The 56,427-nt window shown below is 71.7% G+C and carries 50 protein-coding genes, 1 tRNA gene and 2 pseudogenes (2 of these 53 cut by a window edge); 24 read left to right on the forward strand and 29 right to left on the reverse strand.

Annotated elements, in window-relative coordinates:
- Positions 1–583 carry the 3' end of a histidine kinase gene (locus AB0D74_RS15590; RefSeq protein ID WP_362585673.1) on the forward strand. The gene continues 599 nt to the left of window position 1, outside the view, so the window shows 583 of its 1,182 coding nt (coding positions 600–1,182); its start codon lies off the left edge, out of view; the stop codon is at positions 581–583.
- A 93-nt stretch (positions 584–676) separates the two neighbouring features.
- On the opposite strand, the gene AB0D74_RS15595 is transcribed toward AB0D74_RS15590, so the two are convergent.
- The 5 genes from AB0D74_RS15595 to AB0D74_RS15615 form a co-directional block, all read right to left on the reverse strand.
- On the reverse strand, positions 677–856 hold the full coding sequence (locus AB0D74_RS15595) for a hypothetical protein (RefSeq protein ID WP_293996352.1): 180 nt from the start codon (positions 854–856) through the stop codon (positions 677–679).
- Between the two features lie 44 nt (positions 857–900).
- On the reverse strand, positions 901–1,851 hold the full coding sequence (locus tag AB0D74_RS15600; protein WP_362585677.1) for a cytochrome c oxidase assembly protein: 951 nt from the start codon (positions 1,849–1,851) through the stop codon (positions 901–903).
- A gap of 165 nt (positions 1,852–2,016) precedes the next feature.
- The gene (locus AB0D74_RS15605; protein WP_362585680.1) at positions 2,017–3,042 is read right to left on the reverse strand and encodes a 6-phosphofructokinase; all 1,026 of its coding nucleotides are present in this window, start codon (positions 3,040–3,042) and stop codon (positions 2,017–2,019) included.
- 180 nt (positions 3,043–3,222) lie between these two features.
- Positions 3,223–3,951 (reverse strand): glutamine amidotransferase, encoded by a 729-nt coding sequence (locus AB0D74_RS15610; RefSeq protein ID WP_351499378.1) that lies wholly within the window; start codon positions 3,949–3,951, stop codon positions 3,223–3,225.
- Positions 3,952–3,971: 20 nt separating this feature from the next.
- Positions 3,972–5,210 carry a MurT ligase domain-containing protein gene (locus tag AB0D74_RS15615; RefSeq protein ID WP_362585684.1) on the reverse strand — a complete coding sequence of 413 codons (1,239 nt, stop codon included), beginning with the start codon at positions 5,208–5,210 and terminating at the stop codon, positions 3,972–3,974.
- Between the two features lie 151 nt (positions 5,211–5,361).
- Here AB0D74_RS15615 and def point away from each other — a divergent pair, with 151 nt between their 5' ends.
- On the forward strand, positions 5,362–5,901 hold the full coding sequence (def, locus tag AB0D74_RS15620) for a peptide deformylase (RefSeq protein ID WP_362585687.1): 540 nt from the start codon (positions 5,362–5,364) through the stop codon (positions 5,899–5,901).
- Positions 5,902–6,003: 102 nt separating this feature from the next.
- On the opposite strand, the gene AB0D74_RS15625 is transcribed toward def, so the two are convergent.
- On the reverse strand, positions 6,004–6,648 hold the full coding sequence (locus tag AB0D74_RS15625) for a TetR family transcriptional regulator (protein ID WP_362585690.1): 645 nt from the start codon (positions 6,646–6,648) through the stop codon (positions 6,004–6,006).
- 173 nt (positions 6,649–6,821) lie between these two features.
- Between AB0D74_RS15625 and AB0D74_RS15630 the strand changes: the two genes are divergently transcribed.
- Entirely contained in the window at positions 6,822–8,048 is a 1,227-nt protein-coding gene (locus AB0D74_RS15630) for an acyl-CoA dehydrogenase family protein (protein ID WP_362585692.1), read from the forward strand.
- 115 nt (positions 8,049–8,163) lie between these two features.
- Here AB0D74_RS15630 and AB0D74_RS15635 read toward each other — a convergent pair whose 3' ends face one another.
- The 3 genes from AB0D74_RS15635 to AB0D74_RS15645 are packed head-to-tail and all read right to left on the reverse strand — an operon-like array spanning position 8,164 to position 11,025.
- Complete coding sequence (locus AB0D74_RS15635) at positions 8,164–8,685, reverse strand: cupin domain-containing protein (RefSeq protein WP_362585695.1); 522 nt, start codon at positions 8,683–8,685, stop codon at positions 8,164–8,166.
- Between the two features lie 7 nt (positions 8,686–8,692).
- A complete protein-coding gene (locus AB0D74_RS15640; protein WP_362585698.1) occupies positions 8,693–9,955 on the reverse strand; it encodes a cytochrome P450 in 1,263 nt (420 codons plus the stop codon).
- Between the two features lie 2 nt (positions 9,956–9,957).
- Positions 9,958–11,025, reverse strand: coding sequence for a type III polyketide synthase (locus AB0D74_RS15645; RefSeq protein ID WP_362585700.1), 1,068 nt, complete (start codon positions 11,023–11,025; stop codon positions 9,958–9,960).
- 185 nt (positions 11,026–11,210) lie between these two features.
- Here AB0D74_RS15645 and AB0D74_RS15650 point away from each other — a divergent pair, with 185 nt between their 5' ends.
- Positions 11,211–11,873, forward strand: coding sequence for a transcriptional regulator (locus AB0D74_RS15650; RefSeq protein WP_362585702.1), 663 nt, complete (start codon positions 11,211–11,213; stop codon positions 11,871–11,873).
- Positions 11,874–11,954: 81 nt separating this feature from the next.
- On the opposite strand, the gene AB0D74_RS15655 is transcribed toward AB0D74_RS15650, so the two are convergent.
- The 5 genes from AB0D74_RS15655 to AB0D74_RS15675 all read right to left on the reverse strand — a co-directional run bounded on the left by AB0D74_RS15655 (position 11,955) and on the right by AB0D74_RS15675 (position 16,866).
- Positions 11,955–12,185 (reverse strand): DUF6213 family protein, encoded by a 231-nt coding sequence (locus tag AB0D74_RS15655; protein ID WP_089105419.1) that lies wholly within the window; start codon positions 12,183–12,185, stop codon positions 11,955–11,957.
- Between the two features lie 25 nt (positions 12,186–12,210).
- Positions 12,211–13,596: an NADP-dependent succinic semialdehyde dehydrogenase gene (locus AB0D74_RS15660; protein ID WP_362585706.1), complete on the reverse strand. Its 1,386-nt coding sequence runs from the start codon at positions 13,594–13,596 to the stop codon at positions 12,211–12,213.
- A 75-nt stretch (positions 13,597–13,671) separates the two neighbouring features.
- The gene (locus AB0D74_RS15665) at positions 13,672–14,139 is read right to left on the reverse strand and encodes an NUDIX domain-containing protein (RefSeq protein WP_362585709.1); all 468 of its coding nucleotides are present in this window, start codon (positions 14,137–14,139) and stop codon (positions 13,672–13,674) included.
- On the reverse strand, positions 14,136–15,674 hold the full coding sequence (locus AB0D74_RS15670; RefSeq protein WP_362585712.1) for an ATP-dependent DNA ligase: 1,539 nt from the start codon (positions 15,672–15,674) through the stop codon (positions 14,136–14,138). Before AB0D74_RS15670 ends, AB0D74_RS15665 begins: the two co-directional genes overlap by 4 nt.
- A gap of 229 nt (positions 15,675–15,903) precedes the next feature.
- Positions 15,904–16,866 carry an NAD(P)/FAD-dependent oxidoreductase gene (locus tag AB0D74_RS15675; protein WP_362585716.1) on the reverse strand — a complete coding sequence of 321 codons (963 nt, stop codon included), beginning with the start codon at positions 16,864–16,866 and terminating at the stop codon, positions 15,904–15,906.
- Positions 16,867–16,935: 69 nt separating this feature from the next.
- Here AB0D74_RS15675 and AB0D74_RS15680 point away from each other — a divergent pair, with 69 nt between their 5' ends.
- The 6 genes from AB0D74_RS15680 to AB0D74_RS15705 all read left to right on the forward strand — a co-directional run bounded on the left by AB0D74_RS15680 (position 16,936) and on the right by AB0D74_RS15705 (position 22,250).
- Positions 16,936–17,508, forward strand: a complete 573-nt coding sequence (locus AB0D74_RS15680) for an XRE family transcriptional regulator (protein WP_362585719.1) — start codon at positions 16,936–16,938, stop codon at positions 17,506–17,508.
- 163 nt (positions 17,509–17,671) lie between these two features.
- Positions 17,672–18,640, forward strand: coding sequence for an NADPH:quinone oxidoreductase family protein (locus AB0D74_RS15685; protein ID WP_362585722.1), 969 nt, complete (start codon positions 17,672–17,674; stop codon positions 18,638–18,640).
- The gene (locus tag AB0D74_RS15690) at positions 18,637–19,818 is read left to right on the forward strand and encodes an acyl-CoA dehydrogenase family protein (protein WP_362585725.1); all 1,182 of its coding nucleotides are present in this window, start codon (positions 18,637–18,639) and stop codon (positions 19,816–19,818) included. The genes AB0D74_RS15685 and AB0D74_RS15690 overlap by 4 nt, the downstream gene beginning before the upstream one ends.
- Positions 19,815–20,906 carry an acyl-CoA dehydrogenase family protein gene (locus AB0D74_RS15695; RefSeq protein ID WP_362585727.1) on the forward strand — a complete coding sequence of 364 codons (1,092 nt, stop codon included), beginning with the start codon at positions 19,815–19,817 and terminating at the stop codon, positions 20,904–20,906. The genes AB0D74_RS15690 and AB0D74_RS15695 overlap by 4 nt, the downstream gene beginning before the upstream one ends.
- A 183-nt stretch (positions 20,907–21,089) precedes the next feature.
- Positions 21,090–21,953: a phosphatidylinositol-specific phospholipase C/glycerophosphodiester phosphodiesterase family protein gene (locus AB0D74_RS15700; protein WP_362585730.1), complete on the forward strand. Its 864-nt coding sequence runs from the start codon at positions 21,090–21,092 to the stop codon at positions 21,951–21,953.
- Between the two features lie 102 nt (positions 21,954–22,055).
- The gene (locus AB0D74_RS15705; protein ID WP_093505948.1) at positions 22,056–22,250 is read left to right on the forward strand and encodes a hypothetical protein; all 195 of its coding nucleotides are present in this window, start codon (positions 22,056–22,058) and stop codon (positions 22,248–22,250) included.
- 34 nt (positions 22,251–22,284) lie between these two features.
- Here the strand turns inward: AB0D74_RS15705 and AB0D74_RS15710 are convergent, their stop codons facing one another.
- Together AB0D74_RS15710 and AB0D74_RS15715 are read right to left on the reverse strand one after the other, a co-directional pair.
- Entirely contained in the window at positions 22,285–23,457 is a 1,173-nt protein-coding gene (locus AB0D74_RS15710; RefSeq protein WP_362585735.1) for a phosphodiester glycosidase family protein, read from the reverse strand.
- A gap of 143 nt (positions 23,458–23,600) precedes the next feature.
- Positions 23,601–23,969 (reverse strand): DUF779 domain-containing protein, encoded by a 369-nt coding sequence (locus tag AB0D74_RS15715; RefSeq protein WP_362585738.1) that lies wholly within the window; start codon positions 23,967–23,969, stop codon positions 23,601–23,603.
- Between the two features lie 341 nt (positions 23,970–24,310).
- Here AB0D74_RS15715 and AB0D74_RS15720 point away from each other — a divergent pair, with 341 nt between their 5' ends.
- Entirely contained in the window at positions 24,311–25,642 is a 1,332-nt protein-coding gene (locus AB0D74_RS15720) for an enolase C-terminal domain-like protein (protein WP_362585741.1), read from the forward strand.
- A 4-nt stretch (positions 25,643–25,646) separates the two neighbouring features.
- Here the strand turns inward: AB0D74_RS15720 and AB0D74_RS15725 are convergent, their stop codons facing one another.
- Positions 25,647–27,239 (reverse strand): MFS transporter, encoded by a 1,593-nt coding sequence (locus tag AB0D74_RS15725; protein WP_362585743.1) that lies wholly within the window; start codon positions 27,237–27,239, stop codon positions 25,647–25,649.
- A gap of 193 nt (positions 27,240–27,432) precedes the next feature.
- Here AB0D74_RS15725 and AB0D74_RS15730 point away from each other — a divergent pair, with 193 nt between their 5' ends.
- Positions 27,433–28,428, forward strand: coding sequence for an Lrp/AsnC family transcriptional regulator (locus AB0D74_RS15730; RefSeq protein WP_362585746.1), 996 nt, complete (start codon positions 27,433–27,435; stop codon positions 28,426–28,428).
- Between the two features lie 261 nt (positions 28,429–28,689).
- Here the strand turns inward: AB0D74_RS15730 and AB0D74_RS15735 are convergent, their stop codons facing one another.
- Positions 28,690–29,382: a TetR/AcrR family transcriptional regulator gene (locus tag AB0D74_RS15735; RefSeq protein ID WP_362585748.1), complete on the reverse strand. Its 693-nt coding sequence runs from the start codon at positions 29,380–29,382 to the stop codon at positions 28,690–28,692.
- Positions 29,383–29,454: 72 nt separating this feature from the next.
- Between AB0D74_RS15735 and AB0D74_RS15740 the strand changes: the two are divergent.
- Positions 29,455–29,667: pseudogene (locus AB0D74_RS15740) on the forward strand (ATP-binding protein); the annotation flags it as partial.
- A gap of 35 nt (positions 29,668–29,702) precedes the next feature.
- Here the strand turns inward: AB0D74_RS15740 and AB0D74_RS15745 are convergent.
- Positions 29,703–30,140, reverse strand: coding sequence for a PaaI family thioesterase (locus AB0D74_RS15745; protein ID WP_362585751.1), 438 nt, complete (start codon positions 30,138–30,140; stop codon positions 29,703–29,705).
- Positions 30,141–30,234: 94 nt separating this feature from the next.
- Here AB0D74_RS15745 and AB0D74_RS15750 point away from each other — a divergent pair, with 94 nt between their 5' ends.
- The gene (locus AB0D74_RS15750; protein ID WP_362585754.1) at positions 30,235–30,660 is read left to right on the forward strand and encodes a MarR family winged helix-turn-helix transcriptional regulator; all 426 of its coding nucleotides are present in this window, start codon (positions 30,235–30,237) and stop codon (positions 30,658–30,660) included.
- A gap of 6 nt (positions 30,661–30,666) precedes the next feature.
- On the opposite strand, the gene AB0D74_RS15755 is transcribed toward AB0D74_RS15750, so the two are convergent.
- The 6 genes from AB0D74_RS15755 to AB0D74_RS15780 form a co-directional block, all read right to left on the reverse strand.
- The gene (locus AB0D74_RS15755) at positions 30,667–31,290 is read right to left on the reverse strand and encodes a DedA family protein (RefSeq protein ID WP_362586029.1); all 624 of its coding nucleotides are present in this window, start codon (positions 31,288–31,290) and stop codon (positions 30,667–30,669) included.
- A 115-nt stretch (positions 31,291–31,405) separates the two neighbouring features.
- A complete protein-coding gene (locus AB0D74_RS15760; protein ID WP_362586032.1) occupies positions 31,406–32,509 on the reverse strand; it encodes a substrate-binding domain-containing protein in 1,104 nt (367 codons plus the stop codon).
- Positions 32,510–32,703: 194 nt separating this feature from the next.
- Entirely contained in the window at positions 32,704–33,828 is a 1,125-nt protein-coding gene (locus AB0D74_RS15765; RefSeq protein ID WP_362585757.1) for an ABC transporter permease, read from the reverse strand.
- On the reverse strand, positions 33,825–35,366 hold the full coding sequence (locus tag AB0D74_RS15770; protein WP_362585760.1) for a sugar ABC transporter ATP-binding protein: 1,542 nt from the start codon (positions 35,364–35,366) through the stop codon (positions 33,825–33,827). Before AB0D74_RS15770 ends, AB0D74_RS15765 begins: the two co-directional genes overlap by 4 nt.
- 215 nt (positions 35,367–35,581) lie before the next feature.
- Complete coding sequence (locus AB0D74_RS15775) at positions 35,582–38,749, reverse strand: SpoIIE family protein phosphatase (protein ID WP_362585763.1); 3,168 nt, start codon at positions 38,747–38,749, stop codon at positions 35,582–35,584.
- A 139-nt stretch (positions 38,750–38,888) separates the two neighbouring features.
- Complete coding sequence (locus tag AB0D74_RS15780; protein WP_362585766.1) at positions 38,889–39,857, reverse strand: cyclase family protein; 969 nt, start codon at positions 39,855–39,857, stop codon at positions 38,889–38,891.
- A gap of 268 nt (positions 39,858–40,125) precedes the next feature.
- Between AB0D74_RS15780 and AB0D74_RS15785 the strand changes: the two genes are divergently transcribed.
- A complete protein-coding gene (locus AB0D74_RS15785; protein ID WP_362585769.1) occupies positions 40,126–41,376 on the forward strand; it encodes a SpoIIE family protein phosphatase in 1,251 nt (416 codons plus the stop codon).
- 46 nt (positions 41,377–41,422) lie between these two features.
- Here AB0D74_RS15785 and AB0D74_RS15790 read toward each other — a convergent pair whose 3' ends face one another.
- Positions 41,423–42,001, reverse strand: a complete 579-nt coding sequence (locus AB0D74_RS15790) for a helix-turn-helix domain-containing protein (RefSeq protein WP_362585772.1) — start codon at positions 41,999–42,001, stop codon at positions 41,423–41,425.
- Positions 42,002–42,220: 219 nt separating this feature from the next.
- On the opposite strand from AB0D74_RS15790, the gene AB0D74_RS15795 reads away from it, so the two are divergent.
- Together AB0D74_RS15795 and AB0D74_RS15800 are read left to right on the forward strand one after the other, a co-directional pair.
- A complete protein-coding gene (locus AB0D74_RS15795; RefSeq protein WP_362585776.1) occupies positions 42,221–43,648 on the forward strand; it encodes an MFS transporter in 1,428 nt (475 codons plus the stop codon).
- Between the two features lie 46 nt (positions 43,649–43,694).
- Positions 43,695–43,768 (forward strand) — tRNA-Pro (locus tag AB0D74_RS15800).
- Between the two features lie 107 nt (positions 43,769–43,875).
- Here AB0D74_RS15800 and AB0D74_RS15805 read toward each other — a convergent pair.
- Both AB0D74_RS15805 and AB0D74_RS15810 read right to left on the reverse strand, forming a co-directional pair.
- Positions 43,876–44,424 (reverse strand): hypothetical protein, encoded by a 549-nt coding sequence (locus AB0D74_RS15805; protein WP_362585779.1) that lies wholly within the window; start codon positions 44,422–44,424, stop codon positions 43,876–43,878.
- Between the two features lie 351 nt (positions 44,425–44,775).
- Positions 44,776–45,048, reverse strand: coding sequence for a transposase (locus tag AB0D74_RS15810; RefSeq protein WP_362585782.1), 273 nt, complete (start codon positions 45,046–45,048; stop codon positions 44,776–44,778).
- A gap of 433 nt (positions 45,049–45,481) precedes the next feature.
- Between AB0D74_RS15810 and AB0D74_RS15815 the strand changes: the two genes are divergently transcribed.
- The 5 genes and pseudogenes from AB0D74_RS15815 to AB0D74_RS15835 all read left to right on the forward strand — a co-directional run bounded on the left by AB0D74_RS15815 (position 45,482) and on the right by AB0D74_RS15835 (position 51,783).
- Positions 45,482–46,468 (forward strand): LLM class flavin-dependent oxidoreductase, encoded by a 987-nt coding sequence (locus AB0D74_RS15815; RefSeq protein WP_362585785.1) that lies wholly within the window; start codon positions 45,482–45,484, stop codon positions 46,466–46,468.
- A gap of 1,026 nt (positions 46,469–47,494) precedes the next feature.
- On the forward strand, positions 47,495–47,725 hold the full coding sequence (locus AB0D74_RS15820; RefSeq protein ID WP_362585788.1) for a hypothetical protein: 231 nt from the start codon (positions 47,495–47,497) through the stop codon (positions 47,723–47,725).
- 440 nt (positions 47,726–48,165) lie between these two features.
- Positions 48,166–48,513 (forward strand): annotated as a pseudogene (locus AB0D74_RS15825) (thiamine pyrophosphate-dependent enzyme); the annotation flags it as partial.
- Positions 48,514–48,622: 109 nt separating this feature from the next.
- Positions 48,623–49,042: a hypothetical protein gene (locus AB0D74_RS15830; protein WP_362585791.1), complete on the forward strand. Its 420-nt coding sequence runs from the start codon at positions 48,623–48,625 to the stop codon at positions 49,040–49,042.
- Between the two features lie 1,103 nt (positions 49,043–50,145).
- Entirely contained in the window at positions 50,146–51,783 is a 1,638-nt protein-coding gene (locus AB0D74_RS15835; protein WP_362585794.1) for a helix-turn-helix domain-containing protein, read from the forward strand.
- A gap of 16 nt (positions 51,784–51,799) precedes the next feature.
- On the opposite strand, the gene AB0D74_RS15840 is transcribed toward AB0D74_RS15835, so the two are convergent.
- Entirely contained in the window at positions 51,800–54,847 is a 3,048-nt protein-coding gene (locus AB0D74_RS15840) for a BTAD domain-containing putative transcriptional regulator (RefSeq protein ID WP_362585797.1), read from the reverse strand.
- 238 nt (positions 54,848–55,085) lie between these two features.
- Between AB0D74_RS15840 and AB0D74_RS15845 the strand changes: the two genes are divergently transcribed.
- Both AB0D74_RS15845 and AB0D74_RS15850 read left to right on the forward strand, forming a co-directional pair.
- Positions 55,086–56,183, forward strand: coding sequence for a hypothetical protein (locus tag AB0D74_RS15845; protein ID WP_362585800.1), 1,098 nt, complete (start codon positions 55,086–55,088; stop codon positions 56,181–56,183).
- A protein-coding gene (locus tag AB0D74_RS15850; RefSeq protein ID WP_362585803.1) for an acyl-CoA synthetase crosses the window boundary here: on the forward strand, positions 56,176–56,427 show its 5' end (the start). 1,344 nt of this gene lie beyond the right edge of the window; 252 of the gene's 1,596 nt are visible here — the first part of the coding sequence; the start codon lies at positions 56,176–56,178; its stop codon lies beyond the right edge, outside the window. The genes AB0D74_RS15845 and AB0D74_RS15850 overlap by 8 nt, the downstream gene beginning before the upstream one ends.

Consider the following 56,427-nt stretch of genomic DNA (forward strand, 5'->3'; position numbering starts at 1 on the left):
CCCGCACTTCATCTTCAACTCGCTCGCGGTGATCGCCTCGTTCGTCCGCACCGACCCCGAGCGCGCCCGCGAGCTGCTGCTGGAGTTCGCCGACTTCACCCGCTACTCGTTCCGCAGGCACGGCGACTTCACCACCCTCGCCGACGAACTCCACGCCATCGACCACTACCTGGCGCTGGTCCGGGCCCGCTTCGGCGACCGCCTCACGGTCACGCTGCAGATCGCCCCCGAGGTGCTGCCGGTCACCCTGCCCTTCCTCTGCCTCCAGCCGCTGGTGGAGAACGCCGTCAAACACGGCCTCGAAGGCAAGACCGGCACCTGCCACATCCAGATCACCGCGCAGGACGAGGGCGCCGAGGCCCTGGTCGTCATCGAGGACGACGGCGCGGGCATGGACCCGGTCCTGCTGCGCAGCATCCTCGCGGGCGAGACGAGCCCGTCCGGGGGGATCGGCCTGTCCAACGTCGACGACCGGCTCCGCCAGGTGTACGGCGACGACCACGGGCTGGTCATCGAGACGGCGCCCGGGGCGGGGATGAAGATCACCGCGCGGTTGCCGAAGTACCAGGCCGGGGTGCACTAGCGCTCCGCGGCGCCGTCGTTGTCTGCCGCGCCGTGGGGGCTGGTCGCGCAGTTCCCCGCGCCCCTTTAGGGCGCTACAGGCGAGGGTGTCAGGTCAGTTGCTCTGGGTGACGACCATGGCCAGGGTCAGCAGGCCCAGGACCACCCAGCCGAACCAGAGCCAGCCGTTGCTGCCGAGGGCCACGGTGTAGGCGGTCACCACCACCAGGCCGCCGACGGTGAGCACCCCCATCGCCTTGGTCGCACCGTTCGAGCCGTTCGCAGAACCGGGCATCGCGACACCCTCCTCAGGGTCCGACTCCCTCCATGGTGCCCCGGTCAGCCCTCGCGTGCGTTCAGTGAGGCCAAATACGCGTTGTACGCCTCGAGCTCCTTGTCGCCGTCCCGGTCGGCGGCCCGGTCCGTGCGCCGGGCCTGACGCTGCTCGGAGCCGTACCACTGGAAGAGCAGGGCGATCAGCACCAGTACCGACGGGATCTCGCTGAACGCCCAGGCGATCCCGCCGGCCGCGTTCTGGTCGGAGAGCGCGTCGATGCCGAGCGAGGCGGGCGGGTTCTTGAAGGTCTCGACCATCGGCTCCGACGCCATCATCAACGCGATGCCGAAGAACGCGTGGAACGGCATGCCCGCGAACAGCTCCAGCATCCGCATGAGATACCCCGGCCGGTGCGGGCCCGGGTCGACGCCGATGATCGGCCAGAAGAAGACGACACCGACGGCGAGGAAGTGCACCATCATCGCGATGTGCCCGGCCTTCGAGCCCATCAGGAAGTCGAACAGCGGGGTGAAGTAGAGCGCGTACAGGCTCGCGATGAACAGCGGGATGGTGAAGGCGGGATGGGTGATGATCCGCATGTACCGGCTGTGCAGCAGGGCCAGCAGCAGCTCACGGGGCCCCTTCCGCCCCTTTCCGGCGACGGGCAGCGCACGCAGCGCGAGCGTCATCGGCGCGCCCAGCAGGATGAAGATCGGCGACAGCATGCTGATGACCATGTGCTGCACCATGTGCACGCTGAACATGACCATCCCGTAGTCGTTCAGCCTGGTGCACATCACGAGCATGATGGTCAGCACCCCGACGACGAACGACACCGTGCGCCCCACGGACCACGCGTCCCCGCGCCGCCACAGCCGCACCACACCCCACCCGTACAGCGCGAGCCCCGCGAGACACGCGACGAGGAAGAAGGGATCCGCCGACCACTCCAGCCCGCGCCCCAGCGTGAACGGCGGCAGATCCATCATCATGCCGTGCCCGCTGTGATCCATCCGTCGGCTCCTGATTCGTGGGGGGTTGTACGTTTACTGCCGACCCCAGATTAGAACCGCCCCCGGGCGCCTTTGCGACCGGGGGCACAGCAGCGCCCCGTCAGGGGCGCGGGGAACTGCGCGACCAGCCCCCACGCACCCGCAGACGACACACGACCGCACCCCCTAAAGCACGGTCTCCGCCTCGTCGTACCGCCCGGAGGGAACCGTCTTCAACGTCTCCACCGCTTCGGCCAACGGCACCATGACGATCTCCGTCCCCTGCAGCGCCGTCATGTGGCCGAACCTCCCCCCGTGCACCGCCTCCACCGCATGCCACCCGAACCGCGTCGCCAGCACGCGGTCGTACGCCGTCGGCGTGCCACCCCGCTGCACGTGCCCGAGGATGACCGGCCGCGCCTCCTTGCCGAGCCGCTGCTCCAGCTCGACGGAGAGCTGCCGGGCGATCCCGGCGAACCGCTCGTGACCGTAGATGTCCTTGCCGCCCTCGTCGAAGGCCATCGTGCCGGCCTTCGGCTTGGCACCCTCCGCCGCGACGACGATCGCGAACCGCTTGCCCGCCTCGAACCGCTCGCCGACCCGGCGGGCCAACTCCTCGATGTCGAAGGGCCGTTCCGGTACGACGATGGCGTGGGCGCCGGCCGCCATGCCGGAGTGCAGGGCGATCCAGCCGGTGTGCCGGCCCATGACCTCCACGACCAGCACCCGCTGGTGGGACTCGGCGGTGGTCTTCAGCCGGTCGAGGGCCTCGGTGGCGACCCCCACGGCGGTGTCGAAGCCGAAGGTCACGTCGGTGACAGCGATGTCGTTGTCGATGGTCTTCGGGACGCCCACGATCGGCAGACCCGCGTCGGACATCAGCCGGGCCGCCTTCAGCGTGCCCTCGCCGCCGATCGGGATGATCGCGTCGAGCCCGAGCTCGGCGACATGGCCCCTGGCCCGCTCCACGCCGTCACGCAGGTGCGAGGGCTGGACCCGGGACGATCCGAGGATGGTGCCGCCGCGGGCCAGGATGCCGGCCACGGCGTCGAGGTCGAGCTTGAGGTAGTCGCACTCCAGGAGGCCCTTCCAGCCGTCCCGGAAGCCGATGACCTCGTCGCCGTGGTCGGCGACGGCACGGTGCACGACGGACCGGATGACGGCGTTCAGGCCGGGGCAGTCGCCGCCGGACGTGAGGACACCAATGCGCATAGCCCGAAACAACCTTCTCCACGTGGGCCGGAGACCGGACCACGCTGTCCGGCTGACATCGCGGCCACCCTACCGGCGCAAGGGGGTCGTTCCGTACCGGGCGTCCGCCTGCTGGACGTGCCCGCACATGTGAGCGGACACCCTGTCAGGCGGGCCCGGAACCGGCCGTTCCGACGCAGCTCAGGCGGGCTGCTGGGCGGCTGCGATGCGCTCGTTGCGGAGCGCCTCGTACCAGCGGTCGTCGATCGGCGGCAGCGCGTTGACGTCCAGCGCCAGCTTCAGCAGCAGGTCGGCGATGAGCGGGTTGCGGGCGAGGACCGGCCCGTGCATGTAGGTGCCGAAGACGGTCTCGTTGTACGCGCCCTCCGTGCCGTCCCCGGTGCCGTTGCCCCGGCCCAGCTTGACCCGGGCGAAGGGGCGGGCGGTAGGGCCGAGCTGCGTGACGCCCTGGTGGTTCTCGAAGCCGGTCAGCGGGGGCAGGCCGAGCCGCGGGTCGATGTCGCCGAGGACGTCACCGACGCACCGCTCGCCGGTCCCGCGCACGGTCGTCACGTCGAGCAGGCCGAGGCCCGGCTCGCGCTGCCCGAGGTCGTTGATGAACTCGTGGCCGAGGATCTGGTAGCCCGCGCAGACGGAGAACACGATCGCGCCGTTCTCCACCGCCCGGTACAGGTGCCCGTCGCGGCGCAGCCGCTCGGCGGCGAGCCGCTGCGGACGGTCCTCGCCGCCGCCGATCAGGTAGATGTCGCCGGAGGTCGGGATCGGCTGGTCGCTGCGCACGTCGAGCCGGGCCACGTCCAGACCGCGCTGCCGGGCCCGCCGCTCCACGACGAGCGCGTTGCCCTGGTCGCCGTAGGTGCTGAGCAGGTCCGGGTAGATCCACACCAGCCGCAGTTGGTTGTCGCTCATGAACTGTTCGTCCTTCGTGGTCAGTTGCCGACGCGGCGGCGCAGGTCCTGGAACGCGGTGTAGTTCGCGATGACCTCGATCCGGCCGGGCGGGCACATCTGCACGGCCTGGTCGAGGGAGTCGCAGACCTGGAAGTGCTGGTTCGCGACCTCCAGCCGCACCGCGAGGTCCAGCTTGCGGTCGCCGAGGACGAAGATCGGGTGGCCGGTCAGGCGCGTGTAGTCCACGTCCCACAGCCAGGAGGTGTCGGTGCCGTCCGCGCCGCGCGCGTTCACCGAGAGGATCACCGGCGCCGGCGCCGGGTCGATCAGCGAGAACGTCTCCAGCCAGCCGGCCGGGTTCTTGGCAAGGAGCAGCCGCAGGTCGCGTCCCTGGAACTGCACGACGTCGTACCGTCCCGCGACGGCCTGCACCTGGTACATCCGCTCCAGGGCGACCTGCGGCGGCACCCCGAAGACGGCGGCGACGGCGGCCGACGAGGCGGCGTTCGCCTTGTTGGCGCGGCCCGGCAGCTGAAGGTGGATCGGCCAGGCGGACCCGTGCGGGTCGAGGACGTGGTCCCCGGAGAGCACCCAGCTCGGCGTCGGCCGCCGGAACCCGCACTCGCCGCAGAACCAGTCGTCGCCCGGGCGCTGCATCACGCCACCGCAGGACGGGCAGGACCAGGCGTCGTCCTTCCACATCTGCCCGGCGGCGACCCAGATCACGTTGGGGGAGGAGGACGCGGCCCAGACCACCAGCGGGTCGTCGCAGTTCGCCACGATGACGGCCTTCGACCCGGCCAGCCCCTCCCGCCAGTTCTCGGCGAGCATCCGGGTCTCGGCGGCCCGGTCGAGCTGGTCGCGCGAGAGGTTCAGCAGTGCGATGCACTTCGGGTCGGTGTCCCGGGCCACTCCGGCCAGGTACTTCTCGTCGACCTCGATCACGCCGAACTTGGACTCCGAGCCGCCTGCCAGCGCCGACGTGATGCCGGCCGGCATGTTGGCCCCGAGCGCGTTCGAGACGACCGGACCCGCGGCCTTCAGCGCCTCGGCGATGAGCCTGGTGGTGGTCGTCTTGCCGTTCGTCGCCGAGACGAGGGTCACGTCCAGGTTCTGGGCGAGCCGGGCGAGAAGGTCGGGGTCGAGTTTGAGCGCCACCCGGCCGCCGATCACGGATCCGCTGCCGCGCCCCGCGGCACGGGACGCCGCCGCGACCGCCTTGCCCGCGGTCACGGCGATCTTGGCCCGCGGCGTGAGCGGGTCCGAGTTGCCTGCCATCAGTTCTCGATCCTCCTTGCGTACGCGCCGCGCCTGAGCCATCCGGCAACGTGGTGTGCACCTCAGCCTATCGAGATCCATTCGCACACCCGAATTCCGGCCCATGCCTGCGCGGCGAGCAGGGGCCCATCCGAACCGTACCCTTGCGGCCATGCGACACGGTTCCATTCCGGGCGCCCGCGGGCGGGTCCGGCCTCTCACCCTGCTCGGCGACCCCGTCCTGCACGCCCGCTGCGCGGAGGTCACCGACTTCGGCCCCGAACTCTCCCGGCTGGTGGAGGACTTGTTCGCGACGATGTACGCGGCGGAGGGCGTGGGCCTGGCGGCGAACCAGGTGGGGGAGTCGCTGCGGGTGTTCGTCTTCGACTGCCCCGACGACGACGAGGTCCGCCACCTCGGTCACGTGGTCAACCCGCGCCTGGTGGCGGCGGACGGCGTGACCCTCCGTGGCCCGGAGGGCTGCCTGTCCCTGCCGGGCCTGGAGGCGGGCACGGAACGCTACGACCACGCGGTGGTGGAGGGCTTCACGGCGACGGGCGACCCGATCACGATCCACGGAACCGGCTTCTTCGCCCGCTGCCTCCAGCACGAGACCGACCACCTGGAGGGCCACGTCTACGCCGACCATGTCACGGGCTGGCGCAGGCGCAGGCTGATGCGACAGGTGGCCAGATCTTCTTGGAGCCGGTGAGCGGAAGCGCGCCCCAAAGGGGCGCTGGGGGTACCCCCGGCCGAAGGCTGGGGGAGGAACTGCGCGACCAGCCCCCACCGGCCGTGCGACGACGCACGACCTTCAGAACCCAGGACCTCCTATTTTGTCGCCCGCCGCAGCAAGCCGCCCCCACAGAAGGTCCGCCAAACTCTTCACCAGTTCCGCACGAGAGCAGGGCCGTTCCCCCAGCCACCAGTCCCCCGCCGCATGCATCATCCCGACGATCCCGTGCCCCCACACCCGCGCCAGCTGCTGACTGTTCGGCCCCAGGTCCAGCCGGTCCTCGATGACCTGCGCCAGCTCCTCGCCCATCCGCCGCAGCAGCGGAGCCGAGTGCTTGCCCACGTCGAACCCCTGGTCGGACCCGGTGCTGCCCTCCGCGGGGTGCATCAGGAACCGGTACACCTGGGGCCGCGCCTCGATCGCCGTGAGGTATGTGTCCAAGGTCGCCTCGACCCGCTCACGGCGCTCCGCGGGAGCGTCCAGCGCGGCCCGCAGCGAGTTCAGCAGCGCGTCCGTGTGCCGGGTGGCCAGCGCCGCGTACAGCCCGCTCTTGTCGCCGAAGTGGCGGTAGAGGATGGGTTTGGTGATGCCTGCCTCGGCTGCGATGGCGTTCATGGAAGCCTGTGGGCCGTCGCGCAGCACCACTCGGTCGGCGGCCTCCAGCAGCTCGCGCCGTCGGCGGTCGGCCGACCGCTGCTGTTCGGTCCGCTGCGTGGTGTCCATCTGCTCTCCCCACCCCGTGCTCTTATCGGTGACGCCTGCGCAAACTAACACCTGACGGCCATCTGCTCTCGAACTGGCTGCCGAGGTGACCTTGGGAGTTGACTTTTCCTACCGACGAGTAACAGACTCGGGTTACCGCTAGTAACACATTATGCGCCGCCGCTGGAGGGGTCATGGCCGAGTTCACCATGGAACTCAACGACGAACAGAAGGAGGTCCGGGACTGGCTGCACGGTTTCGCCGCCGACGTCATCCGTCCCGCAGCCGCCGAATGGGACGAGCGTGAGGAGACCCCCTGGCCGGTCATCCAGGAAGCCGCGAAGGTCGGCATCTACTCCCTCGACTTCTACGCCCAGCAGTACTTCGACCCCACCGGTCTCGGCATCCCGATGGCCATGGAGGAGCTGTTCTGGGGCGACGCGGGCATCGCCCTGTCCATCGTGGGCACGGGCCTCGCCGCCGTCGGCGTCCTCGCCAACGGCACCGAGGAGCAGATCGGCACCTGGATCCCCCAGATGTACGGCGACCCCAACGACGTCAAGGTCGCCGCGTTCTGTTCCTCCGAGCCCGACGCCGGCTCCGACGTCGGCTCGATGCGCACCCGGGCCGTCTACGACGAGGCCAAGGACGAGTGGGTGCTCAACGGCACGAAGACCTGGGCGACCAACGGCGGCATCGCCAACGTCCACGTCGTCGTCGCGGTCGTCGACCCGGAGCTCGGCTCCAAGGGCCACGCCTCCTTCATCGTCCCGCCGGGGACGCCCGGGCTGTCCCAGGGCCAGAAGTTCAAGAAGCACGGGATCCGCGCCTCGCACACCGCCGAGGTCGTCCTGGACGACGCCCGGGTGCCCGGGTCCTGCCTGCTCGGCGGCAAGGAGAAGCTGGACGAGCGCCTCGCCCGGGCCCGGGAGCGGGCGAAGTCGGGCGGTGAGCGCGTGAAGAACGCGGCGATGGCCACGTTCGAGGCCTCGCGGCCGGCCGTCGGGGCGATGGCCGTCGGCACGGCGCGCGCCGCCTACGAGGTCGCCCTCGACTACGCCGTGACCCGTGAGCAGTTCGGGCGGCCGATCATCGACAACCAGGGCATCGCCTTCCAGCTCGCGGACATGCGGACGGCCGTCGACGCGGCCCGGCTGCTGGTGTGGCGGGCCTCCTGGATGGCGATCAACGGGAAGCCGTTCACCGCGGCCGAGGGGTCGATGTCGAAGCTGTTCGCGAGCGAGACGGCGAAGAAGGTGACCGCCCAGGCGATCCAGATCCTGGGCGGCAACGGGTACACGCGGGAGTACCCGGTGGAGCGCATGCACCGGGACGCGGCGATCTACACGATCTTCGAGGGCACGAGTGAGATCCAGCGGCTGGTGATCGCCCGTACGCTGTCGGGGATGCCGATCCGGTAGCGCCGTGGGGGTGCGGGTGCGTTGCGGGCCCACGGTGCGTTGTGGTTGCTCGCGCAGTTCCTCCCCCAGCCTTCGGCCGGGGGTACCCCCAGCGCCCCTGACGGGGCGCTCCGCCTCACCGGTGCTTCAAAGGCGTGAGTTGTTCGATGTCGTAGCGCTTGCGGAGTACCTCGATCGCCTCGTGGTCCGGAGGGCCGCCGCTGCCCAGGATCTCCAGGAGCTCCTCGAAGTAGCGCTCGTGGTCGGGCGGCGGGGAGGACTGGAAGAACATCCGCGCCGGAGCGTCCGTCGGGTTGGCGAAGGCGTGGGGGCAGCCCGGGGGCACGGCGATCAGCGTGCCCGGGGTTGCCCGTACCACCCGCGTGCCCGAACTGGACTCCCACTTCTGCCAGTTGTCGGGGGTGCGGATGCGGGGCTCGAAGGCGAGGACGTCCAGCTCGCCTTCGAGGACGTAGAACAGTTCCTCGCTGCGGGTGTGCACATGGGCGCCCACGTCGAAGCCCGGCGGGACGTCCACCTCGAAGGTGGAGGCCGTCCGCGAGTGCGTTCCCGTCACCTTGAAGGTGACACGCTGGGCCGGCGTGTGGACCACGCGCCCGTGGCCCGGCGGTACGAGGAGTCCTTCGGTCGTGGTCATGGGCAGCTCACCAGGTCACCGGAAGGGTCTCGGGTCCCCGGATCAGCGCGCCCTTTCGGAAGGGCACCTGCTCCGGGGGTACGGCGAGCCGCATCCCGGGCAGCCGGTCGAGCAGGGCGTCGACGAGGAGTTCCTCCTCGAGCCTGCCGAGCTGGCCGCCGGGACAGTAGTGCGGGCCGAACCCGAAGGACACATGAGGGTTGGGGCTACGGGCGAAGTCGATCGTCTCGGGGTCCCGGAAGACGGCCGGGTCGCGGTTGGCGGCCAGGTACGAGACGTAGATCGCGTCGCCCGCGCGGATCCGGACGCCCTTGATCTCCACGTCCTGCGTGGCGATCCGGGACAGGCCGACCGCGCTGCGGTGCGGGATCCAGCGCAGGAGCTCGTCGATCGCCCGGGGGCGGATCGCCGGATCGGTGCGCAGCCGGTCGAGGAGCTCGGGGCGGGTCAGCAGCAGGTAGAACATCTGCCCGCTGTTGTTGGTGACCGCCTCGCCGCCGATCTGGAGGAGGACGGCCAGACCGACGGCCTCCTCCAGAGCGACCTCGCCGCGGCCCACCGCGGCGCCCAGCAGCGAGCACACGTCCTCGCCCGTGCTGTCCTCCCGCAGCCCGATCAGGTCGGCGAAGCAGGCCCGCATCTCGCGCTTGGCCTGCTCGCTGACCTCCTTGCCGTGGCTGGAGGACAGGATCAGCTGGGTCCACAGGTGCATGCTGTGCCGGTCGGCCGCCGGTACGCCCATCACCTCGCAGATCACCGCGATGGGGAACGGGCTGAGCACCGCCGACGTGAGGTCGGCGGGCGGCCCGTCCTGGACGAGCCCGTCGATGATCTCGTCCAGGACCAGGCGGGCCTTCTCCCGGACCCGCTCCACGCCCTTGGACGTGAGCGCGGGGGCCACCGTACGGCGCAACCGCGTGTGGTCGGGCGGGTCCAGGAAGCCGACCGCGCCCGGGTCCGGGATGAAGTGCGGGGCGAGCCGGGTGACCGGCTGCGCCATCACCGCCTCACGGCTGAACCGGGGGTCGTTGGCCACCCTGCGTACGTCGTCGTACCGGGTGACCAGCCACGCCCAGCCCTCGCCGTTGGGAAGCCGGATCCGGGTGACCGGACCCTCCCGCATCAGCTCGGCCAGGGTGGGGTCGAAGTCCACCCCCGCCAGGTCCGGCACTTCCCAGTGCCGGACCTGGCAGGCGGCCTCACCGGCTGCCTCGGCGGTGGCCTGCTCGGCCGCCTCGTCGGCGGGGTCGAGCGGTTCGGTGAGTGCCATCTCTACCGAGCCGCCTCTTCGCCCGGACGCCGCCAGCGACCCAGCGACATCTCCGCGGTGATGCCGGGACCGAACCCGGCCAGCAGGCCGCGCGCCTGGTGCTCGGCACCGCCCTCGTCGAACATCCGGCGCAGTGCGTCCAGGACGACGGCGCTCGCGATGTTGCCGTACTCGGTGAGCGTGGCCCGGCTGAACCGGAAGGCGTGCGGGTCGACCTGGAGGAACTTGCTCAGGTCGTCCAGGATGCGCGGCCCACCCGCGTGGACTATGTAGAAGTCCAGGTCGGAGGCGTCCCAGCCGTGCAGCCCCGCCAGGTCCTGTAGCGCCGGCGCCAGCGGCTCCATCGTCGCCGGGACCCGCTTGTCCAGCAGGAAGTGGAACCCGGTGGCCCGCACGTCGTACATGATCCACTCTTCGGTCTTCGGGATCAGGTACGAGCCGTTGCGTTCGAGCTCGACGCCCGTGCCGCCCTGGCCGCGGACCACGGCGGCGGCGATGCCGTCGCCGAAGAGGCCGTTGGAGAGCAGCGAGCCGATGCCGAGGTCGGTCGGCTGGTAGCACAGCGAGCAGAACTCGCAGGCCACGATGAGGGCGTTGGCGTTCGGGTACGCCGAGCAGAAGTCGTGCGCCCGGTTGATCGCCGCTCCGCCGGCCGCGCAGCCGAGCTGCGCGATGGGGATCTGGCGGGTGGTGGAGTCGAAGTCCATCTCGTTGATCAGCCACGCGGTGAGCGAGGGCATCATGAAGCCCGTGCACGAGACGTAGATGATCACGTCGATGTCGGTGGTGAGCAGCTCGGCGTCGTCGAGCGCTCGCTGGATGACTGCGGGGACCCGGGACTTGGCCTCGACCTCGTAGAGCTTGTTGCGCTCCTCGAAGCCGGGGTGCTTCAGGGTCTCCTCGATCGGCTGCACGATGTGCCGGGTGCGAACGCCCGTGTTCTCGATCAGTCTCAGCGCCAACGGCAGCTGCGGGTGGTTCTCGTGGTGGGAGCGCGCCAGTTCCAGCGTCTCCTCCATCGTGATCACGTACTCCGGGACCGACACTGAGGGTTTGCACAAAGTCGCCATGAACCGTGCCTGCTTTCAGCCTTCCGGTGGGTTTGGGCCCGACCGGTCAGAGAGGTGGTTCACCTCAGGAGGTGGTTCCCTCACGATCACCCGTGAGGGCGATGATCTCGCGCCGAACTACTCCGAACCGGTGACCCCGTGTCAGGGTCGGATCAGCACAGAGGTATCCCGACGAGGAGGACGCGATGCCCGGAACGGCCGCGGAAATGCTGAGAACGACCAGGTCAGAGCTGGCCCCGGAGCCGAACGCCAACCCATTGGTCCCCCTCGTGGCCAGCGGCCGGGCGAGCCTGGAGACACTCGCCGCACTTGCCCTGGAACAACACCGGGTGATCCCCGCCGACCGGCACGCGTTCCTGCATCTGGCGCAGCGCGCCTCCGGGGAGCCCGAGGCCGCCGGGTTCTTCACCATGCTCGCCGAGGGCGAGGAGCTGGCGGCAGAGCGGCTGGGCGCGTTCGCCGAGGCGTGCGACGTGGACGAAGAGCGCAGGCAGGCGTACGAGCCCCTGGCGGGCTGCCAGGCGTACCCGGCGTACATCTCCTGGCTCGCCCTCAACGCGGCCCCGGCGGACGCCGTCCTCGCCATCACGGCCAACTTCGCGACGTGGGGGACGTACTGCGCCGCCATCGCGCGGGGCCTGCGCGAGCACTACGGCTTCACCGACGAGGCCTGCGCCTTCTTCGACTTCTTCGCCGAACCGGCCCCGACCCTGGACGAGCAGGCCGAGGCAGCGGTGCAGGCGGGACTGGACACTGGCCGACTCGACACGAGCTCGGCGTACACCTACGGCCGCCTGCTCCAGGCCTATGAGGCGATGTTCTGGTCGGCGTTGGGCCAAACCCCCTAGGGGCGCGGGGCTGTGTCGATTTGCGGCTGCCGCCGCGTGGGCGCGACCAGCCCCACACAACCCGCACCCGCCGAACCACCCCTACTCCCCACTGCTATGGGCGATACAAGCCACGTCGATCCGATCGGCCAGCTTCGCCAGCTCGATGGTCAGCGCAGCCACCGTGTCCTCGTCCAGCCCACCCTCGTCGGCCTCCACCAGACGCAGCCACCGTGCCCCCAACGTCCGCAACAACTTACTCACGTCGGCCGCGGCCACCTGCAAGGTCCCGCGGTCGTCGACGATCAGAGGCAGGGTCACTTCGCGGTTCACACTCGGGATCGTAGTCGTGCAACCCTCACGCACCCTGCCAAACAGTCGTGATGTTGCAGAACTCCCGGATTCCGTGCCCGGACAGCTCACGGCCGTATCCGGACCGCTTCACCCCGCCGAACGGAAACGCCGGGTGGGAGGCGGTCATGCCGTTGACGAACACGCCGCCGGCCTCCAGATCCCGCACGAACCGGTCCACCTCGGCCTCGTCCCGCGTCCACACGTTCGAACTCAGCCCGAAGGGCGAGTCGTTGGCGATGAGGACCGCCTCGTCCAGGTCCGCGGCCCGGTACAGCGTGGCCACAGGACCGAACGCCTCCTCGCGGTGGATGCGCATGTCGCGGTGGATCCCGGCGAGGACGGTCGGCGGGTAGTACCAGCCGGGCCCCTCCGGCCGCTGCCCGCCGCACAGCACCTCCGCACCCGACCGCTTCGCGTCCTCGACCAGCTCCTCCAGGTCCGTGCGCCCCTGCGCGCTCGCCAGCGGTCCGACGTCCGTCGACTCGTCCATCGGGTCGCCCGTGCGCAGCGCGGCCATACCCGCCACGAACCGCTCCGCGAACGCGTCGTAGACGGCCGTGTGCACGATGAACCGCTTCGCGGCGATGCACGACTGCCCGTTGTTCTGCACGCGCGCCGTCACCGCGATCCTCGCGGCGCGGTCGATGTCCGCCGAGGGCATCACCACGTACGGGTCGCTGCCGCCCAGCTCCAGCACCGTCTTCTTGATCATCTCGCCTGAGGTGGCGGCGACCGCACGGCCCGCGGGCTCGCTGCCGGTGAGCGTCGCCGCCCGCACCCGCTCGTCGCGCAGGACGTCGTCGACCGCGCCCGAGCCGATCAGCAGGGTCTGGAAGCAGCCCTCGGTGAAGCCGGCCCGGTGGAACAGGTCCTCCAGGTACAGGGCGGTCTGCGGGACGTTGGACGCGTGCTTGAGCAGGCCCACGTTGCCCGCCATCAGTGCGGGCGCGGCGAACCTGACCACCTGCCAGAGCGGGAAGTTCCACGGCATCACGGCGAGCACCGGCCCGATGGGGCGGTACCGCACCCGCACCCGGGACGCGCCCGAGTCCTTCACGTCCGCGTCCGCCGGCTCCTCGTCGGCCAGCAGCTCCTCCGCGTGGTCGGCGTACCAGTGCATCGCCTTCGCGCACTTGGCGGCCTCCGCACGGGCCTGCTTCAGCGGCTTGCCCATCTCGGTGGTCATGGTGCGCGCGATGCCGTCCAGGTCGCCGTCGAGCAGGTCGGCGGCCCGGTGCAGCAGCCGGGCGCGTTCGGCGAAGGTGCTCGTGCGGTACGTGCGGAACGTCGCCTCGGCGAGTTCGAGCCGGCGTTCGAGCTCGTCCTCGTCCATGGCCTCGAACGTTTCGAGCGTCTCACCGGTCGCCGGGTTGACCGTCGCGATGGGCATGGCTGACCTCCCTGGGAGCGGGCTTGCTATGACCTTCCCGCGCGGCGGGGGCGACCGCAACGTAGGGGGCGCTGTTCAGCGCGTGTGCTCGGCCAGCCGGTCGAGAAACGCGGCCTGCGCCTCGACGATCACCTCACGGGCCCGGTCGGGGGTCAGCCAGGCCACCCGGTCCAGCTCGGGGAACTCCTGGATCCGGCCCGACCGCGGCGGCCACTCCATCACGAAGACGCCCGGCTCGACGGTGGCCGGGTCCAGGTCGGCCTCGACCGCCCACGCCGTGACGATCTTGCCGTTCGCCTGCCGGACCTCGCCCAGTTCGATCGCCTCCCCGTCCGGCGGCGCCAGGCCCAGCTCCTCCCGGAACTCGCGGCGGGCCGCCTCCCAGGCGGGTTCGTCCGGCCCGTACTCACCCTTGGGGACGGTCCAGGCGCCCGCGTCCTTCTTGGCGAAGAACGGCCCGCCCATATGGCCGAGCAGGACCTCAAGGCCTTCGCCGGTGTGCCGGAACAACAGCAGTCCGGCGCTGCGCTTCGGCTCCGTCAACGCCGTACCTCCGGGTGGGCGGCCAGCAGGGTCTCCACCGTATCGGCCTCCTCCGGCCTTTTGTCCTCGCGGTAGCGGACGACACGGGCGAAACGCAGGGTCACCCCGGCCGGATAGCGGGTGGACCGCTGGAGGCCGTCGTAGGCGATCTCGACGACGAGTTCGGGGCGTACGGTCACCACCCAGCCGTTGTCCGAGACCGCCAGCTCCCCGAGCCGGGCGGTCTGCCACTCCAGCAACGCGTCGGTCAGTCCCTTGAAGGTCTTGCCCAGCATGGCGAAGCTGCCGTCCGGGTTGCGGGCGCCGAGGTGGAGGTTGGAGAGCCTGCCGGTACGGCGGCCGTGGCCCCACTCGGCGGCCAGGACGACCAGGTCCAGGGTGTGGACGGGCTTCACCTTCAGCCAGGAGGCGCCCCGGCGGCCGGCGCTGTAGGGGGCGTCGAGGCCCTTGACGACCACGCCCTCGTGGCCGCGGTCCAGGGCGGCGGCGAGGAACTCCTCGGCGGCCGGCGTGTCGTCAGGACCGGACACCAGTGCCCGGCGGACCCGCATCGGCTCCGGGACCAGCCGGGCCAGTTCCGCGTGCCGTCCGGCGAAGGGCAGGTCGAGCAGGTCGCGGCCGTCGACCGCGAGGGCGTCGAAGAAGACGGGGGAGACCGGGACCTCCCGGGCCGCCTTCGCCACGTCCGTCCGGGAGCCGACCCGGCCCGCCGTCTCCTGGAAGGAGCGGGGCCGTCCGTCCGCGTCGAAGGAGATCACCTCGCCGTCCAGGACGAACCGGTCGCCGCCCAGCTCCCGCGCGGCGGCCGTCACCTCGGGCAGGCGGTCGGTGATGTCGTCCAGGGTGCGGGTGAAGACCCGTACCGTGTCGCCGTCCCGGTGGACCTGGACCCGGATGCCGTCCAGCTTCTCCTCGACCGCCGAGCCGCCGAGCTTCGCCACCGCCTCGGCGACCGAGGAGGCGGTATGGGCCAGCATGGGCAGTACCGGGCGGCCGACGGTGAGCCGGAAGCGCTCCAGGGCCGGCGGGCCGTCCGCCAGCAGCGCCGCAGCCACCGTCTGGAGGGAACCGGCGAGCATCACCGCCCGGCGCACGTCGGCCGGTTCCGCGCCGGTCGCCTGCGCGAGCCCTTCGACGGCGACCGCGTCCAGGGCGCCCTGCCGGACCTCACCGGTGATCAGCCCCAGCAGGAAGCGCTGCTCGTCCGCCGTCGCGGCCCCCATCAACTCGTCCACGATCCGGGCCCGTTCGGCCTGCGAACCGGCCCCCGAGACCTTGCCGAGCTCGCCGAGCCGGGCGTCGACCCCGCGGACCGTGAGGGAGGGTTCGGCGGCCGGCGGGACGGGCCGGCCGAGCACCTTCCAGCCGACGCCGAGACGGCCCTGCGGGAGCCGTCCTGCCAGGTAGGGGATGACGACCGGCACGTCGTCGGGCGCCGTCTCCCGGAAGAGCTCGGCGAGCAGCGCGGTCTTGCGGGACCTGGCCGCGGTGGCGGCGACCTCCCGGGACACTTCGGCGAGCCGGGTCAGCAGCATGCAGCCATGGTGCAACGAGCGGCGCCGGACCACACCCCGCCGGGCGTGCCCGGGGCGGATTCCGTCGGGCGGGCCCGGACCACACCCTGTAGGGCGTGCCTGGACCACACCCTGTCGGCCGTGCCCGGGGCGGACTCCGCCGAGCGTGCCTGGGTCGGATTTCGTCGGGCGTGCCTGGGCGGGACTTCGGTGGGCGGGCCCGGGGCGCAGTTCGGTGGGCGGGCGCGGGTTATGCCCGTGCCGCCGCGTCCAGGTCGGCGAAGAGCAGTTCGCCGTTGATCGCGGCGCCGGCCCGGTAGCCGCGGCTCGCCGCGTTGACCACCTGCTCGGCGAAACCGCTCGCGTTTCCGGCCGCCCACAGCCCGGGCACGGTCGTCAGGCCCCGTTCGTCGATCACCGGGTAGGCGCCGAAGGGGGTCTCCGTCAGCTCCGCGCCCAACTCGCGGAACAGGTCGTTCCGCGGGACCGGGCGGGGCGCGACGAACAGTGCCTCCCGGTCGTGCACGGTCCCTTCCGCGAGCCGTACGCCCGTCAGGCGGTCGTCCTCGATCCGCAGCCCGGCGACCTCGCCCGGCACCACCCGCACCCCGGCCGCGGCCAGCCGCCGCAGGTCGTCGTCGGTCAGCTCCGTCTCCTCGACCTGGTGCAGGAAGAGGGTCACGTCCTTGGACCACTGGGTGACCATCAGCGCCTGGTGCACGCTCATCGGGGTGGTGGCCAGCACGCCGAAGGCCTGGTCGCGGACCTCCCAGCCGTGGCAGTACGGGCAGTGCAGCACATCCCGGCCGAAGCGCTCGGCCACCCCGGGGACCGGCGGGAGCTCGTCCTTCAGCCCGGTGGCGACGACCAGCTGCCGGGCCCGGACCGTCCGCCCGCCCGCCAGCGTCACCGTGAACCCGTCCGCGCCGTCCGCGCCGTCCGCGCCGTCCTTCGTCGCGCCCACCGCCCGGTCCCGGACCAGCTCCACGCCGTACCGGGCGATCTCCTCCCGGCCGACCGCGAGGAACTCCGCGGGCGCCATGCCGTCCCGGGACAGGAAGCCCTGCATGTGGGCCGCCGGGGCGTTGCGCGGCTCGCCGGCGTCGACGACCAGGGTGCGGCGCCGGGCCCGGCCCAGGACCAGCGCGGCGGACAGACCGGCCGCGCCGCCTCCGACGACGACCACTTCGTACGTATCGGTCAAGGTGACCACCTCCGCGGCCGAGGGTGGCCCGGCCGCTGCCAGATTGACAAACGTCTTTGCCGAAACTGCAATGCAGCCATGACTACGGACGACGTCCTGGCAGGCGTGGGACCCCGGCTGCGCCGGATCCGCAAGGAGCGGGAGGTCACCCTCGCCGCCCTCTCCGAGACCACCGGCATCTCGGTCAGCACCCTGTCCCGGCTGGAATCGGGGCTGCGCAAGCCCAGCCTGGAGCTGCTGCTGCCGATCGCACAGGCCCACCAGGTGCCCCTGGACGAACTGGTCGGCGCCCCGCCGGCCGGCGACCCCCGGGTGCGGGCCAAGCCGATGGAGCGGTACGGCAGGACGTTCCTGCCGCTCACCCGGCAGCCCGGCGGCCTGCAGGCCTTCAAGGTGCTCGAACCCAAGCGGAAACTCGAACCCGAGCCGCGTACCCACGAGGGCTACGAGTGGCTCTACGTGCTGTCCGGGAAGCTGCGGCTGGTGCTCGGTGACCACGACGTCGTGCTGGGGGCGGGGGAGGCGGCCGAGTTCGACACCCGGGTGCCGCACTGGTTCGGGTCGACGGGGGAGGGGCCGGTGGAGTTCCTCAGCCTGTTCGGGCCGCAGGGGGAGCGGATGCACGTGCGGGCCCGTCCGAAGCGGGCGTGACGCATCCGGTCCGGCAATCCGGTCCGGCAATCCGGTCCGGCAATCCGGCCCGACGATTCCGGCGTTCCCCCGGGCGGCTGTTCCCTCCATGGCAAGCGACCGCTTAGTATGCGGTGGACCCCGGTCAGACGACGCAGTCGACGCAGTCCCGTGGAGGCACCGCATGCAGGCATGGCAAGTGCACGAGAACGGCGAGCCGAGCGAGGTGATGCGGCTCCAGGAGGTGGAGCGGCCCACGCCCGGCGACGGCCAGGTGCTGCTCAGGGTGCGTGCCGCCAACATCAACTTCCCGGACGTCCTGATGTGCCGGGGCCACTACCAGGTGCGCCCGCCGCTGCCGTTCACCCCCGGGGTGGAGATCTGCGGCGAGACCGAGGACGGGCGCCGGGTGATCGCCAACCCCGCGCTGCCGCACGGCGGTTTCGCCGAGTACGCGGTCGCCGACGCCGCCGCGCTGCTGCCCGCGCCGGACGCGCTGGACGACGCCGAGGCCGCCGCGCTGCACATCGGCTACCAGACGGGCTGGTTCGGCCTGCACCGCAGGGCGGCCCTGCAGGCCGGCGAGACGCTGCTCGTGCACGCCGCCGCCGGCGGGGTCGGCAGCGCGGCCGTGCAGCTCGGCAAGGCGGCGGGGGCGACGGTGATCGGTGTCGTCGGCGGGGCCGACAAGGCCGCCGTCGCCCGTGAGCAGGGCTGTGACGTCGTCGTCGACCGGCGTGCCGAGGACGTCGTCGCCGCCGTCAAGGAGGCCACCGGCGGCCGGGGCGCCGACGTGATCTACGACCCGGTCGGCGGCGAGGCCTACACCCAGTCCACCAAGGTGGTCGCCTTCGAGGGCCGGATCGTGGTCGTCGGTTTCGCCAGCGGCACCATCCCCAGCCCGGCGCTCAACCACGCCCTGGTGAAGAACTACTCCATCCAGGGCCTGCACTGGGGCCTGTACGCGACCAAGAACCCCAAGCTGATCCTGGAGTGCCACCGGCAGCTCACCGAACTGGCCGCCAAGGGCGCCATCAAGCCCCTGGTGAGCGAGCGGGTCCCGCTGTCCGAAGCCGCCGCGGCCGTGCAGCGGGTCGGCGACGGCGTCACCACCGGCCGGGTCACCATCGTGCCGAACGGAGCCGCAGCATGACCGACGCCGCCGAACTCCAGCGCCGCACCGCCGAGTTGCTGGCCGCGTATCCGGTGGAGAACACCGATCGGCTCGACTTCCTCAAGGCCCGCTTCGACGCCGGACTCGCCTGGGTGCACTATCCGGAAGGCCTCGGCGGACTCGGTGCCCCCCGCTCCCTCCAGGTCGTCGTGGACGCGGAGCTGGAGGCCGCCGGCGCCCCCGACAACGACTCGCGCCGCAACGGCATCGGCCTCGGCATGGCCGCGCCGACCATCCTGAAGTACGGCACCGAGGAACAGAAGCAGCGCTACCTGCGACCGCTGTGGATCGGCGAGGAGGTCTGGTGCCAGCTGTTCAGCGAGCCCGGCGCCGGCTCCGACCTGGCCGCGCTGGGCACCCGGGCCGTGCGGGAAGGCGACGAGTGGGTCGTCAACGGGCAGAAGGTGTGGACCTCCGGCGCGCACAACGCCCGCTGGGCCATCCTCATCGCCCGCACCGACCCGGACGTGCCCAAGCACGCGGGTATCACCTACTTCATCTGCGACATGACCGACCCCGGCGTCGACGTCCGCCCGCTGCGGCAGATCACCGGCGAGGCCGAGTTCAACGAGGTCTTCCTCACCGACGTCCGGATCCCCGACTCCCGCCGCCTCGGCGCGATCGGCGACGGCTGGCGGGTCGCGCAGACCACGCTGAACAACGAGCGCGTCGCGATCGGCGGCATGCGGCTGCCCCGCGAGGGCGGCATGATCGGCCCGGTCGTGAAGACCTGGCGCGAACGCCCCGAACTGCGCACCCACGACCTGCACCAGCGGCTGCTGAAGCTGTGGGTGGAGTCCGAGGTCGCCCGCCTCACCGCCGAGCGCCTGCGCCAGCAGCTGGTCGCCGGACAGCCCGGTCCCGAGGGCGCCGGCATGAAGCTCGCCTTCGCCCGCCTCAACCAGGAGATCAGCGGCCTTGAGGTCGAACTCCGGGGCGAAGAGGGCCTGTTGTACGACGACTGGACCATGCGCCGGCCCGAACTGGTCGACTTCACCGGCCGCGACGCCGGATACCGCTACCTCCGGGCCAAGGGCAACAGCATCGAGGGCGGGACCAGCGAGGTCCTGCTGAACATCGTCGCCGAGCGCGTCCTGGGCCTGCCGGCCGAACCGCGCACCGACAAGGACGTCGCGTGGAAGGACCTCGCCCGATGACAACGCAGAGCACCCAGCCCGACCTGCTGTACTCGGAGGAGGAAGAGGCGCTGCGCGCCGCGGTGCGGGACCTGCTCGCCGACCACTGCGACGCGCCGGGCGTCATCGCCCGTACCGAGTCGGACACCCCGCACGACGCGGCGGCCTGGAAGGCCCTCACCGAGGGCATGGGCCTCGCCGGCCTGCTGGTCCCCGAGGAGCTGGGCGGCCAGGGTGCCTCGCACCGCGAGGTCGCCGTCGTCCTGGAGGAGCTGGGACGGGCGGTCGCGCCGGTGCCGTATCTGACCAGTGCCGTGGTGGCGACCGAGGCGCTGCTGGCCTGCGGCGACGGGCAGTTGCTCGGGAAGCTGGCGTCCGGGCGGACCGTCGGGGCGCTGGCGGTGGGGCTGCACGTGGCTCCGGGCGGCGAGTTCAGGACCGCACGTGTCGAAGACGGGCGTCTGCACGGCGAGTTGACCGGGATCGCGGACGCGGTCGCGGCCGACGTGCTGCTGGTGCCCGGCGACGACGGCGGACTGTACGCGGTCGAGGCGGGCGCGGTGACCGTCACCCCGCAGGTGTCCTTCGACCTGACCCGGCCGCTCGCCACGGTGACCCTGGACGGGGCGGCCGGGCGGCGTGTGGGCGACGCGGAGCCGGCGGTACGGCGTGCCCTGCGGGCCGGGGCCGGGCTGCTGGCCGCCGAGCAGTTCGGCGTCGCCGAATGGGCGCTGACCGAGACCGTGCGGTACCTCAAGGAGCGCAAGCAGTTCAACCGGCCGGTGGGCGGGTTCCAGGCGATCAAGCACCGGCTGGCGCAGCTGTGGCTGGAGGTCGTGAACCTTCGGGCCGCCGCGAGGGGTGCCGCCGATGCGCTGGCCTCCGGCGGGGACGCCGATGTGCTGGTGGCCGTTGCGCAGGCGTATGCGGCGCCGGTCGCCGTACATGCGGCCGAGGAGGCGCTGCAGTTGCATGCGGGGATCGGGATGACCTGGGAACATCCGATCCATCTGTATCTGAAGCGGGCCAAGGCGGACTCGATTGCTTTTGGTACGGCGGGGGCGCATCGGGAGGCCCTGGGCGCGCTGGTCGATCTTCAGGCGCCCTGATTTTCGGTTGTCGGGTGCGGGTGCGTGGGGGCTGGTCGCGCAGTTCCCCGCGCCCCTGGCGGGGGCGCCTGAAGTGAACCTGGGACGGCAGTCCAGCCAACTCCCTGCGCGTATAAACCAATTGGGCACTGTTCGCACGCATACTCCCTTGGGTCACTCATGGCCCTACAAGGGAGGCAGAGCATGGCCCTCACCACCCGTCGCAGAGCCCTCACCACCCTCGGTGCCGCCCTCGCCGGCGCCGTCGTACTGCCCGGCGCGCAGGCCTGGGCGGGCGGCGGTCGGCGTGGTCGGCGACCGCTGTGGCGTGCCCACGCCCACAACGACTACGAGCACACCCACCCCCTGTACGACGCCCTCGGCCACCGGTTCGGGAGCGTCGAGGCCGACATCTTCCTCGTCGGCGACCAGCTCCTGATCGGCCACACCGCGGACGACCTCGACCCGAGCCGCACCCTCGAATCCCTGTACCTCGACCCGCTGGCCGCCATCGTCAAGGCCAACCACGGTTCCGTGTACCGGGGTTGGCACCGGCCGGTGCAGTTGCTCATCGACATCAAGACGGAGGGCTCCTCGACCTACCTGGAGCTCGACCGGCACCTGCGGCGCTACCCGCACCTGTTCACCACCTACGCCCACGGCCGGGTGATCCCCGGTGCCGTCACCAACGTCATCTCCGGTGACCGCGCCGCGCGCACGCCGATGGAGGCGCAGACCGTGCGCCGGGCCTTCTACGACGGCCGGCTCACCGACCTCGGCACCTCGGCGCCCGCCTCCTTCGTCCCGCTGATCAGCGACAACTGGCAGCTCAACTTCACCTGGCTCGGCGAGGGCGCGTTCCCCGACGCCGAGCGGCAGAAGCTGCTCGACATCATCGGCCAGGCGCACGCGCACGGTCAGACGGTGCGCTTCTGGAACACCCCCGACATGGCCGGCCCCGCCCGCGACGCGCTGTGGAGCGAGCTGTTCGCCGCCGGCATCGACTACTTCAACACCGACGACCTGGCAGGCCTGGAGGCCTTCCTGGACGCCCACGCGGCGTCGTAAGACCACTCGAACGGGGGCCGTGTCAACCGCACGGGCCAACCCTCCGCTACGCCACACTTGCGGCCGAACGCCCCGGAACGGGCGTGGCGGAGGAGGTTCGCGATGGCCGTTTCCATCTCTGTGGTGCTGCTGCTCCTGTTGCTGGCCGTGATCTTCATGCGCCAGGGCGCGCTGAAGATCTCACACGCCCTGGTCTGCATGCTGTTCGGGTTCTTCCTGGCCAGCACCAGCATGGCGCCGACCATCACCAGCGGGCTCACCGCCACTGCCGACCTGGTCAGCAGTCTGCGGCCCTGAGCCGGCCGCCGGGGTCGGCCGGCTCAGGGTTCCGTCAGGGTTTCCAGAACACCCCGATCCCGTTGGCCACGGCGCGTTCCGGGCTCTCGGTCGGGTGGTTGAGCACGCTCACCGACTTCGCCCCCGCGGTGCGGGCCACCATCGTCGTGGAGCCGCCGCCGTCCAGGCTGAACGCGTCGACCGCCCCCAACTGCCGCATCTCGGCGGCGACTTCGGCGATGGTCAGCCCACTGCGGTAGGCCGTCGCGCCGTCCAGCGCGAGCAGCAGCAGCCTGCGCCCGCCGTTCGCGTACCCGACGGCCGTGCGCACGGCCGCGGTGGTGTCGTTCAGGCCGGCCAGCGGCTCGCCGTCGCGCAGCACCGGATAGCCGCCGACGGCGAAGCGGTACGGGATCCTGGCGGCGGACGCCACCAGGTGCTCGCGCACCGTGACCCGTTCGCCCCTGGTGAGGGCGCGCAGCCTGTCCGCGCCCGCCTCCCGGCCCAGCAGGACGGTCGTCCCCGTGGCGATCGCGCCGCTGCCCGGGGTGCCGGACGTGGCGACGACCTTGCCGGCGCGGACCTGCACCTCGTAGGTGTCCGTGCTGCACCCGGCGGCCCGGTCGGTGTCCGAGCCGCAGGTGGCGCGCTTGCGGGAGGCCGAGCCCCAGGCGGCGGTGTAGGCGCCCACCGACCCCTGCGCCAGGGCGTACTGGTTGAGCCCCCGCAGCGCCAGGGTGGCGTCCGGGGTGCGGACCGTGCCGACGAGCGTCAGCCGGTCCAGCCGGGCCCGGCGGTCCACGCCGACGCCGAAGACGGCGGTGGTGTCGGTGCCGGGCGGCAGCGAGGGCCCGAACCGCTGGGCCGTCGGCACCGCCGCCTTGAGCACCCTGCCGTGCGCGATCGCCGGGCCGACGCTCGCGCCGGTCGCCGCGACGCCCGGGTGCTGGGTCTCGGTGATGTTGAAGAAGTCGCCGTTCACGCCCGCGACCGCGCCCGCCGCGTCCGCCATCGTGGACACCCGCGACCGCGCGGCCACCGCGCCCGGCGAGAGCAGGTCCACGTGGACGTGCGGGTCGGTCAGGTCGACGGTCAGCAGATGGACGTGGACCGTGCCCTTGGCGGCCGGGAGGTCGAACTGCCGGTAGGCGACGCCGGACGCGATCCGTTTGGCCTCCGACGCGGCGCCGGCCGGTGCCGCCCCCGCGAGGGCCGCACCGGCCAGCACGCCGGACGTGGTGAGAATCGTGCACAGGTTTCGGGTCGTCGCTGCAAGCCGTCTCCGACGATGCGTCACCGCACCCCCTGATGTCTCGTCAAGTTCCTGAGGACACAGGGAAGTGCAGCAGACCGGAGTGACCGGCGGGGCGGCTAGCCGTCGACTACGCGAGAACGGGTGAGGAAACGCACCCCCTCGGGTGCCTCCAGGGAGAAACCGCTCCCCCGTCCGGGTACCACGTCCACGATGAGCCGGGTGTGGCTCCACGCCTCGTACTGGCTGCGGGACATCCAGAAGGTGACCGGCTCCTCGACCCCGTCCACCGCCAGCTCGGCCAGCAGCACGTCCGAGCCGCCGGTGCGGAACTCGCCGTCCGGATAGCACATGGGCGCACTGCCGTCGCAGCAGCCGCCGGACTGGTGGAACATCAGCGGGCCGTGCTCGGCGCGCAGCCGGCGCACCAGTTCGGCCGCCTCGGGGGTGAGTTCTACGCGTGCGGGAGCCGCTGTCCGGTCGTCCATGGTCACCCTCCCGGGCCGGGTCGTCGGATCCTCCCCAGTCTCACGCCCGGTCACCGACGCGTCCAGCACCCGTCGTTGGACTCCTCGGTGCACAGCGCCGTCGCCGTGCCGCCGAGGACGAGGAACAGCAGCTCGGGCATCCGGGATACGTCGACCGGCGGCCGTCGAGGGACCCGGCCGGCAGGGCGGCGGGAGCGCTGGGGCTCTCGCTCGCGCACACCCATTGACCCGAGCACGTCCGCATCCATAACCTCCATCTCCGTACGTAGATGTAGTCTCTGTATGCAGGCGCCCTTCACGACCGTGGACGGGGCGCCCGGTACCCGAAGGACATGTCGCCCATGAGTCAGCCCGTCGTCACCCGCTTCTCCGTGTATCCGGTGGCAGGCCGGGACTCGATGCTGCTCAACCTCTCCGGCGCGCACGCCCCGTACTTCACCCGCAACGTCGTGGTCGTCGAGGACTCCGAGGGCCGGACCGGGCTCGGCGAGGTGCCCGGCGGGGAGGCGATCACCCGGACCCTGCGGGATGCCGCGCCCCTGGTCGTCGGGGCCCGGCTGGGCGACCACAAGCGGGTGCTGCGGGCCGTGGGGGAGAAGTTCGCGGGGCGGGACGCCGGCGGACGCGGTGCGCAGACCTTCGACCTGCGCACCACCGTGCACGCCGTCACCGCGGTGGAGTCCGCTCTCCTCGACCTGCTCGGCCAGCACCTGGAGGTACCCGTCGCCGCCCTGCTCGGCGACGGCAAGCAGCGCGACTCGGTCCGCGTCCTCGGCTACCTCTTCTACGTCGGCGACCCCGGCCGCACCGACCTCGACTACCTCCGGGAACCCGACTCCGACGTGCCCTGGTACCGCATCCGCCGCGAGGAGGCCCTCACCCCGGAGGCGATCGTCCGGCAGGCAGAGGCGGCCTACGACCGCTACGGCTTCCGGGACTTCAAGCTCAAGGGCGGCGTGCTGCCGGGCACCGAGGAGGTCGAGGCCGTCCGGGCGCTGAAGGACCGCTTCCCCGAGGCCCGGATCACCCTCGACCCCAACGGCGCCTGGTCCCTGCGCGAGGCCGTCGAGCTGTGCCGCCCGCTGCTCGGCACCCTCGCCTACGCCGAGGACCCCTGCGGGGCCGAGGCGGGCTACTCCGGCCGGGAGATCCTCGCCGAGTTCCGCCGGGCCACCGGGCTGCCCACCGCGACCAACATGATCGCCACCGACTGGCGGCAGCTCACCCACGCCCTCGCCCTGCAGTCGGTGTCGATCCCGCTGGCGGACCCGCACTTCTGGACCATGCAGGGGTCGGTCCGGGTGGCCCAGCTCTGCCACGAGACGGGGCTCACCTGGGGCTGCCACTCCAACAACCACTTCGACATCTCGCTCGCCATGATGGCGCACTGCGGTGCCGCGGCCCCCGGCGAGTACAACGCCCTGGACACGCACTGGATCTGGCAGGAGGGCCAGGAGCGGCTCACCGTCGAGCCGCCGAGGATCTCCGGCGGCGAGGTCGCCGTCACCGACGCCCCCGGACTCGGCGTCCGGCTCGACATGGACCGGCTGCTCGCGGCCCACGCCCGCCACGAGGAGCTGAACCTCGGCGCGGTTCGTGACGACGCGGCCGGGATGCAGTACCTCGTGGCGGACTGGGCCTTCGACGCCAAGCGGCCCTGCCTGGTGCGGTGAGCCGTCAGGCGCTCTGCGCCGCCGCCGACTTCCCGGCCGTGGTTTGCCCGGCCGCCCTGAGGGTCGGCTGCTGCCGGGGTGCGCGCAGCAGGACCGCCGCGACCAGGGCGGCCAGCAGCGTCAGGCTCCCCGCCGTGATCAGGCACAGGCGCATGCCGTCCAGGAACGAGTCGCCGAGCGCGCCCATCACCTGCCCGGTGCGGGCCCCGAGGTCCAGTCCGGCGACCGCACCGAGGCCGTCCGTCTGCGCGGTCGTGACGATGCGGTCCTGCGCCGCGCCGGTGACACCCGCGTCGGTGAGGCGACCGGGCAGCGCGTCCAGCGCCCGGGTGGTGAGCAGCGCGCCCAGCACGGCCGGGCCCAGCGCGCCGCCGACCTGCCGGAAGGCGTTGTTGCCCGCGGCGGCCATGCCGGCCAGGTGGTACGGAACGGAGGCCACCGCGGTCGCGGTCATGGGGGTCATGACCAGGCCCATCCCCAGGCCCAGCAGGGCCAGCCGCCAGGCGGCCGAGCCGAAGGAGGTGTCGGCGTCCAGCCCGGTCAGCGCGAACTGGGCGAAGGCGACGAGCAGCAGCCCGCCGGTGATCATCCAGCGTGCGGAGACCCGGTGCATCAGCCGCCCGGCCGGGCCGCCGACCAGCAGGGCCGCCCCGGTGACCATCAGCAGCCGCCAGCAGGCCTGAAGGGTGTCCAGCCGCTGCACCATGCCGAAGTAGAGGCTCAGCACGAAGAAGAACCCGATCAGCGCCAGGAAGCTGATCATCGCCACCAGCGTGGTGGCGGTGAAGGCGGGGCTGCGGAACAGGCTCAGGTCCAGCATCGGGCTGTCGCTGCGCCGCTCCGCCAGGACGAAGGCGACACCGGCGGCCACGGCGGTGAACAGCGCCACCATCACCTTGGCGTCGGTGAACGAGCCGGCGCCGCCCTCGATCACGCCGTAGACCAGTGCGGTGATCGCGAGCGTGGCGGTGAGCTGGCCGGGCCAGTCCAGCCGGCGGCCGTGCGGGGCCCGGGAGTCGGTCAGCCGCCCGGCCGCGACGGCGACGGCGAGCAGCGCCACCGGGACGGCCGGCAGGTAGATCCAGCGCCACGAGAAGTGCGCGACGACCACACCGGCGATCACCGGGCCGATCGCCAGGGCGGCCATCAGGCAGGTCGCCCATATGCCGATGTACTTGCCGCGCTCCCGGTGGTCGGGCACCACGTGGCTGATCAGCGCCAGCGTGGTCGGCAGCAGTGCGGCGGCGCCGACACCGGCCAGGGCCTGTCCGGCCCAGACGACCTCGATCGACTGCGCGCACAGGGCGGTGACCGCGCCCGCCGCCGAGAACAGCAGACCGGCCTGGAAGACCTTCTTGCGCCCGTGGACGTCTCCGAAGACGCCCGCGGTCAGGATGAACGCGGCCATCGGCAGCACGAACGCGTCCTGCACCCATGACAGTTGTGCGGTCGAGGCGTTCAGCGCGGCCTGCAGGGCGGGCAGGCTCACGGCGACGGTGGTGACCGGAAGATAGGCGACGAAGACGCCCAGGCAGGCCATGACGATCGTGGCCGCCCGCCGCTCGACCGGCGCGCTCGCCGGTGTCGTGACGTTCACGGAGATACTCCTTCGCGGCGCACCGCACCGCGGTAGAAGGCCACCGGCGGATCCGGTGGCCTGTGGGGTTCGGGCCTCCGAGGGGAAACCCGCCGCCACAGCATCCGGTCTGCCCACCCGCATCCGCCAACCAAGTCCCCTTCCGGCTGCAAAAGCCTCCATGGAGACCGCGTCTCCGTGACAGACTTCCGCCATGCTCGACGATGTGGACAGAAAGATCCTCCGTGCCCTTCAGTGCGCCCCTCGGCTGCCCTTCCGGAGGATCGGCGAGGTGGCCGGCGTCTCCGAGCAGACCGCGGCACGCCGCTACCAGGCGTTGCGCCGCAGCGGCACGCTGCGCGTGCTCGGGCTGGTCAACCCACGGGTGTACGGCTCCGCGCAGTGGGTGGCCCGCATCCGCTGCCGTCCCGACCGGGTCGGCCCGCTCGCCGACGCCCTGGCCCGCCATCCCGACATCGCCTACGCCCACCTGGCCTCGGCCGGTTCCGAGATCTTCTGCGTGATCCGCGCCCCGCTGGACACGGAGCGCGACGACTTCCTCTTCCGGCAACTGCCCAGGTCGGGCTCGGTCCTGGACGTCAGCATCGATCTGCTGCTCCACGAGTACGGCACCCCCGGCACCATCCACTGGACCGGATACGGCGACAGCCTCGACGCCGAGCAGGTACGGCGGCTCACCGCGGAACGGCCCCCGCCGGCCCCCTCGCCCCCGCCGGCCCCCACCGCCGAGGACGCCCCGCTGCTGGACGCCCTCGCCCAGGACGGCCGCACCACCCACACCCGGCTCGCGGAACGCACCGGCTGGTCGCTCTCCCGGGTGGCGCGCAGGCTGGAGTCGCTGGAGAGCTCCGGCACCCTCGAATACGAGGTCGAGCTGCTTCCCGAGAACCTGGGCTACCCCCTGAACGCCACGCTGTGGCTGCGGGTGGCCCCCGCCCGGCTGGAGCAGGTCGGGGAGGAGTTCGCCGGACATGAGGAGGTGCCGTTCGCGGGGGCCGTCACCGGTGAGTACAACCTGATGGCCAGCGTCGTCAGCCGTGACCCCGACGACTTCTACCGCTATCTGACCACCCGCGTCGCCGCCACCCCGGGCATCGACGCCTACAGCGTCAGCATGCGGGTGCGCCCCCTCAAGAAGGCGGTGTCCATCATCTCCCGGGGGCGGCTGGTCCCCGTGACGTCCCTCTAGGCGCCCGCGAGCACCGCACGGCCCTGTCCGCGAGCCGCATCACCCGGGTGGTGGATGTGTTGCAGACCCGCGGCCAGGTCGTCAAGCGCCGCTACGAGGGCGACGCCCGCGGCAAGGTGGCCACGCTCACCCCGGAAGGCCTCAAGCGCCCCCAGGCCGGCGTACCCCGTTCACCTGGCGAGCGCCCGCAACCGGGTCGTGGACCTGCTCGGCGGGCGGTCGGTGCGCGCTCGGCGAACGTGTTCGCCGCGAACATGCTCGTCAGGCAGGTGGCTGCTCGGCCTCCGGGCGGGTGACCAGGATGCCGTTGAGGAGGGTGTCGACCCGCCACTGGCGGCGCGTGAACGGGGTGCCGGACAGCAGGCTCCCGGCCAGGGCACGCACATGCGGGTACCTGTCGGCCGAGGCGTCGGCGAGAGCCACCCGCAGCTGCGCCCACTCCTGCTCGGGGCGGGTGTCCTCGGGGTGGGCCGAATGCTCGGCCGCGGCGGCGGTCGCGGTCTGCAGCAGGATGTCGACACCCCAGGCGGCCTGGAGGTCGGGCACGCCGCCCTCGGCGAGCAGGGCGAGCAGGACTTCCAGCAGGGCGAGGTAGTTCTCACCGGAGGGACGGGCGGTCAGGGTCGACTGGGCGAGCGCCGGGTGGGCGAGCAGGAGCCCTTCGTAGCCGGCGAGCACGGCGTCCAGCCGGGTGCGCCAGTCGGCCCCCGCGGGCGCGGCGTCCAGGTCGACCCGGCCCAGCAGCCGGTCGAGGATCGCGCCGTGCAGCTCGGCGGTGTTGGCGAGGTACACGTACAGGGACGCCGGACCGGTGTCCAGGGCCTGCGCCAGACGGCGCATGGTGACCCGCTGGAGACCCTCCTCCTCCATGAGCGCGACGGCGGTGTCGACGATGCCCTCCCGCGTGAGGGCGGGCTTGGCAGGGCGCTCGCGGCGGCTTTGCGGAGTGGGCATACGGCAGTGTAGAGCGGAACGTGTTCGGTACGAGCATGTTCGCGCCGGGCCGCCGAGAACCCGAAAGAGGAGGTGGGGGCGGTCGGAGTCGCCGACGAGGGCCCCGGCCTCGCCGCGCCCGACGCCGGGCACGTCTTCGAGCGCTTCTGCCGCGCCGACCGCTCCCGGTCCCACGCCCATGGCGGCAGCGGCCTCGGCCTCGCCGTCGCGGCGGCCCTCGCCGAGGACCACGGCGACCGCCTCGGACGCGACCCGGCGCCCGGCCGCGACCGCACGTTCCGACCGTTCCTGCCGGTGGCGGGCCGACCGCGGGCGTCCGGTCAGGGACTGCCGGAACCGCCGGCCGAGGCGAACGAGATCGTGCCCTGCGCGACGGCGCACACGCTCTCGGAGCCGTCGGCGCCGACGCTCGCCACCTCACAGCGGCAGACGGCGAGCGAGCGGCCGGACCGCACCACCCGGGCCCGGGCGCGCAGCAGCTCGCCGTCCGCCGGGCGCACGTAGTCGATGGTGAACCCGGCCGTCAGGGGCCGGTTCCCCGGTCCGGTACCGGCCGCGAACGCCATCGCGTTCTCCGCCACGTAGGCGAGCACCCCGCCGTGGACGTAGCCGTACTGCTGGCGCAGGTCCTCGCGGTTGTCCAGCTCCAGCGTCGCCCCGCCGTCGCCGAAGGCCACCAGCCGGGTACCGACCAGGGCACTGAAGGGCTGGGCCGCCAGGACCTTCCGGGCGAAGGCCAGATCAGGCGTGTCGGTCACAGTCGCCACCCCACACCGGTCGCGGTTCACCGGGCTCGATTCACTAGTGAAGTGAGAATGGCGCCGGACCGTCACCTCTGTCAAGATTCCGCCCATGCCCGAGCCCGACCAGCGCCTCTTCTTCCTCCTGCAACGCGCCGCCCACCAGCTGCGCACCACCGCGGACCGGCGGCTGCTCTCCGCCGCCGGGATCACCACCGCCCAGCTCGGCGCGCTGCTCGCGGTGAGCGACGAGCCCGGGATCACCCAGCAGCGGCTGGCCCAGGTCCTCCAGCAGCGCGAGTCCGGCATCACCGCGCTGGTCCGGCGGCTCACGGACGCCGGCCTCCTCACCCGGAACCGGCACCCGAGCGAACACCGCGCGGTCGTCCTGGAACTGACCGAGCACGGCGTCGGCGCGCTCGCGCTCGCCCGCCCTGAAATCGACGGATTCAACGCCGAACTGCGCGCCCTGCTCGGTGCCGACGGCTTCACGGACACGGCCGCGGCCCTGCACCGACTCGCCCACTGGGAGCCCTGACCGGCGTCAGCGGTCGCGGCGCGCGCGGCGGGCCTCCAGCAGCAGCGGCACCAGGGACAGGACGACGATCGCGCCGACCAACGGCAGCAGATAGCGGTCGATGTGGGAGACCGACGAGCCCAGCGCGTACCCGGCGAGGACGAAACTCTGGGACCAGAGGACTCCGCCGACGGCCTGCCAGACGGTGAACGGCCGCACCGGCACCCCGAGCGCCCCCGCCGCCGGGTGCAGCACCGACCGGAGCATCGGCACGAAACGTCCGATCACCAGCGCCTTGCCGTACCCGTACCGGGCGAGCAGCTCCTCCGCCCGGGCGGTACCCTCCCGCACCCGTGGCCTGGAGGTACGGGCCAGCAACGGCCGCCCGCCGTGCCGACCGATCAGGTAGCCGACCTGCCCGCCCGCCACCGCACCGACGGCCGCGCACACCAGCACCTGCCACAGCTCCAGCCGGGGCCCCCGGTCCGCGGTCGCCGCACACAGCACACCGGCCGGGAAGAGCAGCGTGTCGCCGGGCAGGAAGAAGCCGACGACCAGCAGCCCCGACTCCGCGAAGATCACCGCCAGTACGCCCAGCGCGCCGAAGGCAGCGAGCAGCGAGCCGCTGTCCGTCGGATTGACGGCGATCACCACGCTCGCCTCCCCGCCCCGCTCGCCGGCCGTCTCCCTCAAGTGTCCCGTGACGGCCGCCGCGGACCCACCCGCGACACCGCGCACCGGGGCGCCGCCCGCCGGCCCCGCAGGCTCATCTGCCCCAGATCCTCCGGTAGGCCTCCTGGTAGCCCGGTGGGTCCCAGGTCGTGGCCCCGGCGCTGTTGGCGGCCGTCGAGACATGGGTGGGGGCGACGTAGCCGCTGGCCGGACGGTGGGAGAAGGCGCGGTTGAACTCGTCCACGATCTGCCAGCCCTGCTGCGTCAGCGGCTCGGGAACGGTGGCGGCCTGGTACTGCCCGCTGTTGATGCGCTGGAAGGCGGACGGGTCGCCGTCCCCGGCCCCGATGTTGAACGGCGGCCCGGTCCCCTTGCGGCCGGCCGCGCGGAAGGCGGGGGCGGCGTCGGCGAAGTACAGGTCGTTGATGGCGACGGAGTGCGTCCACGTGTCCGGGAAACGGGCGAGCAGCGAGGCGATCTCGCGCGGGGTGCGGCTGCTCGCGTCCGGGATCGGGATGTTCTCGTACGCGAGCAGCCGCACCCCGGCGCAGGTGGCGAGCTTCGCCCTGATCAGCTCGGACTTCGTGCGGGCGAACGGGACCGAGGCGTCGGTGAACACGACGACACCGGCCCGGCCGCCGGAGTGCGCGATGATCCACTGGGCGCTGATGCCGGCCACGTCCTCCAGCCGGGTGGTGACGTTGGTGAAGAGCGGGGGCCGGCTGCTGGGGCCCGGGGCGACGACCGCGTGCCAGCCGACGAGCGGGATGCCGGCCGCGGCGGCGTCGGCGACCTGCTCCGCGGTCGAGCCGGGGTCGAAGCCGCCGATGACGATGCCCGAGGGCCGCAGGGTCACGGCCTCGCTCATGGCCGCCTGGATGCCGGCGGGACTGCCGGCGCCGTCGATCACCCGGACGTCCCAGCCGACGACCCGCGCGGCCTCCCGCAGGCCGTTCGCAACGCCCGCGACGCCGGGATTGGTCATGGTCTCCGCGACGAAGACGACCGTTCTGCCGGACACCGCCGCGGGGCCGGTGGTCGGCCCGTCCCAGGCGGTGTGGGACCGCTCCGCCTGGGCGACGGCGGCCTGGGCCGCGAGCCGGACGGCCGGGCAGCCGCCCGGCCCGGTGGTGGGGACCGTGGGGGTGTTCGAGGAGCCTCGCTGGCAACCGGCCAGGGTGACGGCGATGGCCAGCAGCGCGAGGGCGCCGGACCCGGCCCGGACGGCCCGGTGGGCTCGGTCGGTTCGGTCGGCCCGGGGAGCGTCGGCCTTGCGGGTGCGGTGCACGCGAGCTCCTCGCGGCGGGACGAACGTCGGGCTGGGGCTGGGGCTGGGGCTGGGGCTGGGGCTGGGGCCGGGGCCGGGGCCGGGGTCGGGGCGACCGGTGCGGGTCATGGTGCGGTGTCGGCCGGGCCGCCTCCGGGTGTCGCCGTCGGGGGGTGCGGCCGGGCGGGCGGTGAGTCGTGGGCGTCCGGTGTGTCGTGGGCCGCGTCGGCCCCGGTGCGCAGCCTCCGGGCGGAGTAGCCGGCCAGGCCGACGGCGAGCAGCAGCGTGCCGCCGTAGAACAGGGGGACCGTCCAGAACGCGGCGCCCAGCTGGCCGATGCCGGTCAGGCCGACGGCGAGCACGGCGACGGCGACGAGGGTGCCGAGGGCGTTGGGGCGGCCGGGCCTGATCGCGGTGGAGCCGAGGAGCGCGCCGACGAACGCGGGCAGCAGGTAGTCGAGACCGACGCTGGGGTTGCCGATCTGCTGCTGGGCCGCGAGCAGCACCCCGGCGAAACCGACGATCAGCCCCGAGGCGGTGAACGCGTAGACGGTGTACCTGCGGGTCGGGATGCCGACCAGTTCCGCGGCGCGCGGGTTGGCGCCGATGACGTACAGGCACCGGCCGAGCGGCAGCCGCTCCAGCAGCACCCAGAGGGCGACGCCGAGGGCGAGGACGTAGAACGCGGGCAGTGGCAGGCCGAGGAGCGTGGAGTCGTAGAGGTCGGTGAAGGCGGCGGGCAGCCCGGCCGGGCCCGGGACGATCCTGCCGCCGCCGGTGACCCACCCGGTCACGGCGTACAGCATGCTGCCGGTTCCGAGGGTGGCGATGAACGAGTCGATCCGGCCGAACTCGACGGCCACACCGTTGAGGACGCCGACCACCCCGCCCCCGGCGACCACCACGAGGCAGGCCCAGGGCCAGGGCCAGCCCGCGTCGACGACGAGCCACAGCACCATGACATGGGCCAGGCCGAGGCCGTAGCCGAGGGAGAGGTCGAAGGAGCCGGTCACGACGGCGACCATGGCGGCGAGGGCGAGGACGGCCGGGATCGACTGGTTGGACAGGATCGAGTCGAGGGTGTCCCGGGTGGGGAACGTGCGCGGCAGCGCGAGCGAGAACACCACGACGAGCAGCGCGGTGAGGACCAGAAGGCCGTAGGCGCTCGCGAGGTGCCGGGCCGGGACCCGGCGGAGCGGCCGGGAGCGCGGGATCCGCGGGGCGGAGGGCGGGGGCGCGGCGGCGGTCATGAGTCCGTGGTGGTTCCGGGGGCGGGCAGGGCCGAGGCCGCACGCGCGAGCCCGGTGGCCGTGAGGTCCGCGCCGTTCAGCTCGGCGGTCACCCGGCCGCGGACGAACACCAGGGCGCGTCGGCACACGCCCGCCACCTCCTCGAAGTCGGTCGAGACGAGCAGCACCGCGAGCCCGCCGGCCAGCGCCTCGTCGAGCAGGCGGTGGACCGCCGCCTTGGCTCCGACGTCCACGCTGGCGGTCGGCTCCTCCAGGACCAGCAGCCGCAGGTCCGCGCCGAGCCAGCGGCCGATCAGGACCTTCTGCTGGTTGCCGCCGGACAGTGCGGCGAGGGGGGCCTCGCCGTCGCGGGGCCGCACCGCGAACCGTTCGATCAGCTCCGCGGCCCGGGCCCGTTCGCGGCGGGGACCGGTCCAGCGCAGCACGGGCAGCCCGCCCGCCCGGGGATTGGCCAGCAGGTTCTCGCGCACGCTCAGCCCCATGGCACAGCCCTCGCGCTGCCGGTCGCCGGGCACGAGGCCGACCCCGGCCGCGACGGCGTCCGCGACGGTACGGGGCCGGTAGGGCCGCCCGCCCAGGCAGACCCGCCCGCCGACCAAGGGGCGCGCGCCGGCCACCGCACGGCCCAGCTCCAGGTGCCCGGCCCCCGAGAGACCGACCAGGCCCACCGCTTCCCCGGCCCTCAGCTCCAGCGTGACCGGCGCCGTGCCGGCGGTCCGTGCGCCGTCGAGGACGAGGACGGCGGGGGCGTGCCCGGGGGCGGTGGCGGGGAGGGGGCGTGCCGGTTCCCCGCCGGCGATGTCGTCGTGGGCCGGTGCCGCGCCGACGATGTCGCGGACCAGCCGGGCGGTGCTGTGGCCCGCGAGGGGGCCGTGGCTGACCAGCCTGCCGTCGCGCAGGACGGCGAAGGCGTCGGCGACCTGGTAGACCTCGTCCATGCGGTGGGTGACGTAGAGGATGCCGTGCCCCCGGTCCCGCAGGGCGTGCAGCACGCGGAAGAGCCGGGCGCAGTCAGCGGCGGGCAGGCGGGCGGTCGGCTCGTCGAGGACCACGAGCCGGGCGTGGGCCGCCAGCGCCCGGCCGACGGCGACCAGCGAACGTTCGGCGGGACCGAGCCGCGCGACCGGCGTGTCCGGATCGAGGTGCCCGGCGACCGTCCCCAGGGCCTCGGCGCAGCGCTCCCGGGTCCGCCGCCAGGAGATCAGCCCGGCGCGGCGCGGATATCCGGTGGTCAGGGCGATGTTCTCGGCGACGGTCATCCACTCCACGAGCCCCAGGTCCTGGTGGATGAAGGACATGCTGCGGGCGGCGGCCTGACTTCCGAGCGGGTGCCCGGCCACCGTGACCGACCCGGCGTCGGCGTGGTGGACCCCGGCGAGCACCTTGATGAGCGTGGACTTTCCGGCGCCGTTGGGGCCGAGCAGGGCGAGGACGCTGCCGGCCCGCACGTCGAGATCGACCCCGTCCAGCGCACGGGTCCCGCCGAACCGCTTGGCGAGCCCGCGGATCCGTACGAGGGGGTCGGAAGACTCGTGCACGGACAGCTCCGGGGGTCGGCCTGACGTCTTCTTCCTGCCTGCTTCTGCCTGCCTTCTCCCCTTCCCGACTCTTGCCGGTGATCGTAGTGGGAGGAATCGCCGCATCACGGATTCGACGCCCGGGCGGCGGACTCGATGCCGGATTCGATGCCCGCGATGACACCAACGGGTCAGCCGCGCCGCAGGCCTACGCCGTGTGCGGCCGGCTCACGGCCTCAGGCGGCGTCGAGCCCGCACTCGGCCCAGATGACCTTGCCCTGCCGGATGTAGCGGGTGCCCCAGCTCCGCGACAGCTGGGCCACCAGGAACAGGCCGCGACCGCCCTCGTCGGTGGTGGCCGCGCGGCGCAGGTGCGGGGCGGTGTTGCTGCCGTCGGAGACCTCGCAGATCAGGGACCGGCCGTGCAGCAGACGTACCTGGACGGGGCCGGAGCCGTGGCGGATGGCGTTGGTGACCAGTTCGCTCAGCACCAGCTCCGCGGCGAACCCGGCCTCCTCCAGTCCCCAGTCGGCCAGCCGGCGCAGCGCCGAGGAGCGGACCTCGCTGACCAGGGCCGGATCGGCGGGCAGGTCCCAGGTGGCGATCAGGTGCGGGGCCAGCGCGTGGGTGCGGGCGACGAGCAGCGCGATGTCGTCATGGGGGTGGTCCGGGGCGACCGTGTCGAGAAGCGTCTCGCAGATCTGCTCGGGTGTGCGGCCGGGGTGGGCGAGGACATCGCGCATCTGGTCGAGGACCAGGTCGACGTCGCGGTTGCGGCTGTCGATGAGCCCGTCGGTGTAGAGGACCAGCCGGCTGTCCTCGGGGAGGTCGATGTCGACGGCTTCGAAGGGCAGGCCGCCCAGGCCCAGCGGGGGACCGGCGGGCAGGTCGGGGAAGGAGACCGTGCCGTCGGGGAGGACGAGCGCGGGAGGCGGATGCCCGGCGCGGGCCATGGTGCACTGCTGCGTGGTCGGGTCGTAGACGGCGTACAGGCAGGTCGCGCCGAAGATGCCCGTCTCGCCCGCGGCGGGGGCCTCCCGGTCGAGGCGGCCCACCAGGTTGTCGAGGTGGGTGAGGACCTCGTCCGGGGAGAAGTCGAGTTCGGCGAAGCTGCGGGCGGCGGTGCGCAGCCGGCCCATGGTGGCGGCCGAGAGCATGCCGTGGCCCACGACGTCACCGACCAGGAGGCCGACCCGGGTGCCGGAGAGGGGGATGACGTCGTACCAGTCCCCGCCCACGTCCGACTCCGCGGGCAGGTAGCGGTGCGCCACGTCCACGGCGTCCTGGTCGGGCTGCCCCTGCGGGAGCAGGCTGCGCTGGAGGGTCAGGACCATGGTGCGCTCGCGCGTGTAGCGGCGGGCGTTGTCGATGGACAGGGCGGCGCGGCCGGCGAGTTCCTGGACCAGTGAGCGGTCGTCGTCGTCGAAGGGCGCGGGGTGGCGTCCACGGTAGAACGCGGCCACGCCGAGGACGACGCCGCGGGCCACCAGCGGGACGGCGATGAGCGAGTGGATGTGGGCCAGCATCGCCTCGGTGCGCGGCGGGTCGTGGGCGAGCCAGCCCACGGCGGTCCTCAGGTCCGGCTCCAGCACGGCCTGTCCGCCGCTCAGGCAGCGCAGGTGCGGAGTGGCCGGGTTGTAGTCGACGCGCTTGCCGACCGGGTGGAACGGACAGTCGTCGGCGATGCCGTGGACCACCGTGCGGTACAGGTCGGTGAAGGGATCGGCGGCCTCCTCGCCGCGCAGCACGGCCTCGGGCAGGTCGATCGTGACGTAGTCGGCCAGCCGTGGCACCGCCGTCTCGGCGAGTTCCTCGGCGGTGCGCCGCACGTCCAGGGTGGTCCCGATGCGCGTACTGGCGTCGGTCAGCAGCTCGAGGCGACGCCGGGCGGCGAGGGCGTACCGCCCCACGTGCGGCTCTCCGACCAGCACGAGTCCTCTGGCCGGGGGTTCTGCGGGGGGTGCTGTCGGGGGTGCTGCGGGCGGCTCCACGGCGAGTTCTGCGGCGGGTTCTGCGCTGGGCTCTGCGGTGGGCTTCTCCGTGGGCAGCGAGCCGTGGCCGTCCGCCGAGGCGCCGGGACCGATTCCGCCTCCGGTCCCGGCCTCGGAACCGGTCGTCGGGCCGCCAGGACCGCCAGGACCGCTCGCGGTTCCGTCGGTCTCGTCCGGCGGGCCGGTCGAACCGCCCGCCGGTGTCTCGGCGCCGCGCGATTCGGCTCGGAGAGGTACGAAGCCGGGCGTGGCGGGGCCGGGCACGGCGCCGGACGCCACGGCGAGAGGGACGGGGACGGCGGCCGTCGGCGGGACGGCGAAGACGGCGAACGTCTCCCGGACGACGGCGCCGGGCACGGAGGACGCCGCAGGATCGGTGAGCGCGGTGGACACCGCGGGATCGGTGGACGCGGCGGGGGCGGTGGACGCGGCGGGGGCGCCGGCGAAGTCGGCGCGGACGAGAGCGGGGTGCCGCGGTTCCTCGTTCGGCCACGGGACGAGGAGCGGCTCGTGCGGGGCGGGACCGGGCAGGACGACCTCGGTGACGAAGCCCTGCACACCGGTCGCGGTCGTCATCGGGCGGCTGACCAGGGTGACCCGCCTGCCGTCGGACAGGACCACGTGGACGGCGGCTCGCTGCGCCCAGGAGATCAGCTCGACGGCCTTCTCCATGAGGACCGCCCGGTCACAGGGACGCATCGTGAGGGCCGGCTCGCCGACCCCGAGGCGGTGGTGGGGTCCGGCGGCGGTCTCGGCGCCGGTGTCCAGGTACGCCCGCAGCAGGGCCCGCTCGCGTTCGGAACTCTGTCCCAGCAGCCGCCTCTCGATGGCGTGGGCCGCCCGGCGAATCACGGTGGCCAGCGCCGGGTCCTCGAAGCCGCGCGGGTAGCCGAGGCACAGGACGCCCTCGATACGGCCGCTGATCGGGTCACGGACCGGCAGCGCCCGGCAGGCGTTGCCCTGCGCGCGTTCGGCGAAGTGCTCGGCGCCGTAGACCTGGACGAGCTGCCGCTCCGCCAGCGCGAGCCCGATCCCGTTGGTGCCGGCGTACCGCTCGGCGAACACGAACCCGGGGTCGCGCTGGAACGCCGGGAGGCTTCTGGCCAGCGACGTCTCTCCGAAGCGGCGCAGCAGGACGGTCCCGTTCGCGTCCGCGACGGAGATGTTCATCCTGCTGCCGGCGAACCAGGACTGAAGCCGGTCGAGCACCGGCACGGCCGCACGGATGATCCGGGCATCACGCTCGAAGTCGGCCCGGAAGGGGAGCCCGGGCTGGTCGGGGGAGAGCCCCAGGGCCCGGCAGCGCTGCCACGAGTGCGAGATGGGAGCGCGTACGCCGGCCTCGACCGCCTCGCCCTGCAGAAATCGCGCACGCGAGCGAGTGGGCCCCTTGCCGTCTGTCGCACGCCCCATCGCTGCCGCTTTCCCGCCGCCCCGAACCACGCTTCGCCTCACTCGCGCCCGCAGTGTTCGTTTCGTTCCGACATTGCTCCGAGAAGTTTTACTACAACAATAGGATATACGTCAGATTACGGACATTGCGCGCCTGGCGTCACAGGACGGCTACCGGGTTGACCGGCGAGCCCGTCCCGCCCGGGACGTTCAGCGGCGCCACCACCAGCAGGAACTCGTACCGCCCTGCCCGGCCCGTCGCTGCCGACAGGGCCTCCAGGTCGAGGTTGTCCAGCAGCGGCACCCCCATCGCGGCCATGGCGAGGGCGTGGACGGGCGAGTGCACACCCGCCACGGGGGAGGGCCGAACGTCGCTGTCGCCGTCGCCCCCGAGCAGCGCGATGCCGCGCTCGGCCAGCAGCGGTACGGCGTCCACGTGGAAGCCCGCGCAGGCCGTGGCCGGGTCCCAGGCGCCGAGCTCCGCGCGCCGGCGGGTCTGCCCGGAGCGCAGGAGCACCGCGTCGCCCTCGCCGATCCGTACGCCGAGTGCCCGCTCCGCGGCGACGACGTCCTCCGCGTGCACCGCCAGCCCCGGCTCCAGCCAGGGCACCCCCAGGGCAGCGGGGAGATCGAGGAGCACGCCCCGGGTGACGAGGGGGCCGAGCGCCGACACCGCTCCGAAACGGGCGCCCGCCGCGCCGACGACGTCCTTCGCCGTCCGGCCGTCGTACAGCCGCCCCCGGTAGGAGACGTGGCACAGGGCGTCCAGATGGGTGACGGCCTTGCCGTGGTAGTCGGCGCCGATGAAGTCCTTGTGGGTGGCGGGCTCCGGCATCTCCACGTCGCCGAGATCGGTCATGTGGTGCAGGGCGGGCCTGGGGTTGTCGGGTCCGGGCACGGTGTTCCAGGGCAGCGCCAGCGGCACGACCCGGCCGGACCGCACCGTCGCCGTGGCCTGGCGCACCTGCTCGGCGGCGACCCGGTTCCAGGCACCGCGGTCGGCCGGGGTCCAGCGGCCCCAGGTGCGGACCGCCTCGAAGAGCGCGTCGAAGTCCCGGCGGGAGACGGCGGGCCCGTTCCGGTCACCGCCGGGACCCTGGCCCGGGCCGTCCACGGGGTTCGCCCTCACCCGTACCCACCGCCTTCCGCGCACACCGACCGGCGACCCGCCGCGCAGGCCTGGCGACCCGCCGGGCGCCCGCCGGGCCGGACTCCCAGCCTGGCACCGCCCGCCCCGGAGCGCCGGGTGCACGCGTCGGTGCGCGGGGGCAGGCCCCCGCAGGCCGACCGGGCCGGGGTGGGCCACGCCCGGCGCGGCCCGGCCGCACGGCGGGCAGAGCCGCAGGACGGACCGTAGATTGAGGACGGAGCCGTTGAGGCGGGAAGGAGCGTCAGCGGTGGCATCCCGGGTTGATCACACGGCGCTGTTCGCCGCGACGCCGAGCCCGTATCTGGTGCTCGGCCCGGATCTGGTCATCGTCGACGTGAACCGGGCCTATCTGGCGGCCACCGGACGCACCCGGGAGGACCTGCTCGGGCGGCACATCTTCACCGCGTTCCCGGACAACCCCGCCGACCCGGAGGCAGACGGGGTCAAGAACCTCGGTGCCTCCCTGCACCGGGTCCTCGCCACCGCCCGGTCCGACACCATGGCGCTGCAGAAGTACGACATCCCGGTCATGGGCCGGCCCGGGATCTTCGAGGAGCGCTGGTGGTCCCCGGTGAACACCCCCGTGCTCGGCGCGGCCGGCCAGGTGGACTACATCATCCACCGGGTGGAGGACGTCACCTCGTTCGTCAAGGAGTACCGGGCCACCCATCCCGACGGCATCCGGGCGACGGAGCGTCCGCAGGAGACGCAGGCCCTGGAGGCGGAACTGTACGCCCGGGCGCGGGAGCTGCAGCGGCTGAACGAGGAACTGCGGCAGGCCCACACCCGCGAACGCGAGGTCGCCGTCATCCTCCAGGAGGCCATGCTCCACGTCCCCGACCTGGCCCACCACCGTGACATCGCGGTGCGCTACCTGCCCGCCACCGGCTCCCTCAACGTCTGCGGCGACTGGTACGACGTCGTCGACATCGCGCCCGACCGGCTGGCCGTCGCGGTCGGCGACGTCATCGGCCACGGCCTGGAGGCGGCGGCTGTCATGGGCATGCTCCGCAGTGCGCTGTCCGCCGCCATCCGGGCCCTGGAGCGTCCCGCCCAGGCGCTGGAGGTACTCGGTCTGTACGCCAGGTCGGTGGAGGGGGCGCTGGGCACCACCGCCGTGAAGGCGGTCGTCGACATGCGCAGCCGGCTGATCACCTACAGCAGTGCGGGCCACCCGCCGCCCATGCTCATCCATCCCGACGGCAGCTGCGACCTGCTGGACCAGGCGACCGACCCGCCGCTCGGCGCCCGCCCGCAGCACGTCCCGCGCCCGCAGTCGAGCCTGCCGTACAAGCCGGGCGACACCCTCGTCCTGTACACCGACGGGCTGATCGAGCGGCGGGACCAGGACATCGATGTCGGGCTGCGTCAACTGGCCGACGTGCTCGGTGAGTTCATCCACATGGGCACCGAGGAGCTCGCCGACACCGTGCTGGCCCGCCTGGGCGTCGCCAGCGGCGGCCGGGACGACATCGCGCTCATCGTCGTACGGCTCTGAGCCGCGCGTCCCTGGGGGCGGGACTCCGGTGGGGGAGCGGCGACCGTCAGCGGCCTGCGCGTACCCCGTCCAGGGCGATGCCGAGGACGCGGTCGCGCTGGGCGTCGTCCTCGAAGGCCGTGGCGGTGATGCCGGAGACCATGCGGAGCAGGTCGCCGATCTCCATGTCGGTGCGGACCACGCCCGCCTTCTGGGCCCGCTCCAGCAGCGGGCCGCCGGCCGCGTACATCGAGTCACGGCAGGCCTGGAAGATCTCCGACTCGTCGTTGAGCGCCTCGCGCACCGCCCGCTTGGTGACCATGTAGCCGGTGAAGCGGTCCAGCCATGCGGTCAGGGCCTCCCAGGGCTTCAGCCCGGCCAGTTCCACGGAGGCTCGGCACAGCGCGTTGACCTCGTCCGCGTAGACGCTCTCGAAGAGGTCGCGGCGGGTCGGGAAGTTCCGGTACAGGGTGCCGATGCCGACCCCCGCGCGGCGGGCGACGTCCTCCAGGGAGACGTCAGCGCCCCGCTCGGCGAACGCCTCGCGGGCGGCCTTGACCAGCGCGTCGTAGTTGCGGGCCGCGTCCTTTCGGTGCGGTCTCCGGGACGCGACGATCTCGCTGACGGGGAACGGGCTGTCCGTCACTGCTGCCTCCCGGGTGAAAGGGGTGAACCGGAGGGGTTCCTCGACTTCGGTTGAAGCGGAGGGTTGCCTCCAGTAGAGTGGAGGGGTACCTCCACTTTAGCAGTGCGGAGCGGTACCGCCATGGCCGGACGCGGCCCGGCGTCTCCTTCACCCTTCGTTCCTCCCTCCCCCCTCGCCCTTTCCCCCTTTCCCTCCGTTCCGATTTCGGAGAGGCCTTTCATGCCCCGGAAGTCCACCCGCCTCACCTTCGCGGTCCTCGCGACCGGTGCCGGCGTGTTCTCCATGCTCCAGTCGCTGGTCGCCCCGGCCCTGCCGACCGTCCAGCATGCCCTGCACACCTCCCAGTCCACCGCGACCTGGGTGATGACGGCCTATCTGCTGTCCGCCTCGGTCTTCACCCCGATACTCGGCCGGGTCGGCGACCTGGTCGGCAAGAAGCGCACCCTCGTCGCCGTCCTGCTCGCCGTCCTGGCCGGCTGTCTGATCGCCGCCCTCGCGCCGAACATCGGCGTCCTGATCGTCGCCCGGGTCGTCCAGGGCATCGGCGGCGCCCTGTTCCCGCTCTCCTTCGGCATCATCCGCGACGAGTTCACCCCGGCCGAGGTCAGCGGCAGCATCAGCAACCTCTCCGCGGTGATCGCGGCCGGCGGCGGCGTCGGCATCGTCGCCGCGGGGCCGATCGTCTCCGCGCTCGACTACCGCTGGCTGTTCTGGATCCCGGTCGGCGTGGTCGCGGCCACCGTCCTGATCGCCGCCCGCTACGTGCCCGAGTCGCCCAAGCGGGCCGAGGGCAGCGTCAGCTGGCTCGGCGCCGGGCTGCTCTCCGCCTGGCTGGTGACGCTGCTGCTGCCGCTGAGCCAGGCCGGTCAGTGGGGCTGGGGCTCGGCCAAGGTGCTCGGCCTGTTCGGCACGGCCGTCGTGCTGTGCGCCGTCTGGCTGCTCTCCGAGTCGCGCTCCGCCACCCCGCTCATCGACCTGCGCGTGATGCGGCTGCCCGCCGTCTGGACCACCAACACGGCCGCCCTCCTCTTCGGCGCCGGCATGTACGCGATCTGGTCCTTCCTGCCCGGCTTCGTCCAGACCCCCGCCGCGGCCGGCTACGGCTTCGGCGCCACCGTCACCGAGTCCGGCCTGCTCATGCTGCCGATGCTCATCGCCATGTTCCTCTCGGGTGTCGTCGGCGGCCGTCTGGAACCCCGCGTCGGCGCCAAGGTGCAGCTCACCACGGGGGCCGCGCTCGGCGCGCTGGCCTGTGCCTTCCTCACCCTCTGGCACGACAAGGAGTGGCAGATCGGCGTCGTCGCGGGCCTGTTCGGCCTCGGCATCGGACTGGCCTTCGCCTCGATGGCCAACCTCATCGTCGGCAGCGTGCCGCCCGAGCAGACCGGCGCCGCGACCGGCATGAACGCCAACATCCGCACCATCGGCGGCTCCATCGGCGCCGCCCTCACCAGCGTCCTGGTCACCGGCCGGCTCCAGCCCTCCGGACTGCCGTACGCCTCCGGCTACACCCACGCCTGGGCCCTGCTCGCACTGTTCTGCCTCACCGCGGCCGGTGCCGCCCTCCTCGTCCCGGTCCGCCGCGCGAGCCGCGTCGCCGACCCGGTCACGGAGCGGTCGGCGGCAGCACCCGTACGCGTGCGGTAGTGTTGACCTGCGTGATCACGCGGAAACCCACCGCGTGACTCCGCAGCGGGACGTGGCGCAGCTTGGTAGCGCACTTGACTGGGGGTCAAGGGGTCGCAGGTTCAAATCCTGTCGTCCCGACTGGAGACAGTCGCAGTTCAGGGCCGGTTTCGGAGGCATCCGAAACCGGCCCTTGATCGTTCTTGGGGACCAGGTGGGGACCGGTGCCCTTGACCGGGTTCAGCGGGTCAATCCCGTCGTACAGAGCTTGGTCGCGGTCCGTGATCAACTGTGCTGATGAGGCACGGGCGGTGGCCGGCAGGGCGGCAGTGCTCCAGACGGAACAGGTGAGCGGTGCTGACGAGGGTGACGTGGCAGTGGAAACCGCCGTAGGTGCGGCCTTCGTGGTCGCCAAGGCCGAGGGCCTGTTCCTTCTCCCGGTAGTCCGTCTCGATGCTCCAGCGGCTCGTGGCGTGTCGGACCAGTAAGGTCAACCGGGTGCCGGCGGGCAGGTCCGTGATCCAGGAACGGAAGACGTCGCCTCCGCGCTTGCGTTTCCACTGGATCAGCAGCGTGTGTTGGGGCAGCAGGCGGTCGTCGGTGTTGCCTGCGATACAGCGCTTGATGATTCCGGCGATGCGGACCGGGATCGCGATGAACCAGCCGGGCCGGTCCTGGCCCGGGCGGTGCCGGGTCTTGGGGCGGTAGACGAAACGGCGCGCTCGGCAGCGGTGTTCCGCGGCAACGTCGTCGACGTGGCTGCTGGGGCGCCGGTGGGCCCACGCGGTGACAGGCACTGCGGTGGCGGGCGGGACGACGGTGTCCCCGACAACGGCCAGCAGCCAGGCGATGTCGCGATCACTGAGGCCGGTACGGAAGGCGACGTTGTTGCCTTAGCCGCTGTCGGCCGTCACCAGCCGCGGGTCGGCCCCCCAGTCGGCAAGCTCGTCGAACAGGTCCAGCGCGACCGGTCATCGGTCCGGTTTCCGGGCAGGAACAGCAGTCAGTGCAGTGGTGGCTCTCCACGCGGGGGCCGCGGGGATGGAGACGGTCACCTGGGACAAGTGCCGGCCGCGTTCGCCGCAGTGCTGCACGATCGCCCCTGTGGTGTGATACCCGTAGCGGACGAAAGGGTGGCCGTCGATCACCTATGTCGCAGGGCGGACGACGCGGACCGCGACCCGGCGCATGACCTCGCGGTAGTCCCACGGCGACTGCGCGACGAAGTGCCCCAGATTCTGCCAGGGGACCCCTGACCGCTCGGCCAGCGGCTCCACCGAATTGCGCTTGCCGTCCAGCAGGCGCCTGCGCAGGTACTGCACCCCGTGCGTCCGCTGCCCCCGGTGGGGCAGGTAGGCGAAGACATCGGAGGTGAATTTCGCCAAGTCGGTGTTGAGCTCCTCGACTTCATCTCGGTCCATGCGCCAGCATATGGTGGCGGCGGTGGTGCGGCTGCCAAGCCCTCGTTGGTGCCGAAGGCGCCACCCTCACGGATGAACTCCGCGAGGGTGGCGAAGACCTGGAAGACGAGCCGGCCGCCTGAGGCCGATCCCGCGGTCGAGCGAGGGGACCACGAGTGTGTCTCCAGGTTCAAGGAACGCGTGGCATACCGTCAGCTCGGAGCGGAGCGTGTTTCTTGCCGGATTTCATGTCTGCGAAGATTCTCCGGTATCCGGCGGTCAGGGGGGGGCGATCTGCCGTTCGAGCCTCTGCCCGTCGGTCGAGACTCGGACGTATTCGGTCTTGTTCTCGGTGCGGACGAGAGGCTCGGCGACGAGGAGTCCTGGCTCGTCGGCCGGGTCGGGGCATGACCCCGGATCATGAGGCGCGCGAGGTGACGCGTATCCTTGACGAGTGATAGACCTACCGCTGTCCATACTTGAAGTCACCGCGTTCGAAGCGGGTACATCTGCTGCCGAGACGATCCGCGGCTCGGTCAGGCTCGCTCAACGAGCAGATCAGCTCGGCTTTCAGCGCATCTGGTATGCCGAACACCACGGCTCACCATTCCTGGCCGACTTCCCACCTGCCGTCGTCATAGCGCACATGGCGGCCGTAACCTCTTCGATCAGAGTCGGTTCGGGCGGAGTTCTCGCGCCTAATCACGTACCTCTGTCGTTAGCGGAGCAGTTCGCAGCTCTGGCTGCGTTTCACCCCGGCCGGATCGATCTCGGAATCGGACGTGGCCCGGGAACCCTGGATGAGCAGACAGCCCGGGCGCTGCGTCGGGGCGCTCCCACGGCCAATGATGAGGAATACGGCGAGGCTGTCGCTCAGGTCCTCGGTCTGGTCGGGGAACGGGAAGAGGTCCCGGAGCCATGGTTGCTCTGTTCCAGCGTGGCGGGGACGACACTCGCGGCGGAGCTGGGCCTTCCCTTGGCGTTCGCGTACCACATCAGGCCGCAGAATGCTTTCGAAGCACTGGAACGGTATCGGGACCGCTTCAAGCCCTCCCGCTGGAGTGACACGCCGAGAGTGATGCTGAGCGTTACGGCAGTGTGCGCGGAGACCGAGGCCGAGGCCGCACACCTCAGCCGTCCGTTCGACATCGCGCGACTCAGCCTTCTCAACGGACGGGGCGAGCCACAGCTCCCCCTGGAGGAGGCCGCGCGACGTGTCTTCACGTCGGAGGAACAGGCGATCCTGGAGAGCCACCGGCTTGGCCGCGCCCAAGGAACCCCCGAACAGGTCGCGCGTGCCTTGGCGGAGACAGGCGGTCGCTTCGGAGCTGACGAGCTTATGCTCGTGACTCCCGTTCACGACGCGACGAGCCGTATCCGTTCCTTCGAACTCATCGCAGGCCTCACCGGTCCATCCGCGCTTCGCGCTCCAGTCGGGTAGCCAGGGCCTGTCCTGTGGACGTTTCCCGACGCACGTACCTTGTTGCCGCGTTTCTCTCGCTGTCCTGGTCTCCGGAGTAAATACCTGGCCGGTCTACTTCCGGGGTCTTGGGGTCTCGCAAGGGGCGTAGCCTCTTGCGAGACCCGCTCTCGTGGATGGTTGACTGGCGGTGGCTCGGAAAGTTGATGTGCCGGTCTTAGAGCGGGGAGATCTTGGCATCGCTCGAACAGCCGGCGAGAGTGCTCGTCGAGTACCAGGCGTTTGCCAGGGGGGACGGTCTATGAGTTCGCGGGACAAGCGCGGTGGGTCTCCGGGCGGTTTAGGAGACCAGCGGGATGGGAGAGAAGGGCGTCGGTGACACGCGACATGGCTCGCCAACGAAGATCGGCGGGAACCCTCATCGGCGCGGGCGGTGAGTTCCTGCTGGCGAGTCGATCCGCAATAGTGCTTGGGGCGGAGACGTTGGACAACAATCATCTGCAGAAACGCCTGTTTGGCCACCCGGCGATGTGCGGCTATATTCCCCTCGCTAGTGACGGCATTGCTGGAGCATGACGCCCGTAGGCGAGGTGATTTTTCCGATGCGTGGGCGATCGTGTACGTGCTTGGCACATGACGTGCTGCGCCGGTTCATGCCTTCCCGATGACGCCTCATGTGGAGTGCGGTGCGTTCCTTGAACCGGAGGCCTAGGCGTCCTGAACTGAGGTCTTGTGCGTGCGCAATACGTGTGGTGTGGGTGTTGCGGGCGATATCTTGACGCTCATTTGGCGCTCGTTCTGATGAGGCGTCGAGGGCGGGCGACGCGCCCGGCGGCGCTGCTGCTTCCTGCTCGTCAAATGTCGCGGAAGGGACCAGTGCCGGAAGTCCCAGAAAAGTCCCAGAGGACTCCCACCGCTGACGGACACCCTTTCAGTTCTGTACGCCAATGCGGGCTCGTCGAGCGCCCTGACGTCGACGAGGGCGTTGGAACCTTGATGCCGGGTGGTCGGCCCTCGGTGGACGCCTTGCGGGATCGTAGGTTCCTGATGATCGACGATGACTCTGCGGTCGCCGGCGGCAGTGAGCGGGCGGTGCCCGCCAAGCCTCGCGCGCCCCACAGCGAGCGGCCTGTCGCGCGAGCCCTGCGGGCGAAGGCGCAGGAACTGGTCGAGCGGCTCGCCACCGAAGGACGCATCCGGATCGCCGCTCCGGATGGCGACGAGGTGGCGGCGTGTAGTCAGCTGTCCGAAGCGGCACGTCCTGGAACCGGCGAGTAGACGCATCGAGTTTCTGAGCCTTTCACGCTTGTGCCCGGTTAGGCAGTCGATTTTCCCCAGGGGAATGGGTCGGAGCGGCGTGCGGGAGAAGCTGCTCCGGTGGGTCGGGTGGTCACAGGCAGTTGGTGCCGAGGGTTGAGAGGGCAGCCCTGAGCAGCCGCTGCTGCGCATTCCGCGGGCTGCCGTGATCTCGGGAGGACACCGGTTCACGGCAGGTATGTTCGCGGTGCTGTCCTTGCCGTGCCGGGACGGCACCCATCAAGGGAATGCGTGACACAACCGGACGCATCACTGCCTACGGGCGGAGCGACGCAGAGAGGGGACAACGGACGCGAGCGGCCCGTCCGGCTATGCACTGCGTCCCGTGATCGCAAGCATGCGACGAGTCGGATTGCGGCTCATAGAGACTCTCGACACCATCGAAAGCAGGCGAGCGCGTCACGTATGCCACCGGAGACGCGTCGTTCATGAAGAACTTCGCGGACTTCCACACGGCAGTCCGCCACCAACTGCCCCTCACAGTAGTCGCCTTCAACGACAACGCGCGGTGGACCAGGAGAAGCACGACCTTGCTCCGTGTCACCGGTGGGCAGGGCGGTCGCCGACGGCTGCTGTTCTGCATCGCTACATATCGAGTCCCTGACGGGCTGTACGGACGCGACGTGCGGTTCTGGCGATCCGGTGGACGACCGGGTGCGAAACGTACAGAGTCGTTGTTGTGGCCGCCGGGGCGGGCAACGGGCGCAGAGCATCCGGTAAGTCGAAGGTGGGGGCATGGACAGCAATGAGTACGACGAGTACGAGGCCGTCGTCAGGGTTCCGAAGGGCGCCCGTCTCGCACGGTAGAGGAAAACCGAAGGCGCTCACCGCGCCATCACTGACCTCGGCACCGATCAGATGGATCATGCCGAGCTCTTCCTGAAGGAGAAGATCGGGTCGGATCCGGTGGCAGCGCACCCACAGGATCGGCCTGACTTTGACCACCACGAATCGGAGGCGCTGGCGCAGGAGCGCCGAGAGAACGCGGAGTTCGTCGCCGAGGTGCTGTTCCAGGTCGGCATCAGACCGGCGGAGAAGGCTGCTCCGCACGTGAGGAAGTGGTGGTCTGAACACGCGCTCCCCGCAGTGAAGGCGAAGTGGAACGACCGGGCGACCCTCTCCGTACGCGCGACGTGGGGCAGAGTCACGCGAAGTCGCCCGAACGAGCAACAGGCCGCGGCCGAGCGGGACCTGCAGGATGCCGTTGTTGTTTCAAACGATCAGCGGACGACCATGAACAGCGCGGAAGCGCAGAAGCGGTTCAAAGCGGCTTGGTAACCAGACTATTCAGCGATAGGCAGCTACGGCTGGTGCGTAACGCCCGGATCCTTGACGAGATTGAGGACGGTCCGGCGGAGTCGGGGGCGACGAGTGATCTCACGCCTCAGCGCATTGGGAAGCTCATCGCGGAAGTTCGCGTCAACCGCGATGACGTTGTTCGCCTTGGAGTGGAAGCCGCGGAACCGGACGACTACGGGACCCGGCGAGGGAGACCGGGGGCTACCTGAGCGTTGGCTGGCGAGTCAGGCCCGTTGTCCCGTCCCCCGTTCGACAGGGCCGTAGTGGCCGGAGGAGACACCCCGTGTGATGGCGCTCTTCGGATCTCCTCGCCTGGTGGGTGGGATCGAGCGCTTGTGGTAGGCAGCCGTGGCTGGAAACCGGTGCTTACCCTTTGTGCTCGGCGGTTCATCCGTTCTCGGTCTGGTGGTGATACGTCTTGCGTGGTGCGGTGACCAGGGAAGACCGCGGCTGGATGTGCGGCGGGTTGAGTGGGGCCCGTGTATGGTCCGGATCTTGGTACTGAGGGAGGCGGTGGGTGTGCCCGTCTGGAGGCAATACCGGACAGGGGTCTCCTGCTGACGCCCCGATACGGAAGCACAGTCGAGGAGGAGGCGGCGCCGCCGCACTACGGTTGTGAAGGCCCGTCTCGGTAGGCGGGTCGCCCGCTCAAACCACCCTGGTGGTTGGGCCGTAAGGCGGGAGACGACGGTGCGGGCATTCGTGAGTCGAGTCGGCTGATCGAGGCCCAGGAACCGTTTTGGTCGTATTGGCCCGAGGCCACGCACAAGTACGACGTGGTCGGCCTTCCGAGGCGGACCGTGCCGTGGCTCCGGTCCAGGCAGGGCCGCGATTTCGGCCTCATTCACACCCCGCTGTCAGCCTGTGGCACGAACTCGCGGAGTGGGGAGTGCGCTATGTCGATCGATCTCAGCTACATGCCGCCATCCGGTGTCAGGAGGGTGCGGGCGGGTGAGCACGACGGTCCGGGCGCGCGGCCACAGCCTGTCCGCGACGCGATCGCCGAGTCGTGGCGCCGCTCCGCGCAGTGCGGACTCGACCGGAGTGGCAGCGCTCCCCGTGATCCGTTGTCCGTTCCCGATGTGCCGCAACGACTGGCCAGCTGTGCGCTTCCGGTCGTGGACCGGGTGCGCGAACTGCTGGGGGACGCGGGCGTTGCCGTGACTCTCGTCGGTGCCCAGGGCCGGGTCCTTGAAGTCGTCGGTCCCAACGACTGGTTCCGTCGCCGGCTCGATCACCTCGGGCTCTCCCTCGGGGCCAGGTGGAGCGAGGAGGAGGCCGGGACCAACGCCTTCGGGCTGGCTCTCCTGACGCGGGAGCCGTGGGCCGTCGGCAAGGGGGAACACTTTCTGGAGAAGCTCGCGGAGCTGAGCTGCGGGGCCGCGCCGATCGTGCACCCGTTCACCCAGCGGACGCAGGGAGCCGTCGGCCTGACCGCGCTGGACGGCCGCGACGCGCAGACGCTTGCCGCAACCGCCGCGCTCGCGGCTGAAGCGGTCCAGCACGCGATGGAAGCGCGGTCGAGCGCGCACGAGCGCGGTCTCCTGACCCACTACCTGCGCAACGCGCGTTCCACGACGGCTCCGGTGCTGGCCTTCAGCAGCCGTATCGAACTCGCCAACGGTGCTGCCGCGCGGATGCTGGGAGCCGGCGACCGCGCGGTCCTGCGCCGCCAGGCCGAAGCCGAACTCGCCGAGCGGTCCTCCGGGACGATCGACCTGGCGCTCGCCGACGGGGACAGCTTCAACGCGGTGGTTCATCGAGTCGACGAGGCGGATCTGAAGCAGGGGGTCGTCGTCCGGGCCGCTCCGACGGGCGCGAACCGCTGGCGACCGACGGACGGGGATCACCACGCCGAACGCTCCGGACTTGAGGCGTCCTTCGTCGGACACAGCAAGGCGGTCACGCATGTGCGCGCTCTGGCCGGCCGAGTGACGGTCGACCTGCCGGTCGTCTGTTTCTCCGGTGAGGCCGGTACGGGCAGACTTCTGCTGGCCCGGCTCATCGCAGCCCGCGTCCGTCCGTCCGCGCCGGTGGTGGTCTTCGACGCCGACCGGTCGGCTCCCTTCGCCCACCATGAAGTCGCCGAGCGGGTCACCGAGGAATTGCGTACTACCCCGAACACGGTGATCCTGCGGCACGTGGAACGTCTCCCGGGTGCAGTGCTCGCCGCTCTCGTCGGTCAAGCCGCCGACATCGGAGAGCTGCGTCTTCTGCTCACCAGGACGGAAGCGCCCGGCAGCGGTCCCTCCGACGTTTTCGTGGCGGGGACGGCCGGTCTGGAACTGCGCATCCCGCCCCTCCGGGAGCGGCCGGAGGACGTGCTGGACCTCGTGCCGCACCTGGTCCACCGCGTGCGGTCGACGATGCGCGTGGCGCCGGCCCTGCCGGAAACCCTCGTCCGGCACGACTGGCCCGGGAACGTGACGGAACTGGAAGGACTGCTGCGGACCGTCGCGCAGCGGAGCGTCAAGGCCGAGATGTCGCTGATCGATCTGCCCAGCTCCTATCTCAACAGCGGCCGGACCCTGGGCCGGATGGAGCACATCGAACGCCTGGCCATCATCCGGGCCCTCCAGGAGAACGCCGGGAACAAGTCCCGTGCGGCCGAGTCGCTCGGCATCGGCCGGGCCACTCTGTACCGGAAGCTGCGCACATACCGTATCGATCTGACCAGCCAGATCCTGGTCACTGCGGCTGGTCGCCCCGACGGGCGCTGAACACTGCAGGACGGTCTCAACGCCGCAGCTGACCAAGGAGCCGACGGGTGGCGGGAGCCGGGCTGAGCCCCAGGGCGGCGAGAGCGCTCTTGCAGCGGAGATACCGGCTGACCACGCCGTCGTAGTCCCCACGGGCGTTCGCCACGGACATGGCCAGCCGCCACCCGCCCTCGCGGTAGGGGTCGTCGCCGAGCGCCCGCTCGACGAGTTCCTGAGCCTGTTGGTGCAGGCCCAGCTCCAGGGAGAGTGCTGCCGCCTCGATCCGTGCGGTGACGGCGAGCTCGGACAGGTGATCACGCCGGGCCTCGATCCACGGTGAGTCGAGGGCCTCCAGGTAGGGCCCCCGGTCGTAGAGGCCGAGAGCCGCCCTCGTCGCCTGCAGCCGGTCCTCGCCGCGAAGCCGGGCGGCCTCGCCCAACCGGGCCTCGAAACGGGTCGAGTCGCTGGTGATCCGCGTTCTGTCACGCAGCCGCAGTACACCGTCGCTCAGCACGATGTCGTCCGGGTCGGGCAGTACCTCCCTGAGCCGGCGGACCGCCTGCCGCAGATAGGCCCCGGCGGCGTCGTCCCGGCGGCCCTCGAACAGGACGTCGAGAAGCCTGTTCCGGTCCGCGGCGCCGCCCTGCACCACCAGGAAGGCGAGGAGCTCCAGGCTCTTGCCGATGGCCGGGCGCAGCTCCTGGCCGAGGACTGTCATCGCCTTGCGGCCGAATTCGTTCACGTGGACGGTCGGGCGCCCGACGGCTTCCAGGATCCGGTGGTCCTGCGTGATGAGCGCCCTGCCCAGGGCGTGCCAGGGCGAGTCCGCCTCCGGTTCGGCGTCGATCCGGCGTGAGAGGACCGCGGGGAACCGGGCGAGAGCTTGGAGCAGGACGTGGTTCGCTCCCTGCCGGGCCGCCGCGGCCAGGGCGAGTTCCGCGGCCCGGTCGGACTCCTCCTCGTTTCCGGCCCGCCACTCGGCCTCCGCGAGGAACACGGCGGCGGCGGGCAGTTCGAGGATGCGCGCGCCGCGCCCCATGCTGGCCACGGTGTCCCGCAGAATGCCCAGGGCACGGGTGTCGTCACCCCCGGCGCCCAGCAGCATCAGGAGCGCGTCCAGGGTACTGACCACCTCCCGGTAGTACACGCTGGAGTCGACCAGCGGATTGCCTCGCAGCCGCTCCAGGACCTGCCAAGCGGTGCGCGGATCGTCGAGCCGTATCGCCGCCTTGATCTCGACGATGCGGAACGCGATCTCGTAGACCACCGCGCCCGAACCGCGGGCCCGCTCGTAGCCCTCGTGCAGCAGGCGCAGGGCTGCCTCGGGGTTGCCCGCCTCCAGCATGATCTCGGATCCCAGGAGCGCCTGGGTGATTCCGATCCGCCCGGTGGCGTCGGGGCGGGAGGCCTCGTACAACTCCAGCGCCTCGTGCGTGTGGCCGGTCGCCCGCAGCGCGGCGGCCCGGTGGAGTCCCGCGACCTCCTGGATCCAGGGAGACGTGTCCGGGGCGACGACCTCCTGCAGCAGTCCCGAGTAGTAGCGGGTGATGAGCACCACCGCGTCCATTGCGCCTCCGCTGAGCGGGGCGGTCTCGGTCGCGTCGGGGCCGGTGTCCTCCACCCACAGATGGAGGGCGTAGCGGACGGCGGCGACCTCGGGGCCGGTGGCGGCGGCCAGGACGACGTCGGCGTCCGTCGCGCGTCCGCAGATCAGATACGACCACCCCATCAGGGCCGCGGCACGTGGCGAGTGCGCGGCGAGTTCTTCCCTGGTGCCCGCCAGGGCGAGCCGGTCCGCGATCGCGACACCGTGGTGGAAGTCGTCACGGGCGACGGCCCGCATCAGCCGGGCCGTGGTGAGGTCCGAGGCGGACGGCTCGTCCCCGAGGGCGGACAGCCACCGGTCGGCGATGTCGAGGTCCAGCCGCTCGATGACCGTGAGGACCGCGCGTTCGGCGTACTCCCGTGCGTCCACGACGAGGCCGACACCCAGCAGGACCTCGGTCGCCTCCTCGTGGTGGCCCTCCTCGGACAGCAGCCGTGCCGTGCGCCGACGCAGGTCCAGCAGAACGTCGGCGTCCAACTCCGTCATCCGGGCCCGCAGGAACTCGCGGAAGCGGGAGTGGCAGCGCAGGGTACGGCCGTCCGGGCCCGTCCAAGTGGCGGGGAGATGCGCCCTGCGCAACGAGCCGAGCCGGGCTCCGGCGTCGATCCACCCCAGGGCCTGGGCGCGCCGGGGGCTGACCTCGTCGAGGACGGAGGTCGTGACCAGGAACTCCAGGTCCCGCGGGTCGAGCGGCCGGAGGATGTGCGTGGAGAGATAACCGTGCAGCGGATCGACCTCACCGCCGGTGCCGTCGACGTGCTCACGGGCGTGCCATGCCTCGAACAGCACTCCCGTGACCCAGCCGCCCGTGGCGTGCACCGCCGAGTCCGCCGCGATGTCGGACTTGCCCAGGGAAGCGAGGGCCTTGGCCGCCTCCTCCACGGTGAAGGCCAACTGGCTCTCGCTCGGCCCCTCGACGGTCGTCTCGGGAGGGAAGGCCACCAGGTGCTCCGGTGGGTTTCGCCGGCTGAGCAGAACCAGGCGCAGCTGCGGCGGGGCGTACCGGACGACCGCGTCGAGGACCGCCCATGCCTCGGGAGCGTCGGCCAGCTGCTCCAACTCGTCGATGACAAGAACGAGTTCACCGGCGCCGAGCTCCTCCACCATGGACGCCGCGGCCTCGCGGTGGGTCAGACCCGCGGCGAGGGCCCGCCGCGCGAGTTCGTCGGCCTGCGGCCGGTGAGTGGCCAGGGCGGCCGAAAGGTAGACGAACAGACGGCCGGGCGCCGTATCCGTACGGTCCACGGTCAGCCAGGCCACATCGGCGTGGAGTCCGCGGACCGCCTCGGCCACGGCCGTGGTCTTGCCTGCCCCGGCGGTGGCCGAGACCACGACCACACGGTGCTCCAGGACCAGCCGTCGCAGCGGTGCCACCAGCCGGGGCCGGGAGACGAAGGCGGCCGGCAGTTCCGGAATGGCGAGTTTGCTGCGCACGAGGACCGTCTCACGGCCTGCTTCGCTGTCGCCCATGGGGAGCATGTGACCGACCGTATCCGCACCGGACGCGCATGAGGAGCCTGTGAAGCGCTCATTGTCCCAGATCGAGACGCGGCCCGTGCCGCCCGGCGCCCTACGGTGGGGCGATCTGCACGAGATGGATCGAGGAGCCGCCTTGTCCACGCATAAATCATCCAGCACAGATCCGGCCATTGGCACGGACTCCGTCGACCGTGCGCGGAAGCTGGGCCAGCTTGCCGAAGAACACACCCTGGACAGCATGCGCGAGGGCAGGCTGGTCGACCCCGTCGAGAAGGAACTGGTCGACAGCGATCTGCTGAGTCTGTGGGTCCCGCGGTCCCTGGGCGGCGCGGAGTGCCCGCCGCTGGAGATGTACGACGTCGTCGAGACGACCTCCTACCACGACGGTCCGGCCGGCTGGGTGCTGCTCGCCACCGCCCTCGCCACCGCGACCGCGGGCGCCTACCTGGGCGACGACGCGGTCGCCGGGCTCTACGGTGGCGGGCCGCTCCCCGTCATAGCGGGGCAGGGCTCACCGGTCGGGGTGGCCGAGGTCGTCGAGGGGGGCTACCGGCTCACCGGGGCATGGAGCTACGGCTCGGGGATCAAGCACACGACACACGCGTACTCCGGTGCCGTCGTGCACGAGAACGGGCGCCCGCAGCTCGGTCCCGACGGGCGGCCGAACATCATTCTGACCGTCGTACCGCGGCAGGACGTGCGGTTCGGGGACAACTGGGACGTTCTCGGGCTCGCCGCCACCGGAAGCATCGACTACACGATCACCGACCTCTTCGTACCCGCGCAGTGGGCCCACCCCGCCCGGATCCGGCACTCCGACCGGGGCGGTCAGCTCTACAGTCTCGGCGTCATCGGCATGGGATGCCTGCTGCACGCGGCCTGGGCCGTCGGCCTCGGCCGCCGCGCTCTCGACGAGCTGGCCGCGTACGCCCAGCACCGCGGGGACCGGGCCGCGAGCGAGGACTTCCTTCAGCGAGCGGCCTGGGACGAGGCCGCCTTCCGGGCCGCGAGCGGATTCCTGCGCCAGACCTGGACCGACGTACAGACGACGTTCGAGCGCGGCGAAGCCCTGTCGAAACGGCAGCAGACCATGATCCGGCTCGCCGTCAACCACATCACCCACACGGTGGCCGACGTCTGTGCCGACGTCTACCGCCTCTCCGGCGGTGTCGGTCTGCGGGCCGGGGCCATCCAGCGGTGCTTCCGCGACACCCACGCCTCCACCCAGCACATCATCGTCTCGGACGTGATCCTGCGCGGGACGGGACGGGAACTGCTCGGCCTGGCCCCGGACCACTCCTGGGTCCACCACGAGCTGGTGCCCGATCATGGCTGACTCCCTCGCCGCCACGGAGGCGGTCAGGGCCGCCCGCTCCCACACGATCGGCGACCTGTTGCGCCGTACCGCCCTGCGCACCCCGGACAAGCCGGCCCTGCTGGCGGCCGGCCGGCGCTTCACCTACGCCGAGTTCGACGCCGCCGCGAACCGGGCGGCCAACGCGATCGCCCGGCAGGGGATCGGCAAGGGCGACCGGTTCGCGGTCCTTTCCCACAACGGCTGGGAGTTCTGCGTCCTCACC

The organism is Streptomyces sp. NPDC048278 (assembly GCF_040652195.1).
Taxonomy (GTDB): domain Bacteria; phylum Actinomycetota; class Actinomycetes; order Streptomycetales; family Streptomycetaceae; genus Streptomyces.

Coding starts and splice junctions, on each gene's coding strand:
- AB0D74_RS15595 (WP_293996352.1), bottom strand. CDS start 856: ATGCCCGGTTCTGCGAACGGCTCGAACGGTGCGACCAAGGCGATGGGG.
- AB0D74_RS15600 (WP_362585677.1), bottom strand. CDS start 1,851: ATGGATCACAGCGGGCACGGCATGATGATGGATCTGCCGCCGTTCACG.
- AB0D74_RS15605 (WP_362585680.1), bottom strand. CDS start 3,042: ATGCGCATTGGTGTCCTCACGTCCGGCGGCGACTGCCCCGGCCTGAAC.
- AB0D74_RS15610 (WP_351499378.1), bottom strand. CDS start 3,951: ATGAGCGACAACCAACTGCGGCTGGTGTGGATCTACCCGGACCTGCTC.
- AB0D74_RS15615 (WP_362585684.1), bottom strand. CDS start 5,210: ATGGCAGGCAACTCGGACCCGCTCACGCCGCGGGCCAAGATCGCCGTG.
- def (WP_362585687.1), top strand. CDS start 5,362: ATGCGACACGGTTCCATTCCGGGCGCCCGCGGGCGGGTCCGGCCTCTC.
- AB0D74_RS15625 (WP_362585690.1), bottom strand. CDS start 6,648: ATGGACACCACGCAGCGGACCGAACAGCAGCGGTCGGCCGACCGCCGA.
- AB0D74_RS15630 (WP_362585692.1), top strand. CDS start 6,822: ATGGCCGAGTTCACCATGGAACTCAACGACGAACAGAAGGAGGTCCGG.
- AB0D74_RS15635 (WP_362585695.1), bottom strand. CDS start 8,685: ATGACCACGACCGAAGGACTCCTCGTACCGCCGGGCCACGGGCGCGTG.
- AB0D74_RS15640 (WP_362585698.1), bottom strand. CDS start 9,955: ATGGCACTCACCGAACCGCTCGACCCCGCCGACGAGGCGGCCGAGCAG.
- AB0D74_RS15645 (WP_362585700.1), bottom strand. CDS start 11,025: ATGGCGACTTTGTGCAAACCCTCAGTGTCGGTCCCGGAGTACGTGATC.
- AB0D74_RS15650 (WP_362585702.1), top strand. CDS start 11,211: ATGCCCGGAACGGCCGCGGAAATGCTGAGAACGACCAGGTCAGAGCTG.
- AB0D74_RS15660 (WP_362585706.1), bottom strand. CDS start 13,596: ATGCCCATCGCGACGGTCAACCCGGCGACCGGTGAGACGCTCGAAACG.
- AB0D74_RS15670 (WP_362585712.1), bottom strand. CDS start 15,674: ATGCTGCTGACCCGGCTCGCCGAAGTGTCCCGGGAGGTCGCCGCCACC.
- AB0D74_RS15680 (WP_362585719.1), top strand. CDS start 16,936: ATGACTACGGACGACGTCCTGGCAGGCGTGGGACCCCGGCTGCGCCGG.
- AB0D74_RS15685 (WP_362585722.1), top strand. CDS start 17,672: ATGCAGGCATGGCAAGTGCACGAGAACGGCGAGCCGAGCGAGGTGATG.
- AB0D74_RS15690 (WP_362585725.1), top strand. CDS start 18,637: ATGACCGACGCCGCCGAACTCCAGCGCCGCACCGCCGAGTTGCTGGCC.
- AB0D74_RS15695 (WP_362585727.1), top strand. CDS start 19,815: ATGACAACGCAGAGCACCCAGCCCGACCTGCTGTACTCGGAGGAGGAA.
- AB0D74_RS15700 (WP_362585730.1), top strand. CDS start 21,090: ATGGCCCTCACCACCCGTCGCAGAGCCCTCACCACCCTCGGTGCCGCC.
- AB0D74_RS15705 (WP_093505948.1), top strand. CDS start 22,056: ATGGCCGTTTCCATCTCTGTGGTGCTGCTGCTCCTGTTGCTGGCCGTG.
- AB0D74_RS15715 (WP_362585738.1), bottom strand. CDS start 23,969: ATGGACGACCGGACAGCGGCTCCCGCACGCGTAGAACTCACCCCCGAG.
- AB0D74_RS15720 (WP_362585741.1), top strand. CDS start 24,311: ATGAGTCAGCCCGTCGTCACCCGCTTCTCCGTGTATCCGGTGGCAGGC.
- AB0D74_RS15730 (WP_362585746.1), top strand. CDS start 27,433: ATGCTCGACGATGTGGACAGAAAGATCCTCCGTGCCCTTCAGTGCGCC.
- AB0D74_RS15735 (WP_362585748.1), bottom strand. CDS start 29,382: ATGCCCACTCCGCAAAGCCGCCGCGAGCGCCCTGCCAAGCCCGCCCTC.
- AB0D74_RS15750 (WP_362585754.1), top strand. CDS start 30,235: ATGCCCGAGCCCGACCAGCGCCTCTTCTTCCTCCTGCAACGCGCCGCC.
- AB0D74_RS15765 (WP_362585757.1), bottom strand. CDS start 33,828: ATGACCGCCGCCGCGCCCCCGCCCTCCGCCCCGCGGATCCCGCGCTCC.
- AB0D74_RS15775 (WP_362585763.1), bottom strand. CDS start 38,749: ATGGGGCGTGCGACAGACGGCAAGGGGCCCACTCGCTCGCGTGCGCGA.
- AB0D74_RS15795 (WP_362585776.1), top strand. CDS start 42,221: ATGCCCCGGAAGTCCACCCGCCTCACCTTCGCGGTCCTCGCGACCGGT.
- AB0D74_RS15810 (WP_362585782.1), bottom strand. CDS start 45,048: ATGGACCGAGATGAAGTCGAGGAGCTCAACACCGACTTGGCGAAATTC.
- AB0D74_RS15820 (WP_362585788.1), top strand. CDS start 47,495: ATGATCGACGATGACTCTGCGGTCGCCGGCGGCAGTGAGCGGGCGGTG.
- AB0D74_RS15830 (WP_362585791.1), top strand. CDS start 48,623: ATGGATCATGCCGAGCTCTTCCTGAAGGAGAAGATCGGGTCGGATCCG.
- AB0D74_RS15840 (WP_362585797.1), bottom strand. CDS start 54,847: ATGCTCCCCATGGGCGACAGCGAAGCAGGCCGTGAGACGGTCCTCGTG.
- AB0D74_RS15845 (WP_362585800.1), top strand. CDS start 55,086: ATGCGCGAGGGCAGGCTGGTCGACCCCGTCGAGAAGGAACTGGTCGAC.